Annotated in this window: 53 protein-coding genes and 1 tRNA gene (2 of these 54 only partly in view); 23 read left to right on the forward strand and 31 right to left on the reverse strand. The window is 70.3% G+C overall.

Annotated features, from left to right (window positions below; genetic code table 11):
* Both DDE10_RS12510 and DDE10_RS12515 read left to right on the forward strand, forming a co-directional pair.
* Positions 1-141 carry the 3' portion of a hypothetical protein gene (locus tag DDE10_RS12510; protein ID WP_114953115.1) on the forward strand. The gene continues 45 nt to the left of window position 1, outside the view, so only the last 141 of its 186 coding nucleotides appear in the window; its start codon lies off the left edge, out of view; it ends in the stop codon at positions 139-141.
* A gap of 119 nt (positions 142-260) precedes the next feature.
* Positions 261-1,082 (forward strand): ion transporter, encoded by an 822-nt coding sequence (locus tag DDE10_RS12515; RefSeq protein WP_114953116.1) that lies wholly within the window; start codon positions 261-263, stop codon positions 1,080-1,082.
* A gap of 13 nt (positions 1,083-1,095) precedes the next feature.
* On the opposite strand, the gene DDE10_RS12520 is transcribed toward DDE10_RS12515, so the two are convergent.
* Both DDE10_RS12520 and DDE10_RS12525 read right to left on the reverse strand, forming a co-directional pair.
* The gene (locus DDE10_RS12520; RefSeq protein ID WP_114953117.1) at positions 1,096-2,022 is read right to left on the reverse strand and encodes an alpha/beta fold hydrolase; all 927 of its coding nucleotides are present in this window, start codon (positions 2,020-2,022) and stop codon (positions 1,096-1,098) included.
* Positions 2,019-2,741, reverse strand: a complete 723-nt coding sequence (locus DDE10_RS12525) for a sterol desaturase family protein (RefSeq protein ID WP_114953118.1) — start codon at positions 2,739-2,741, stop codon at positions 2,019-2,021. The genes DDE10_RS12520 and DDE10_RS12525 overlap by 4 nt, the downstream gene beginning before the upstream one ends.
* Positions 2,742-2,893: 152 nt before the next feature.
* Here DDE10_RS12525 and DDE10_RS12530 point away from each other — a divergent pair, with 152 nt between their 5' ends.
* The 4 genes from DDE10_RS12530 to DDE10_RS12545 all read left to right on the forward strand — a co-directional run bounded on the left by DDE10_RS12530 (position 2,894) and on the right by DDE10_RS12545 (position 7,933).
* A complete protein-coding gene (locus tag DDE10_RS12530; protein WP_114953119.1) occupies positions 2,894-3,562 on the forward strand; it encodes a TetR/AcrR family transcriptional regulator in 669 nt (222 codons plus the stop codon).
* A gap of 375 nt (positions 3,563-3,937) precedes the next feature.
* Positions 3,938-4,267, forward strand: coding sequence for a UrcA family protein (locus DDE10_RS12535; protein ID WP_162806593.1), 330 nt, complete (start codon positions 3,938-3,940; stop codon positions 4,265-4,267).
* A 499-nt stretch (positions 4,268-4,766) separates the two neighbouring features.
* The gene (locus DDE10_RS12540; protein ID WP_114953121.1) at positions 4,767-5,258 is read left to right on the forward strand and encodes a RidA family protein; all 492 of its coding nucleotides are present in this window, start codon (positions 4,767-4,769) and stop codon (positions 5,256-5,258) included.
* Positions 5,255-7,933, forward strand: a complete 2,679-nt coding sequence (locus tag DDE10_RS12545; protein WP_114953122.1) for a prolyl oligopeptidase family serine peptidase — start codon at positions 5,255-5,257, stop codon at positions 7,931-7,933. Before DDE10_RS12540 ends, DDE10_RS12545 begins: the two co-directional genes overlap by 4 nt.
* An 85-nt stretch (positions 7,934-8,018) precedes the next feature.
* On the opposite strand, the gene DDE10_RS12550 is transcribed toward DDE10_RS12545, so the two are convergent.
* Positions 8,019-8,753, reverse strand: coding sequence for a helix-turn-helix domain-containing protein (locus tag DDE10_RS12550; RefSeq protein ID WP_114953123.1), 735 nt, complete (start codon positions 8,751-8,753; stop codon positions 8,019-8,021).
* 86 nt (positions 8,754-8,839) lie between these two features.
* Between DDE10_RS12550 and DDE10_RS12555 the strand changes: the two genes are divergently transcribed.
* The 9 genes from DDE10_RS12555 (at position 8,840) to DDE10_RS12595 (ending at position 18,535) form a co-directional block, all read left to right on the forward strand.
* Positions 8,840-9,289 (forward strand): DUF6265 family protein, encoded by a 450-nt coding sequence (locus tag DDE10_RS12555; protein ID WP_284734633.1) that lies wholly within the window; start codon positions 8,840-8,842, stop codon positions 9,287-9,289.
* A gap of 68 nt (positions 9,290-9,357) precedes the next feature.
* Positions 9,358-9,783 (forward strand): DUF1801 domain-containing protein, encoded by a 426-nt coding sequence (locus tag DDE10_RS12560; RefSeq protein WP_114953124.1) that lies wholly within the window; start codon positions 9,358-9,360, stop codon positions 9,781-9,783.
* 136 nt (positions 9,784-9,919) lie between these two features.
* Positions 9,920-10,336, forward strand: a complete 417-nt coding sequence (locus tag DDE10_RS12565) for a BlaI/MecI/CopY family transcriptional regulator (RefSeq protein WP_114953125.1) — start codon at positions 9,920-9,922, stop codon at positions 10,334-10,336.
* A complete protein-coding gene (locus DDE10_RS12570) occupies positions 10,333-12,048 on the forward strand; it encodes a M56 family metallopeptidase (protein ID WP_114953126.1) in 1,716 nt (571 codons plus the stop codon). The genes DDE10_RS12565 and DDE10_RS12570 overlap by 4 nt, the downstream gene beginning before the upstream one ends.
* Before the next feature lie 283 nt (positions 12,049-12,331).
* Entirely contained in the window at positions 12,332-14,041 is a 1,710-nt protein-coding gene (locus DDE10_RS12575; RefSeq protein ID WP_114953250.1) for an N-acyl-D-amino-acid deacylase family protein, read from the forward strand.
* Positions 14,042-14,092: 51 nt separating this feature from the next.
* Positions 14,093-15,493 carry a M20/M25/M40 family metallo-hydrolase gene (locus DDE10_RS12580; protein ID WP_114953127.1) on the forward strand — a complete coding sequence of 467 codons (1,401 nt, stop codon included), beginning with the start codon at positions 14,093-14,095 and terminating at the stop codon, positions 15,491-15,493.
* 160 nt (positions 15,494-15,653) lie between these two features.
* On the forward strand, positions 15,654-16,772 hold the full coding sequence (locus DDE10_RS12585) for a type III polyketide synthase (protein ID WP_284734634.1): 1,119 nt from the start codon (positions 15,654-15,656) through the stop codon (positions 16,770-16,772).
* Positions 16,773-16,814: 42 nt separating this feature from the next.
* On the forward strand, positions 16,815-17,471 hold the full coding sequence (locus DDE10_RS12590) for a methyltransferase domain-containing protein (RefSeq protein WP_114953129.1): 657 nt from the start codon (positions 16,815-16,817) through the stop codon (positions 17,469-17,471).
* The gene (locus DDE10_RS12595; protein WP_114953130.1) at positions 17,450-18,535 is read left to right on the forward strand and encodes an NAD(P)/FAD-dependent oxidoreductase; all 1,086 of its coding nucleotides are present in this window, start codon (positions 17,450-17,452) and stop codon (positions 18,533-18,535) included. The genes DDE10_RS12590 and DDE10_RS12595 overlap by 22 nt, the downstream gene beginning before the upstream one ends.
* Before the next feature lie 96 nt (positions 18,536-18,631).
* On the opposite strand, the gene DDE10_RS12600 is transcribed toward DDE10_RS12595, so the two are convergent.
* The 4 genes from DDE10_RS12600 to DDE10_RS12610 form a co-directional block, all read right to left on the reverse strand.
* Positions 18,632-19,591, reverse strand: a complete 960-nt coding sequence (locus DDE10_RS12600; RefSeq protein WP_114953131.1) for a cell wall hydrolase — start codon at positions 19,589-19,591, stop codon at positions 18,632-18,634.
* 143 nt (positions 19,592-19,734) lie between these two features.
* Positions 19,735-19,890, reverse strand: coding sequence for a hypothetical protein (locus tag DDE10_RS23475; protein WP_162806594.1), 156 nt, complete (start codon positions 19,888-19,890; stop codon positions 19,735-19,737).
* Between the two features lie 600 nt (positions 19,891-20,490).
* Positions 20,491-21,231, reverse strand: a complete 741-nt coding sequence (locus tag DDE10_RS12605) for a LytR/AlgR family response regulator transcription factor (RefSeq protein WP_114953132.1) — start codon at positions 21,229-21,231, stop codon at positions 20,491-20,493.
* The gene (locus DDE10_RS12610) at positions 21,224-22,519 is read right to left on the reverse strand and encodes a sensor histidine kinase (RefSeq protein ID WP_284734635.1); all 1,296 of its coding nucleotides are present in this window, start codon (positions 22,517-22,519) and stop codon (positions 21,224-21,226) included. The genes DDE10_RS12605 and DDE10_RS12610 overlap by 8 nt, the downstream gene beginning before the upstream one ends.
* A 314-nt stretch (positions 22,520-22,833) precedes the next feature.
* Between DDE10_RS12610 and DDE10_RS12615 the strand changes: the two genes are divergently transcribed.
* Positions 22,834-23,382, forward strand: a complete 549-nt coding sequence (locus tag DDE10_RS12615; RefSeq protein ID WP_114953133.1) for a hypothetical protein — start codon at positions 22,834-22,836, stop codon at positions 23,380-23,382.
* Between the two features lie 81 nt (positions 23,383-23,463).
* Here the strand turns inward: DDE10_RS12615 and DDE10_RS12620 are convergent, their stop codons facing one another.
* On the reverse strand, positions 23,464-24,873 hold the full coding sequence (locus tag DDE10_RS12620; RefSeq protein WP_114953134.1) for a glutamate ligase domain-containing protein: 1,410 nt from the start codon (positions 24,871-24,873) through the stop codon (positions 23,464-23,466).
* Between the two features lie 77 nt (positions 24,874-24,950).
* Between DDE10_RS12620 and DDE10_RS12625 the strand changes: the two genes are divergently transcribed.
* The 3 genes from DDE10_RS12625 to DDE10_RS12635 all read left to right on the forward strand — a co-directional run bounded on the left by DDE10_RS12625 (position 24,951) and on the right by DDE10_RS12635 (position 26,989).
* A complete protein-coding gene (locus DDE10_RS12625; RefSeq protein ID WP_114953135.1) occupies positions 24,951-25,769 on the forward strand; it encodes an LD-carboxypeptidase in 819 nt (272 codons plus the stop codon).
* A 122-nt stretch (positions 25,770-25,891) separates the two neighbouring features.
* Entirely contained in the window at positions 25,892-26,146 is a 255-nt protein-coding gene (locus tag DDE10_RS12630) for an SWIB/MDM2 domain-containing protein (protein ID WP_114953136.1), read from the forward strand.
* Positions 26,147-26,248: 102 nt separating this feature from the next.
* Positions 26,249-26,989, forward strand: coding sequence for an AAC(3) family N-acetyltransferase (locus DDE10_RS12635; protein ID WP_114953137.1), 741 nt, complete (start codon positions 26,249-26,251; stop codon positions 26,987-26,989).
* Between the two features lie 24 nt (positions 26,990-27,013).
* On the opposite strand, the gene DDE10_RS12640 is transcribed toward DDE10_RS12635, so the two are convergent.
* The 11 genes from DDE10_RS12640 to DDE10_RS12690 form a co-directional block, all read right to left on the reverse strand.
* Positions 27,014-29,077: a TonB-dependent receptor gene (locus DDE10_RS12640; protein WP_114953138.1), complete on the reverse strand. Its 2,064-nt coding sequence runs from the start codon at positions 29,075-29,077 to the stop codon at positions 27,014-27,016.
* A 74-nt stretch (positions 29,078-29,151) separates the two neighbouring features.
* On the reverse strand, positions 29,152-29,919 hold the full coding sequence (locus DDE10_RS12645; protein ID WP_114953139.1) for a hypothetical protein: 768 nt from the start codon (positions 29,917-29,919) through the stop codon (positions 29,152-29,154).
* 137 nt (positions 29,920-30,056) lie between these two features.
* Positions 30,057-30,458: a GFA family protein gene (locus DDE10_RS12650; protein ID WP_114953140.1), complete on the reverse strand. Its 402-nt coding sequence runs from the start codon at positions 30,456-30,458 to the stop codon at positions 30,057-30,059.
* Between the two features lie 74 nt (positions 30,459-30,532).
* Positions 30,533-31,834: an ATP-dependent protease ATPase subunit HslU gene (hslU, locus tag DDE10_RS12655; RefSeq protein WP_114953141.1), complete on the reverse strand. Its 1,302-nt coding sequence runs from the start codon at positions 31,832-31,834 to the stop codon at positions 30,533-30,535.
* A gap of 109 nt (positions 31,835-31,943) precedes the next feature.
* Positions 31,944-33,062, reverse strand: a complete 1,119-nt coding sequence (locus DDE10_RS12660) for an FAD-dependent oxidoreductase (RefSeq protein ID WP_114953252.1) — start codon at positions 33,060-33,062, stop codon at positions 31,944-31,946.
* 100 nt (positions 33,063-33,162) lie between these two features.
* A complete protein-coding gene (gene hslV, locus DDE10_RS12665) occupies positions 33,163-33,705 on the reverse strand; it encodes an ATP-dependent protease subunit HslV (RefSeq protein ID WP_114953142.1) in 543 nt (180 codons plus the stop codon).
* A 68-nt stretch (positions 33,706-33,773) separates the two neighbouring features.
* Positions 33,774-34,112 carry a transcriptional regulator gene (locus tag DDE10_RS12670; protein WP_114953143.1) on the reverse strand — a complete coding sequence of 113 codons (339 nt, stop codon included), beginning with the start codon at positions 34,110-34,112 and terminating at the stop codon, positions 33,774-33,776.
* 101 nt (positions 34,113-34,213) lie between these two features.
* Positions 34,214-36,328, reverse strand: coding sequence for an NAD-dependent DNA ligase LigA (gene ligA / locus DDE10_RS12675; protein WP_114953144.1), 2,115 nt, complete (start codon positions 36,326-36,328; stop codon positions 34,214-34,216).
* Positions 36,325-37,041, reverse strand: a complete 717-nt coding sequence (locus DDE10_RS12680) for a dienelactone hydrolase family protein (protein WP_114953145.1) — start codon at positions 37,039-37,041, stop codon at positions 36,325-36,327. Before DDE10_RS12680 ends, ligA begins: the two co-directional genes overlap by 4 nt.
* Positions 37,038-38,690: a DNA repair protein RecN gene (gene recN, locus DDE10_RS12685; RefSeq protein ID WP_114953146.1), complete on the reverse strand. Its 1,653-nt coding sequence runs from the start codon at positions 38,688-38,690 to the stop codon at positions 37,038-37,040. Before recN ends, DDE10_RS12680 begins: the two co-directional genes overlap by 4 nt.
* Positions 38,691-38,732: 42 nt before the next feature.
* Positions 38,733-39,560 (reverse strand): outer membrane protein assembly factor BamD, encoded by an 828-nt coding sequence (locus DDE10_RS12690; protein WP_114953147.1) that lies wholly within the window; start codon positions 39,558-39,560, stop codon positions 38,733-38,735.
* A 219-nt stretch (positions 39,561-39,779) separates the two neighbouring features.
* Between DDE10_RS12690 and DDE10_RS12695 the strand changes: the two genes are divergently transcribed.
* Positions 39,780-40,979 (forward strand): glycosyltransferase, encoded by a 1,200-nt coding sequence (locus DDE10_RS12695; RefSeq protein ID WP_114953148.1) that lies wholly within the window; start codon positions 39,780-39,782, stop codon positions 40,977-40,979.
* On the opposite strand, the gene DDE10_RS12700 is transcribed toward DDE10_RS12695, so the two are convergent.
* From DDE10_RS12700 to DDE10_RS12720, 5 genes are all read right to left on the reverse strand, one after another.
* A complete protein-coding gene (locus DDE10_RS12700; protein ID WP_114953149.1) occupies positions 40,966-41,343 on the reverse strand; it encodes an Mth938-like domain-containing protein in 378 nt (125 codons plus the stop codon). The genes DDE10_RS12695 and DDE10_RS12700 overlap by 14 nt on opposite strands.
* Before the next feature lie 7 nt (positions 41,344-41,350).
* Positions 41,351-42,331 carry a protein translocase subunit SecF gene (gene secF / locus DDE10_RS12705; protein WP_114953150.1) on the reverse strand — a complete coding sequence of 327 codons (981 nt, stop codon included), beginning with the start codon at positions 42,329-42,331 and terminating at the stop codon, positions 41,351-41,353.
* A 12-nt stretch (positions 42,332-42,343) separates the two neighbouring features.
* Complete coding sequence (gene secD, locus DDE10_RS12710) at positions 42,344-43,933, reverse strand: protein translocase subunit SecD (protein WP_114953151.1); 1,590 nt, start codon at positions 43,931-43,933, stop codon at positions 42,344-42,346.
* Positions 43,934-43,941: 8 nt separating this feature from the next.
* On the reverse strand, positions 43,942-44,277 hold the full coding sequence (yajC, locus tag DDE10_RS12715; RefSeq protein WP_114953152.1) for a preprotein translocase subunit YajC: 336 nt from the start codon (positions 44,275-44,277) through the stop codon (positions 43,942-43,944).
* A gap of 263 nt (positions 44,278-44,540) precedes the next feature.
* Positions 44,541-44,617 (reverse strand) — tRNA-Pro (locus DDE10_RS12720).
* A 153-nt stretch (positions 44,618-44,770) separates the two neighbouring features.
* Here DDE10_RS12720 and DDE10_RS12725 point away from each other — a divergent pair.
* The gene (locus DDE10_RS12725; RefSeq protein WP_114953153.1) at positions 44,771-45,460 is read left to right on the forward strand and encodes a PspA/IM30 family protein; all 690 of its coding nucleotides are present in this window, start codon (positions 44,771-44,773) and stop codon (positions 45,458-45,460) included.
* 62 nt (positions 45,461-45,522) lie between these two features.
* Here DDE10_RS12725 and DDE10_RS12730 read toward each other — a convergent pair whose 3' ends face one another.
* From DDE10_RS12730 to DDE10_RS12760, 7 genes are all read right to left on the reverse strand, one after another.
* Complete coding sequence (locus tag DDE10_RS12730; RefSeq protein ID WP_114953154.1) at positions 45,523-45,993, reverse strand: hypothetical protein; 471 nt, start codon at positions 45,991-45,993, stop codon at positions 45,523-45,525.
* The gene (locus DDE10_RS12735) at positions 45,990-48,575 is read right to left on the reverse strand and encodes a DUF2339 domain-containing protein (RefSeq protein WP_114953155.1); all 2,586 of its coding nucleotides are present in this window, start codon (positions 48,573-48,575) and stop codon (positions 45,990-45,992) included. The genes DDE10_RS12730 and DDE10_RS12735 overlap by 4 nt, the downstream gene beginning before the upstream one ends.
* A 96-nt stretch (positions 48,576-48,671) precedes the next feature.
* A complete protein-coding gene (locus tag DDE10_RS12740; protein ID WP_114953156.1) occupies positions 48,672-50,333 on the reverse strand; it encodes a tetratricopeptide repeat protein in 1,662 nt (553 codons plus the stop codon).
* 41 nt (positions 50,334-50,374) lie between these two features.
* Entirely contained in the window at positions 50,375-51,286 is a 912-nt protein-coding gene (locus DDE10_RS12745) for a 50S ribosomal protein L11 methyltransferase (RefSeq protein ID WP_284734636.1), read from the reverse strand.
* A gap of 10 nt (positions 51,287-51,296) precedes the next feature.
* Entirely contained in the window at positions 51,297-52,004 is a 708-nt protein-coding gene (locus tag DDE10_RS12750; RefSeq protein ID WP_114953253.1) for an SDR family NAD(P)-dependent oxidoreductase, read from the reverse strand.
* Between the two features lie 54 nt (positions 52,005-52,058).
* Positions 52,059-52,856, reverse strand: a complete 798-nt coding sequence (locus tag DDE10_RS12755; RefSeq protein WP_114953158.1) for an SDR family NAD(P)-dependent oxidoreductase — start codon at positions 52,854-52,856, stop codon at positions 52,059-52,061.
* Between the two features lie 139 nt (positions 52,857-52,995).
* Complete coding sequence (locus DDE10_RS12760; RefSeq protein ID WP_114953159.1) at positions 52,996-54,333, reverse strand: methyl-accepting chemotaxis protein; 1,338 nt, start codon at positions 54,331-54,333, stop codon at positions 52,996-52,998.
* Between the two features lie 182 nt (positions 54,334-54,515).
* Between DDE10_RS12760 and sdhC the strand changes: the two genes are divergently transcribed.
* Together sdhC and sdhD are read left to right on the forward strand one after the other, a co-directional pair.
* A complete protein-coding gene (gene sdhC, locus DDE10_RS12765) occupies positions 54,516-54,911 on the forward strand; it encodes a succinate dehydrogenase, cytochrome b556 subunit (RefSeq protein WP_114953160.1) in 396 nt (131 codons plus the stop codon).
* Positions 54,911-55,293: the 5' portion of a succinate dehydrogenase, hydrophobic membrane anchor protein gene (gene sdhD / locus DDE10_RS12770; RefSeq protein WP_114953161.1), read on the forward strand. 7 nt of this gene lie beyond the right edge of the window; only the first 383 of its 390 coding nucleotides appear in the window; the start codon lies at positions 54,911-54,913; its stop codon lies beyond the right edge, outside the window. The genes sdhC and sdhD overlap by 1 nt, the downstream gene beginning before the upstream one ends.

The raw sequence follows: 55,293 nt of genomic DNA on the forward strand, positions 1-55,293 counted from the left end.
CTCGCCCGGATGCGCTTCACGCGCGAGGCGGACGGATCGGTCCGCCAGGTCGGGACCCGGTCGGCCGACGGCGGCGCCACCTGGCAGCCGAGCTACGACTTCACCTACCGGCCGGCGCGGGAGGCGGGCGCGGGGGAGTAAACGCGAGGGGGCGCCCGCCGCCGTCGCGGCCCGGCGCGTCCGGCCAATTGCCACGTCCGACGCTTGGTCTAGTCTCGAGCGGCCGAGTCGCGCCTCCTGTGCGGGCGGCAGGGGGGAAGATGAGGCGGCCGCATCCGGAACGGCATGAATCGGAGCTCGCCCGACTGGAGGGCGACGGGGCATCGAGCCTGCGGCGGAGCGTCCACCTCGCGCTCGATCCGAGCGCCGGCCTCACGTGGACCAGCCTGTTCCTCATCCTCGCCATCGTGGCGGCGACCGCGGCGGCGGTGGCGGAGACCGAGCCGCTCCTTTCCGCCGGCAACGAGGCGCGCTTCCGCGCGGCGGAGATCGGCTTCGGCCTCGTCTTCACCATCGAATATGCGCTGCGCTTCTGGGCGGCGCCCGAAGGGGGAAGATCGCGGCTGGCCTTCGTCCGCTCGCCGGCGGCGATCATCGACCTCGTCGCGATCATCGTCACCGTCCTGCCCTTCATCGGCGCCAATGCCATGCTGCTCCGGCTGGTGCGGGTGGCGCGGCTGCTCCGCATCGCCAAGCTCGGCCGCTTCTCGCGCGCGATGCGGGTGATGGAGCGGGCGCTTCGCGCACGCGCCAGCCACCTCGCCGTTACCATCCTGGTCTTCTTCGTCTTCCTGCTGTTCGGAGCCTCGATCATCTACCTGATCGAGGGGGAGGGGCAGCCCGACAAGTTCGGGAGCATCCCGCGGGCGATGTGGTGGACCGCCGTCACCATGACGACGGTCGGCTATGGCGACGTCGTGCCGATCACCCCCCTCGGGCGGCTGGTGGCCGCCTTGATCTCGATCGGCGGAATCATGACCATCGCGATCCCCACGGGCATCATGGCGGCGGCGTTCAGCGACCTGCTGAAGGAGGAGGAGGCGCTGGAGGCAGCCGCCGCGTCGCAAGCCGAGGCCGAGTGACGGCGGGCCCGGCTCAATCGGCGGCCGACGGGCCGGGCCACGAGCCTTCCAGGAACCTTGCCAGCACCGGGCCGACTTGCTCCGGGCGCTCGTAGACGAGGTTGTGGCCGAGATCGGCGAAGACGTGCGCCTCGGCGTTCGGGAAGGCGGCGACCAAGGCGGCGTGGTGTTCGGCCGGGAAGATCTCGTCGCGGCCGCCGGAGAGGATCAGGACCGGCGCGCGAATGTCGGCGGCGTGGCGGCCGGCGGGGAGGTCGGCGAGCTCGCGGATGACCGCACGCCAGACGTGGGGCGGGACCGCGCGGATCTCGGCGTCGATGGAGCGGGCGAGCGCCGGATCGACCGGGGTCGGGCTCGCCGACGGGCTCCATTGGCGCAGGAATTCGTGATTGGAGTCGATCGGCGCGCGCAGGCCCATGATCAGAGCCCAGAAGGGATCGCCGCGGCGGACCGGCACCAACGCGGTCGAGCCGATCAGCACGAGCCGATCGACCCGATCGGGATGGTCGGCGGCGAGCTGCATCGCGACCAGGCTGCCGAGCGAGTGGCCGGCGATCGCGGCGCGCTCGATGCCCATCGCGTCGAGGAAGAGACGGGCGTCGTCGACGAAATGCGCGAGGGCGTAGCAGCAGGCGGGGGCATCGGAGGCGCCATGGCCGCGCTGGTCGGGGATCAGGATCCGGTGCCGCTGCAGCTGCGGCGCCAGCATCGTCCACACCCGGCTCGTGTCGGTATAGCCGTGGAGGAGGAGCAAGGGCGGCCCGGCCGGATCGCCGAGCTCGACATAGGCCAGCCGGGTTCCGTTCGGCAGGGTCACCTGGCGCTTGCGCTCCGCCCAGCCGGCCTGGTCGATGGGCCGGGCGGCGAGGACCGGCGCCGACAGGGTCGCCAGCACGCAGACGAGCAGCGACATCGCGACCCGGAGGCGAAGCGCGGTCATGCGATCCTCCGGCCGAGCAGCATCGCGCCGAGCCGGCTCGATCCGCCCTCGTGGAAGCCGACCTCGCCCTCGAAGCGCTCGGGGTTGGCGAAGGTGCCGAAGATGATGTCGTAGAGCGGGATGTCGCCGTAATTGCGGCCGTGGATACCGCGCTCGTGATGGAGGCTGTGGCTCTCCGGCCGGGTCACCAGGTAGCCGAGCCAGCGCGGCGTGCGGATATTGGCGTGCTGGAACATCGAGCAGAAGGTCGCGGCGACGTTGACGAGGATCGCCGCCTCGGCACCGATGCCGAAGCCGAGCACCAGGCAGAGGCTGCCGAGAAAGGTCCAGCCGAGCATGTCCAAGGGGTGGAAATAAAAGGCGCCCCAGATGTCCACCCGCTCGGCGCTGTGGTGCATCTGGTGGAACCAGCGCCACAGGAAGGGCGCGTTGTGCATCGTCCGGTGCCAGACGTAGATGCCGAGCTCGAGCAGAAGGAAGCCGCCCGCGACCTGGAGCCAGAGCGGCAGAGTGTCGGCGGGCAGCAGCCGGTGGGCGCCGAGCCAGCCGTCCCACATCAGCGGCGCGAAGGTCGCGGCGGAGAAATAGAGCAAGGCGAAGGCGATCCCCTTCAGCCGCCAGCGGCGCACCTCCGGGAAGGCGCGCGCCCGCACCAGAAGGTCGATCGCGGCGAAGCCGGCGAACAGACCGAAGGCGATATAATGATAAAGACCCAGCATGACCGCTCCTGACCTGGCACCCCTTGCCCGGGCCGGCAGATACAGGCCGAACGCCCTGCCGCTCTAGCAGCTTCGCGGTCGCTTTTCACCGCGGTGGAGAAAAGTCCGCCTTTCTGATAGCTTGCTCCGCATCTTCGGGAGGACGAGCCGACATGGTCGATCGCGTGCTGCAGAAAACCGCACCGGCGGTACGGTTGGAGCCGCCGGCCGCGCAGACCAAGGGCGAGCGGACGCGGGCGCGGCTGCTCGACATCGCCTATGATTCGATCGTCCACAAGGGGTTCGCGGCGACCTCGATCGAGGAGCTGGTCGAGGCGGCGGGGATCACCAAGAGCGGCTTCTTCTACCATTTCAAGGACAAGAACGACCTCGCCCGGCAGCTGCTCGACCGCTTCCTCGGCGAGGACAATGAGATACTCGACACGCTGGGGGCGCGGGCGCGCGAGCTGACCGACGACCCGCTGCAGAGCTTCCTCATCTTCCTCAAGCTCTATGCCGACGTCATGGACGACATGCCCGAGCTCCATCCCGGCTGCCTCGTCGCCACCATCACCTACCAGGACCAGATGTTCGACGCCGAAGTGCGACGGATGAACCGCGACAGCGTGCTCGCGCTGCGCGAGCGCTTCGGCCACTGGCTGACCGAGATCGCGCTCGAGCATCCGCCGCGCGCGCCGGTCGACCTCGACGCCCTCGCCGACCATGTCACGGTCATCGTCGAAGGCGCGATCATCCTGTCGCGCGCGCTCGGCGACCGCCGGCTAATGGGCCGCCAGATGCGGCTGTTCCGCGACCAGGTGAAGACGATCTTCGGAGGGTAGGGGGGACTCCACTCGTCATCCCGTCTTCAGAGCGTACGAAGAAATCGATCACGGATGCTCCGGCTGCCGTCTCCGGCCGTGCATACCGATCGATGAAAGTCTCCGTCATCCCAGCGAAAGCCGGGATCTCGCTGGCTTACGGACTCCCGCTCAGGCTCCGCGGATAAGGAAAAGAGATCCTGGCCTTCGCCAGGATGACGGATAGGGGCATTCGCCACCCGCTCGTCCGCGCGGATGCAGGCAGGTAATAAACTCCCCTTATGCCTGCCGTCGCGGCTTTCATTGGCGGTGCGGAACGGTTTCCCCGATATCGGCCTCGTCGCCCGGCGAACCCCTGCCCCCTTCGGCCGGGCGACATCAAAAGGGAGACTTATCATGTTGCGCCCCTCGACCCTGCTTGCCGCCTTGCTCGCCGCCGCGGCTTCCGTCACCGCCGTCGCTGCCGTCCCCGCCGTGGCGGCGCCGCCCGCCGCGCCGACCCGGACCGTCAGCTTCGCCGATCTCAACCTCGATGCCGCCGCCGGCCGGTCGCGGCTCGCCCAGCGGCTCCGCGCCGCGGTCCGATCGGTCTGCGGCACCGCCTTCCCGGCCGACCTTCGTGCCCAGGCCGAGATGCGCGACTGCCGCGCCGACAGCCTGGCGGCGATCGGCGCCGACCGCCGGGCCGGCCGGGTCGACGTGAGCGAGGTCGCCGGCACCCGCTGACCTGGTTTCCTTCGTTTTCCGTGCTTTCCGAGTCGTCGGTGATTCCACCTGACTTGAAAGCACTCCCGCCCCTTCGGCGGTGCTCCTGGCCCCTCGCACCGCCGGTCCCGGAGGCGGCGCCGTCATCCCCGGCGCCGCCTCCTTTCTTTCGTGCGGCGAGTTCGGGCGTGTTCTGCCTGCTTCGGCGTCTGGCGCCGCCTCCGGAATTTGGCACGCGAAGCCGCGAAGACGCGAAGGGGACCGGCCCACCGTCTCGTCATGCTGGCGAATGCCAGCATCTCGTTCCACCTTCGGAAGAAAAGGGAGATCCCGGCCTGCGCCGGGATGACGGTGGGGTGGTCTCGGGCGCGCTTCGCGGCTTCGCGGCTTCGCGGCTTCGCGTGCACAGGGACTGAGGTGCCGCCTCGCAGAGGCCCGCGGGAAAGGCGGCGACGATGGCCCCTTTCCACCGCTGTCATTTTCGATAAGCTGCACGGAAAAACAGGGGGGAGGCCCACTCATGCGTCACTGGCCGTTGCTCGCTTGCGTCTCGCTCGCCGCCTCGGCGGCGCAGGCGCAGGACGTCGTCCGCACCGGAACGGCGCAGGCGCCGATCGCCACGTCGGTCGAGCTGCCGCCGGACAGCCGGATCGTCTATGTCAGCGGCACCGTCCCCGAGGTCGCCGATCCCTCCGCACCGGAAGGGTCTGTTCAGCGCTACGGCGACACCGCCGCCCAGACCCGGTCGGTGCTCCGCCGGATCGAGGCGCAGCTGCGCGCCCACGGCCTCACCCTCGGCGACATCGTCATGATGCGCGTCTTCCTGGTCGCGCCGCCGGGACAGGCGCGGATGGACTTTGGCGGCATGATGACCGCCTATCGCGAATATTTCGGCACCGAGATTCAGCCTAACAAGCCGGCGCGGTCGACCATGGAAGTGGCCGGGCTCGTCGATCCCGGCTGGCTGGTCGAGATCGAGGTCACCGCCGCCGAGCCGGAGGCGCGCTCGTGAGCCGCCGCCGGTCCGCCGCTTTCGCTCTCGGCCTCGGCCTGCTCGCGCTCGCTCTGCCGGCGGCCGGGCAGAACCCGCCGCCGGCCGGCCCCGACACGCGCCGCCAGGCGCTGCGCGACGCGGAGCGCGACCTGTGGAGCCCCGGCGAGAGCCGCGCGCTGCGGGCCTGGCTGGTCCGCGCCGCCGAGTCGCCGCTCGCCGACGAGGCGCGGCTGGCGCCGGACGGGCCCGGCGCCGGCTGGGCGCCCTACGCCGCCTGGACCGACACGGTCGAGCTCAGCCCGCCGGCCGAAGCCGCGCAGGCCCGATTCCTCTATGCCGCCACCCGGGTCGTGCGCGCCGAGGCGGGTCCGGCCGAGCTGGCGATCGGCAGCCGCGCGCCGCTGCGGATCTGGCTGAACGGCGAGCGGATCGGTGACGTCGCGGCGGCCGATTTCCTCGCCCGCGACCGGGTGAGGATCCCGGTGCGGCTGCGCGCCGGCGAGAACCGGCTGATCGTCCGCGCCGGCCACGAGAGCGGGCCGGCGCGGCTGACGATCCGGCTGCTGGAAGCGAACCAGCCGGTCGCCGAGGCCATGGCGCCGTCGCTGCAGGCGCGGCCGGATGGACGTCTCGTCGTGCGCACCCATGCCGCGGCACCGCGGCCGGCGCAGGTCGCCGCCTTCGCTCCGGGCGGCCGCCTCGTCGCCGAGGCGGCGATCGGGGCCGGGGAGGGCTCGGCCTCGCTCGACGCCTCGGCCTGGCCGGACGGGCCCTACGAGGTCCGGGTCACCGCCGCCGACGGATTCGGCGCGCCGCTCACCTTCTGGCTGCCCTGGCACAAGGGCGATCCCGCCCCGGCGGCGCGGCGGCTGCTGAACCACGCCGCCGCCGCGCCGGCGGGCGAGGCGGAAGGGGCGCATATGCGCCTGCTCGCCGCCTTGCTGACCGACCGCGCCGGGGCCGACCTCTCCGCTCTGGCCTCTCATCCGGAGACGGTCCATTCGGTGCTGATGGAGGCGGCCGAGCTCGAGCTCGGACCGTCCGCGATCGCCCGGCCGTCGGGCTTCGTCCGGCTCGGCTGGATCGATCCGGTCGACGGCTCGCCCCAGTTCTGCCGCGCCTATCTCCCTGCCGGCTATGACGGGGCCCGGGCGTGGCCGACCATCCTCAACCTGCACGGCTTCAACCCGCCCAACCCGCCTTATCTGCGCTTCTGGGGCGTCGACCGGCGCCACGATCCCACCGCCGACCGGTGGGACCTGATCTGGATCGAGCCGCACGGCCGGGCCAATGCCCAATATGGCGGGATCGGCGAGCAGGACGTGCTCAACTGCCTGGAGGCGGCGCGGCGGCGGCTGCGCGTCGATCCGGACCGTCTCCATCTCACCGGGGAGTCGATGGGCGGCTCCGGGACCTGGCTGATCGGCTCGCGCCACCCGGATCTGTTCGCGACGATCGCGCCGGTGTTCGGCGGCTGGGACTTCCGGCTGCATCCCGACGGTCCGTTCGAGGCGCCGGCGACGGCGATGCAGCGGTGGCTGGCCGAGGCGCATAGCAGCTTCGCCGGGGCCGAGCAGCTGGCCCACACGCCGGTATTCGTCCTCCACGGCGACTCCGACCCCGCGGTCGACGTCGCATTCTCCCGCCACATCACCCAGCGGCTCCAGCGCTGGGGCTATGACGTTCGCTACCGCGAATATCCCGGCTGGGCGCACGAGGACCTGCAATATCGCGACCAGGTGGCCGAGTGGATGCTGGGCCGGCGCCGCGCCGAGGCGCCGCGGACGGTGCGGATCCGCTCCGTCGACCTGGCCGGCGCGTCGGCCTGGTGGCTGCGGGCCGACGGTGCCGAGCGACCGCTCGAGATGATCGAGGCCGATGCCGAGATGGTCGAGCCGGGCCGGCTGCGGATCGACACGCGCAACGTCGCCCGGCTCACAGTGTCGCCGCCGGCCGCGCTGCGCGGCGACGGGCCGCTGCGGGTGGTGTGGAACGGGCGGCCGCTCGAGGTCAGGCTCGACGAGACGGGGGAAGGGCGTCTCGCCCTGCCCGGCGCGCCGGACGGTCCGCGGCTCAAGCGCGCCGGGCTCGACGGCGGGCTCGCCAACGTCTTCGCGACGCCGTTCGCGATCGTCGTCGGCACCAGCGCGCGCGATCCGGAGATGCGGCGGCTGACCCGGGAAAAGGCGGAGCGGCTGGCGGACCTGTGGCAGAGCTGGCAGCATGTCCGGCCGCGGGTCGTCGACGACAGCGCGCTGACGCCGGAGATGGAGCGCAGCCTGTCGCTCGTGCTGATCGGCGGGCCGGAGGCCAATATGGTCACGCGCCGGCTGGCGCGGCGGCTGCCGGTGCGGATCGCCGCCGACGCGGTCACCATCGACGGGCGCCGGTTCGCCGCGCGCGACGCGGTCGTCGACCTCGTCTATCCGAGCCCGTCGGCGGAGGGGCGCTACGTCATGCTCGTCGCCGGCACCTCGCCCGCGGGTCTCGGCCTGTGGGATCCCGGCGGCTACTGGCATCCGATCGCGGGCTTCCGCACCAATTTCTACGACTGGACCCTGCGCGACGCCCGCGCCCGGCCGGACGCGCCGGGTGCGCCGGCGGAGCGGAGCTGGATCGCCTCGGGCCTGTTCGACCAGAGCTGGCGCCGCGACGACCGCTGGACGTTCATGGGGACGCCGGCGGCGCCTTGAGTGGCAGTTTCGGCGGGCGGCGCGCGGCGGGGACGCGGTCGATCGGCACGCGAAGCCGCGAAGACGCGAAGGGCGCCCCGATTGTTCAGCCGGGCAGGAACGGCCCCTTCGACGCCTTGCGCGCGCGGGCCGGCGGCTGGCCGGCGAGGGTACGGAAATCCCGATTCATGTGCGGCTGATCGGCGAAGCCGCTGGCCAGAGCATGGTCGGCGAGCGAAAGCCGGTCCGGCACCTCGGCGAAGGCACGCTCGAAGCGGAGCAGGCGCAGATAGGTGCGCGGCGCCATGCCGACATTCCGCGCGAACCAGCGCTGCAGCCCGCGCGGCGACAGGCCGGCGGCGCGGCGCAGATCCTCGACGCGCAGGGCCGACAGGATGGCGAGCCCGGTCTCGCGCAGGCCGGCCGGCGCCTCGGCCAGCCGCCCGGCGAGGAAGGCGGAGGCGGCGGCCGGATCATGGAGACGCTCGCACAGGCCGAGCAGGTTCGGATCGACGATCGGCCGCCAGCTGCTGCGCAAGGAAGCGAGCGGCTCCGGGCTCAGCAGCGACCAGGTCCAGGGCCAGAGCCTGACCGCGTCGAAGCGCGATCCCCGGCCGACCGCGAAGGTCGCCGGCCGCTCGATCAGCCCGACCGCGAAGCAGGCCGGCTGCTCGCCGCCCCAGCGGGAGCGGCCGGCGCTGCGGCGGATGACCTCGACGCAGCCGTCCGGCACCGCGCGATGGTCGATCCAGAGCGGCCCCGCCGCGCCGGCATCGAGCGACCAGAAGGCCTTGACCAGGCCGGCGAGCGGCGCCGGCGCGGGATGCTCGGCATAGTCCATCCCGCCAGCAGAGCGCGAATGTCGCGTCCGTTCAAGACGCGCCGGCCGGAGCGTGCGAGACGGGAGTCGATGAAGAGGAGCAGGCGATGAAGCTGATGCTGATCGGGTCGCTGCTGGCCCTTGCCGCGCCGGCGGCGCAAGGCGGGACGCTGGTGGACGCGCTCGGCTGGATGGCCGGGCGCTGGGAATCGGTCGGAGGCGAAGGCTGGACCGAGGAATTGTGGGCCGCGCCGCGGGGCGGAGCGATGATCGGCTTCAGCCGGTCCGGCCGCGGCGGCGAGGAAAGCGCGTTCGAGCATCTGCGGATCGCGCCGGGCGAGGACGGGGCGCTCGTCTATCTGGCGTCGCCGGGCGGGCGGCCGGCGGTCGTCTTCCGGCTGGTCGAGCGCGGTGAAGGCAGCGCCGCCTTCGCCAATCCGGACCATGATTACCCGCAGCTCATCCGCTATCGCCGCGAAGGCGGGACGCTGACCGCGACCATCTCCGCGGCCGATGGCAGCCGGGCGCACACCTGGACCTACCGGCGCGCGGAGTGAGGCCGTTGGCCGCTTTCCCGGCCGCCGCCGCTCCTCTAGGATGAGGCGTCAGATCAGGAGACAGGGAGATGGCGGAGACCAAGACCAAGGCCCATGCCGCCAGTGTCGACGATTTCCTCGCCGCCGTCGCGGATCCGCAGAAGCGCGAGGACGCCGGCAAGATCCGGGCGATGATGGAGCGCCTGTCCGGCGAGCCGGCGACGATGTGGGGGCCGAGCATCGTCGGCTTCGGCCGCTACCATTATCGCTACGACAGCGGCCATGAAGGCGACATGTGCCGCACCGGCTTCTCGCCCCGCGCGAAGGAGATCGTCCTCTACGTCACCGACGGCTTTCCCCGCCACCAGGCGCTGATGGATCGCCTCGGCAAATACCGGACCGGCAAGTCCTGCCTGTACATCAAGCGGCTGTCCGACGTCGACGAATCGGTGCTGGAAGCGCTCGTGGCCGAGTCGCTCGACCATATGCGCGAGAAATATCCCGACGGCGCCTGATCCGCCCACAGGCGACGTTCGACGGCCCCATTCATCCAGGCTTCACCTTGCGAGGCCGAAACGAAGGAAGCCAGCGACGAAACGACTTGATTCCTGCTACAAACGTGGCATGCTACAAGAGTAGCAGGTGAGGAACATGATCGATTCACTTCCCCGTCGCGAACGCGAGATCTTCGAATTGCTGTGCAGCGCCGGCGAGGCGACTGCAGCCGAGATTCGATCGGCCATGGCCGATCCGCCCAGCTATTCGGCGGTGCGGACCTTGCTCGCCCGGCTCGAGGCGCGCGGCCTCGTCCGCCACCATGCGATCGACCAGGCCTATGTCTACAAGAGCGTGCCGCAGCCCGCCAAGGTGCGGGAATCCGCGTTGAAGCAGATGGTGCGCACCTTCTTCGACGGATCGGCGGCGAGCGCGGCCACCGCCCTGCTCGGCCTGACCAAGAGCCTGTCGCCCGACGAGGCCGCCGCCCTCAGGCAGGCGATCGACGAGGCCCGGATCGAGGGGGCCCGGATCGACGAAGACGGCAACCCCGAAGCCATGGAGCGCGAATGATGTTCCTCTCCTTCTTTGCCGAAATGGCGTGGAAGTCGGCGCTGGTCGCCGGCGCCGCCTTGCTCCTCGCCCACGCGCTGCGGTCGCGTTCCGCCGCGGACCGAACCCTGGTGCTTCGGATCGGCGTCATCCTGCTGCTGCTGCTGCCGGTGCTGGCGCTGGCGCTGCCGTCGCTCGAGATCGTCGCCTTCGCCGCGCCGGAGCCGCTGCCGCCGGTGCCGTACAGCGTCCCCGAGCTCCAGCTTGCCGGTTTCGGCGGGATGTCCTCGCCGGCGCTCGAGCCCACCATCTGGGACGATCCGACCCCCCTCGTCGTCCTCGCCTATCTCGGCGGGCTGGCCATGGTCGGCGCGCGGCTCGTCGCCGGACTGTGGACGCTGCGCCGCTGGACCCGCGCCGCGCGTCCGGTGGAATGCCCGGAATGGCTCGCCGCCTTCGACCGGGTGCGCTGGTCGGCCGATTGCGCCGAGCATGTCCGCCTGCTCGTCTCCGACGAGGTCGCCTCGCCGCTGAGCTGGGGCTGGCGCCGGCCGATCGTGCTGATCGACCGGGACACGCTCGACCAGCCCGACGATGCCGAGGCGATCCTGGCCCATGAGGTCGCCCATGTCGCCCGCCGCGACTGGCCGGTGCTGATCCTGGCGCGCACGGCCGCCACGCTCTTCTGGTTCAATCCGCTCGCCTGGGTGCTCGAGCGGGAGGTCGTCCAGCAGGCCGAGGAAGCGGCCGACTGCGAGGCCGCCGCGCGAGTCGAGCCGGCGCGCTATGCCGAGACGCTGGTGAGCTGGGCCCAGGCCAATGCGATGGTGCCGGCGAACAGCATCGCGCCGTCGGCGCGGGCGCTGGGCCGGCGCGTTCGGGCGGTGCTCGACCGGCGGCTGCGCGAACGCCCCTCGGGCTCGGCCTGGACCGCGCTCGCCATCCTCTCCTGCCTGGGTCTCGGCGCCCCGGTCGCGGCGATGCAGCTGGTCGCGGCCGAGCCGCCGGCGCCGCCCGCCGCCCTGTCGCCGCCTTCCGCTCCGGCGGCGCCCGGCGTGATGGCCGTGCCGGTCCCGCCGAGCACGCTGGCCGCGCCCGAAGCCCCCAGGGCTCCGGCCGCTCCGACGGCGCCGGACGCACCGGAAGCGCCTGCCGCCCCGGGCGCGCACCGCGCCTTCACCGTGGTCATCCCCGAAATGCCGGACCTGGAGCCGGTCCTGGCCGAGGTCCCGGCGATCGTGGCGTCCGCCATGGCGGGGATCGACCGCGAGGAGATGGACCGGGCGCTGCGCGAGGCCCAGCGGGAAATGCGCCAAGCCCACCGCGTCAACCGGCGCGAGCTGGAGCGGGCGATGCGCGAGGCGCGGCGCGCCCAGGCGCAGGCCCGGACGGTCAGCCGCGCGGAGATCGAATTGGCGATGCGCGGGGCACAGCGCGCGGTCCGCGCCGCGCCGGCCGCGGCGGCCGTCTCGATGATGCACGGCGCCGCCGGCATGGAGCATGGTGCCGCCGGCATGGAGGACGGCGCCCGCCGGATGGAGCGGGAAGCGGCGAGGCTCGAGGATCCGGACTATCGCGAGCGCGCCATCGCCCGCGCCCGCGCCCATGGCGAGACCGTCACCCATGAGGACCTAGTCGAGGCCGCCGAAGGCCTTCGCGAAGGCGCCGAGGGCATGCGGGAAGGCGCGCGCGAGATGCGCGAGGCCGCGGAGCGGATGCGCCGCGAGCATTGAGATCCGGCTTCGGCGGGCAGCCTCGCAGCCCGCCGAAGGCCAAGGGAGGGAATGGCGGGCGGCTGCTGGGCCGTCCGCCATTCTTTTCGCTTGAGGCGCCGCCGCTTCTCCACCATCCCAGTGCGAGGCGCCGGGAAGCGCGCCCGCACAGGGGGTCTCATGATCGGAAAGGCCATCACCTTCGCCGGCGCCGACGTGGTCGGCGCGGTCGCCATCGTCCATGCGATCGACGATCCGGTCGAGGAATGACGGCGCGCGACATGGGCAGGGCCGCCGCCCGGTGATGCGCGCCCGAACAGCGCTGGCGGTGCTCGCCTGCTGGCTCGCGGCAGCCTGCGCCTCGGCGCCGCCGGCAGCGCCGGCCTATGACCTCGTCATCCGCGGCGGCACCCTCTACGACGGCAGCGGCGCCGCGCCCTTTGTCGGCGACGTCGCGATCCAGGACGACCGCATCGCCTATGTCGGGCCGTCGGCGCCGGGGACGGGCCGGCGGGAAGTGACGGCAAACGGCCTCGCCGTCGCCCCCGGCTTCATCAACATGCTCAGCTGGTCGACCGAGTCGCTGATCGAGGACGGCCGCAGCCAGAGCGAGATCCGCCAGGGCGTCACCCTCCAGGTAATGGGCGAAGGCTCGTCGATGGGACCGCTCAACGACGAGATGAAGCGGCTGGAGCAGTCGCGCCAGGGCGACATACGCTATCCGATCGCCTGGACCAGCCTCGGCGAGTATCTCGAGCATCTCGAGCGGCGCGGCGTCTCGACCAATGTCGCGAGCTTCGTCGGCGCGGCGACGGTGAGGGTCCACGAGCTCGGCGAGGACGACGTCGATCCCGATGCGGCGCAGCTCGCCCGGATGCGCGCGCTCGTCCGTGCGGCGATGGACGAGGGGGCGATGGGCGTCGGCAGCTCGCTCATCTACGCGCCCGGCAGCTTCGCCGAGACCGACGAGCTCGTCGCCCTGGTCGAGGAGGCCGGGCGTTGCGGCGGCATGTACGTCACCCACATGCGATCGGAGGGGGATTCCATCCTCCGATCGATCGACGAGGTGGTCGAGATCGCCCGCCGCAGCGGCGCACCGGCGGAGATCTACCATCTCAAGCTCGCCGGCCGCGACAATTGGCGGCTCTATCCGGAGGTGATCGCGCGGATCGAGGCGGCGCGCGCCGCCGGCCTTCGCATCACCGCCGACATGTATACCTATACCGCCGGCGCCACCGGCCTCGACGCGGCGATGCCGCTCTGGGTGCAGGCGGGCGGCCAGGAAGCGTGGATCGCACGCCTTCGCGATCCGGCGATCCGTGCCCGCGTCGCCGAGGAGATGCGCCGGCCCGGCCAGGGCTGGGAGAATCTCTATCATGGCGCCGGGGCGGGGGGCGTCCTGCTCAGCCAGTTCCGCAATCCGGCGCTGCGCGAGCTCGCCGGCAAGACCCTCGCCGAGGTCGCGGCAATGCGCGGCAAGAGCCCCGAGGAGACGGCGATGGACCTCGTCGTCGAAGACGAGAGCCGGGTCGGGGCGATCTATTTCCTGATGTCGGAGGACAATGTCCGCCGCCAGATCGCTTTGCCCTGGATGAGCTTCGGCTCCGACGCGGCCAGCATGGCGACCGAGGGCGTGTTCCTGAACGGCCACCCGCACCCGCGCGCCTACGGTAATTTCGCGCGGCTGCTCGGCCGCTACGTCCGCGACGAGCGGATCATCCCGCTCGAGGAGGCGGTGCGGCGGCTGACCTCGCTGCCCGCCGCCAATCTCGGGATTGCGGACCGCGGCGCGCTGCGCGCCGGCCATTTCGCCGATATCGCGGTGTTCGACCCCAATATGATCGCCGACCGCGCCACCTTCGAGGCACCCCACGCCTACGCGGTCGGCATGCGCCACGTCTTCGTCAACGGCGTCCAGGTGCTCGCCGACGGCGCGCATGTCGGGGCGACCCCGGGACGGTTCGTGCGCGGCCCCGGCTGGCGGCGATGCCGGGCAGCGGCTTCCGCCGGCTGACATGGCGGCTCGCTTCGACGCTCATCCTTCCAAACGGTCAGGGGAACCGACATGTCCAGATTTCTGACCCTGCTCGCGATCGCCGCCGCGGCCCTGGCGCCGCTGGCGGCCGCGCCGGCCGCGGCGCAGGACGCGCCCCACCAGCGCCAGGCGCGGGCCGTGCTCGAGCGCCTGGTCACCTTCCGCAGCGCCGCCGGCCACGCCCAGGTGCCGGCCATGGCCGACTATATCGTCGAGACGCTCCGCGCCGGCGGCTTCCCGGCGGAGGACATCGTCCGGCTGCCCCATGACGACACGGTCGGGCTGCTCGTGCGGGTGCCGGGCCGCGATCCCTCCGCCCGGCCCTTGCTCTTCTCCGGCCACATGGACGTCGTCGACGCGCGGCCCGAGGACTGGGAGCGCGATCCGTTCCGGCTCATCGAGGAGAATGGCTATCTGTTCGGCCGCGGCGTGGAGGACAACAAGACCGGCATCGCCTCGATGGTGTCGGCCCTGCTGCGAATGCGCGCCGACGGCTTCCGCCCGCGCCGGACCCTGGTCTTCGCCTTCGTCGGCGACGAGGAGACGACGTTCGGCACGACCCGGCTGATCGCCGCCCATCCCTGGGTGCGAAGCGCCGAATATGCAATCAACACCGATGCCGGCGGCGGCGGCCTTGCGCCCGACGGGCGTGCCCTGGTCTACCTCGTCCAGGGCGCCGAGAAGACCTACGCCACCTTCCGCCTGACCGCGACCAATCCGGGCGGCCATTCCAGCCGTCCCCGCCGCGACAATGCGATCTACGATCTTTCTCGCGCCCTGCTGCGGGTGGAGCAATATCGCTTCCCCGCCATGGCGAACGCGCTGACCCGGGCCTATCTCGGCACGCTTGCCGGCCTGGTCACGGGCGAGGCCGGGGCGGCGCTTCGCGCCTTCGCCGACGATCCAAGCGACGCCACCGCCGAGGCGCTCTACGATTCGGCGGAATATGTCGGCGCCACCCGGACGACCTGCGTCGCCACCATGGCCGAAGCCGGCCATGCCGAGAATGCGCTGCCGCAGCGCGCTTCGGCGATGGTCAATTGCCGCATCTTCCCCGGCGTCGAGGTGGAGGCGGTCCGAACCGCCCTGGCGGAGGCCGTCGCCAATCCCGCCATCGCCGTCGAGACCACCGGCGATCCGGAGACGGGGCCGGTCTCGGAAATGCGCGAGGACGTGATGGCGGCGATCGCCCGATCGGTCCACCGCCGCCATCCGGACATACCGATCTCGCCCTATCTCGAGGCCGGCGCCACCGACGGCGTCGTCTACCGCACCGCCGGCATTCCCACCTTCGGGACCTCGGGCATCTTCGTGAAGCCGGACGAGATCTTCGCCCACGGTCTCAACGAGCGGATCCCGGTCGCGAGCTTCTACGAGGCGATCGACCATGTCCACGATCTCGCCGTCGATCTCGGCGGCGACGGGCGATAGCGGGAACTTCCCGCCGCGGGGGGCCTTCTATCCAGGCGTGCCCGGCGGCGGGGGCGCTCCGCCGAAAAGGATTCGGAATCGGCGGAGGAACGGACTAGTTTCATCCCGCAACGGTCCGCGTGCCGCGGCGCCGGATCGCCGGCGGCGGAAGGAGATCGAGGTGGCTCAAGCCCGTGCCTATATCAACGCCGTGGCCGGCGCCGTTCCCGGGCACGACGTGCACCGGCTGTTCATCGACTGGGCCGAGGGCCAGGTCGAGGATCCGCGTCTCCGCAAATTGTTCCTGCGCATGGCCGATCGGTCGGGGATCGAGCATCGCTGGTCGGTGCTTCCGGAGCCGCCCGACGGCGGCCGTCCGATCTTCTACACCGGCGACTCCCCCGCCACCTCGGCGCGCATGGCCTGCTATGCCGAGGAAGCGCCGCGGCTGGCGCTGGCGGCGATCGCCAATTTGCGCGAACGGATCGGAATCGAGGGCGTCACCCATCTCGTCGTCGCCAGCTGCACCGGCTTCGTCGCCCCCGGCATCGACCAGATCATCGCCCGTGAGCTCGGACTCGGCCATGTCGAGCGCACCCTGGTCGGCTTCATGGGCTGCTACGCCGCCGTCTCGGCGCTGCGCGTCGCGCATCATATCGTCCGCTCCGAACCGGAGGCGCGGGTGCTCGCGGTCACCGTCGAGTTGTGCTCGCTGCATCTCCAGGAGACGCAGGCGCTGGAATCGCTGCTGGCCATGCTCCAGTTCAGCGACGGTGCCGCCGCCGCCTTGGTCACCTCGGATCCGCAGGGATTCGAGATGAGCCATCTCTTCGCCGCCGCTCTTCCCGAGTCGAACGAGCTGATCCAGTGGAAGATCGGCGACACCGGCTTCGAGATGACGCTGTCGGGCGAGGTGCCGGGCCGGATCGCCGCCGCGCTCGACGATCCGGACGTGCGGGCCCGGCTCTACAATGGCTGGTCGCCCGACGAGATCGACAGCTGGGCGGTCCATGCCGGCGGCCGCTCGATCCTCGACGCGGTGGAGAAGGGGCTAGACCTCCCGCAAGGCGCCCTGTTCGCATCGCGCGACATCCTCGCCCGATACGGCAACATGTCCTCCTCGACCCTGATGTTCGTGCTCGCCGAGCTGCTCGGCCGGCCGGACGTGCGCAAGGGCGTCGCCATCGCCTTCGGGCCGGGCCTGGCGGCAGAGGGCTTCCATTTCGAGAGAGTAGGGGAAGCGGCCCCCATCGCAACCGATACCCTCTCCCTGGAGGGGGAGGGCTCTTCGAGGGGGTAGGGCGTGCCTTCCCTGGCCGCCCGTATCCGCACCGAGGAGCAGATGGACGATCCGGCGCTCGATCCCGCCGTCTACGACCTCGTCCTGCGCGATCTCGACCGGGTGAACGGCTGGACCTTCGCTCGGCGGCCGACCTTGTCCTTCCTCGCCCGGGCGACGTTGGGGCTCGACCGCTTCAGGCTGCTCGATGTCGGCTTCGGCCATGGCGACATGCTTCGCGCCATCGGACGCTGGGCCCGCGGCCGCGGGCTCGAGGCCGAGCTGATCGGAATCGACCTCAACCCGCGCAGCGAGGCGGCGGCGCGGGTGGCGACTCCGCCCGGCCTCGCGATCGACTACCGGACCGGCGACTATGCCGCGCTGGAGGAACCGTTCGACCTCATCGTCAGCAGCCTCGTCGCCCATCACATGACGGACGCGCAGCTGCGCGATTTCCTCCGCTTCATGGAAAGGACCGCCCGCCGCGGCTGGCTGGTCAACGACCTCCATCGCCACGCCTTCGCCTATCACGGCTACCCCCTTCTCGCCCGCCTGCTCGGCGCCCACCGCATCGTCCGCGAGGACGGCCAGCTCTCCATCGCGCGCGCCTTCCGGCCGTCCGAATGGGCGGAGATGCTCGCCGCAGCCGGCGTGCCCGCCGGCACCGCCCGCATCGTCCGCCGGGCACCCTTTCGCCTGTGCGTCGAGCGGCTGCGCTGATCGTCGGCGGCGGCCCCGCCGGGTCCGCCGCCGCCATCGTCCTCGCCCGCGGCGGCGTGCGGGCCGAACTCCACGAGCGCAGCCGCGGCGACCGCGACGTCGTCTGCGGCGGCTTTCTCGGCTGGGATGCCATTGCCCGGCTGCGGCGGCTGGGCGTCGAACCGGAGACTCTCGGCGCCCGGCCGATCCGCCGGCTGCGGCTCTGCGCGGGCGGGGCGCAGGTCGAGACGACGCTGCCGTCGCTCGCCGCCGGCCTTTCGCGCCGGCGCCTCGATTCCGCCTTGCTCGCCGCCGCCGAGCAGGCGGGGACCCGGGTCGTCCGCGGTCACGCTGCCCGCGCGGTCGAGGCGGCGGCGGTGCGCTTCGACGACGGGGAGTCGGTGACGGCGGACGCGTTGTTCCTCGCCACCGGCAAGCATGAGCTTCGCGGCGCAGCGCGGCCGGTCCCGTCCGGCACGGTGGCTGCCGCGGGGCTGCGCACTGCCCTGCCGCCGCGGCCGGAGCTCGAGCGCGCCTTGGCCGAAACGATCGAGCTTCATCTGTTCGACGGCGGCTATGCCGGGCTGCTGCTCCAGGAGGACGGTTCCGCCAATCTCTGCCTGTCGATCGCCCGGGCCCGGCTCGCCGCCGCCGCCGGCCCGACGGCGCTCTTCGCCGAGCTGGCGGCGGAATCCCCGATCTTCGCCCGCCGGCTGGACGGGTTCCTGCCGGAACGATGGGACGCCGTTGCCGGCGTGCCTTATGGCTGGCGTGCGCGCGCGGGCGAGGCCGGCCTGTTCCGGGTCGGCGACCAGGCGGCGGTCATCGCGTCGCTCGCCGGCGACGGCATCGCGATCGCCCTGGCCAGCGGCGAGGCGGCGGCGCACGCCCTCCTCGCCGGCGGGCCCGATGCCGCTTCGGGCTATCAGGCTGCCTTCGCCCGGCAGGCGGCGCGCCCGGTGAGGCTCGCGGAGCTGTTCCGCCGATCGGCCGAGCGCGCGTCGTCCCGGCGGCCGATGATGCGGCTGCTGCGGCTGGTGCCGGGCGCCGCCGGCATCGCCGCGCGCCTTACCCGGATCGGCTAGGCCGGATGATCTGATTGCCTCAGACCATCCGGTCTGGCAGCTTGATATGTCGCGACTTTCGGGTCGTCGGACGATCCCGTCCGGCGGCAAGTCGCTTTAGCGACCGGCGAGCGCCGCCGGCGCATCGTCGCGCCATTGGCCGCTATTGCGATATTCCTCGCGGATGGTGGATTCGGGCAGATCCGCCGCTTCCCAGCGTGGATCAGGGGCGATGTCCGACGGGATCGGCGCAGGCCGCGCCGCCGTTGCAGTCGTCGCCATAGGCGCAGTCGGGGCAGCCGCGGCGTAACGGGGGAAGAGGATCGCCGACGGACGCGGCAGCGGCTCGCTTCCTGCGTAGGCGGCGGTGAAGGCCGGCGTTTCGCCGGCCGGCCCGGGCAGCCGGTAGAAGGCGTGGGCGCCGATCGACAAGGTCGGCTGCAGCCGCGGCGCCCAGGACGGCGAGACCGCGTGGGTGTGGTAATGCGTCGAATTGCCCACAGCCGCGTGGACGCGCCCGGCCAGCGCTTCCGCCGCAAGCGCCCGCGCCCGTGCCCAGGCGATGCCGCCCGCCGGGCGGCCCAGCGATCCGTCGCAGGTGAAGGTGAACTGGCAGCCGCCGCCCGGCCGCATCGGCCCCTGATAGACCACGCCGCAGACGCTGTTCGGCCAGGCGGGATGGCGGACCCGGTTCAGCACCACCTGGGCGACGGCGCGCTGGCCGTCCTCGCTTTCCGAAGCGGCCTCGTAATAGACGGCCTGGGCGAGGCAATCGAGCGAGCGCAGCTGATCGGTCGCGGTCCGGCCGCGGAAGGCGAAGCCGTCGCCGCCTTCGGCAAGCGCCGAGAGGATCGCCTGGGTCCGGGCGAGAAATTCCGCCGCGGCGGGATCGGATGCGAGGTCGGAGGCGCTGAGGGTCTGCGCCTCCGCCTGGATGCCGGACGGCGCGATCAGGGCGACGCGCTCCTCGACGGGGACGCAGGAGACGCTGGCGGCGGTGAGCGCGAGCAAAGGCCAGCGCCATCGCCGGGCTCCCTCGCTCCTGCCGTTCCTGCCTTGCGATACGCCCAACGCCATGCCTGAATCCACCCGAAACGACGCTTCCGGAAGAGGCACTTAGCGTCATCGCCGCATCGGCGCGCGACCTGATTTCGAGCCGTCCCAGCCAGGGACAGACGTATCGGAAAGGTTTCCGTCAACGCCGCTCGGGCGCAATCCCCTCAATCGGATCGCGTCGTGCTCTTGCGGCTCGGAGTCCCGCCCTTCAGCTTGTCGCCGGTGATCGCCGCTCCGCTATGGCCCTTGGCCTGCTCCGCCTCGCGCAATGTGGGGTTCCTGTTGTTGTTCTTGCCTTCGGCGCCGCTGTGCTCGCGCATTGCGTCTCTCCTTGCTTGCCTCGCGCCAACCAACGAACCGGCCCCGGCGCAAGTTGCCGCGCCTAGAGTCTGTCCTGGTCAGGTGGAAGCGCCGTGACGGAGCCGATTTCGGTTCAGGTCGAGGAGCGATGGGGGAGCGATGCTGACGCATCGTGACCGACGAGCGACGCTGATCCTGGGCCGAAAGCGGTCCGCCGCCGGAGGCGGTCGCCCGAGGAGGCGCGCTGGAGGGCGTCGCTTGCTTGCGCGTAGCCCCGCTACGCGACTGCGCCGCGCTCCTCCCCAGCGCGCCTCCTCGGGCGATCCCGGCACATCCACCTGACCAGGACAGACTCCAGCGCCCGGTCTCGTCGAGGCGCGGCGGCGCTTCGTCGAAGCGCCAGCGACGCGGCACAAGGCCGGGCGGAAGAAGGGCCGGACCGGCTATGGCGGTCTCGAGCCGAAACGGGGCGATCGTCCCGTCTGCCTCGCGGCGGGAGCGAGCTCGAGATCGTCCGAGCAGGTGAGCCGGGCCGCCAATGAGCCCACCGAGTGGTCCGGCTCCATCGGGAGGCGGCGGTGCCCCGCCGCCGCCTCCCGTAACGCCCGCCGTTCGAGGCCTCAGCGTCCGGCCAGCTTCTTCACCTGGTCGATATAGGATCGCCCGATGCGCTGCTCGCCGCCGTCCTTGAGCCGCGCGGTCCAATGGCCCGCTTCGTCCCGGTAGAGGCTGGTGATCGTGTCCCGCCGGAGGATCACCGACCGGTGGACGCGCAGGAACAAAGCCGGATCGAGATCCTCCTCCAGCTTGGCGATGGTGCGGTGAATCAGCCAGGAGCGGGCGCCGACGTGGAGGCGCATATAATCGCGCTCGGCCGTGACCCGGGCAATGTCCGAGGCGGCGATGCGCACCAGGCCGCTATGATCGGGTACCCAGAATTCCTCGACATGGGCCGGCATGCGGCGGCGACCGGCGCGGTCGCCCCCGGCGAGATGGTCGCGCACCCGGTCCAGCGCCCGTTCGAGCCGTTCGGGCTGGACCGGCTTCATCAGATAGTCGATCGCGGCGACGTCAAAGGCGGCGACCGCGAAGTTGTCGAAGGCGGTGACGAAGACGACAGCCGGATCGACGGCCGATTCCGAAAGCGCCCGGGCGACGTCGATCCCATCCATGCCGGGCATGGCGATGTCGAGCAGCACCAGATCGGGGCTGAGCGATTCGGCGATCTCGAGCGCGGCTTCTCCGTCATTGGCGGTGCCGACCACCTCCGTTCCGGGGAAGCGTCCGAGCAGCAGCTCGAGCCGCTCGACCGCGAGCGGCTCGTCGTCGACGAGGAGGATGCGCAGGTTCGTCTCAGCCATTGCGGATCACCGGCATGAAGATGTGGACGGTGAAACCGCCGTCCGGATCGGGGCCATGGAGGCAGCCGGCGCGCGAGCCGTAGCGGGCGGTCAGCCGGTCGCAGACGTTGCGCAGGCCGACCCCGGTGCCGGCCTCGCCGGCCTCGACCGCCGCTTCGCCGTCATCCTTGACCTTGAGGTGGAGCCGGCCGGCTTCCTCATGGGCCGTTATGCGGATCCGCACCGGCTTGCGCGACCGGGCCACGCCATATTTGACCGCATTCTCGACCACCGGCTGCAGGATCAGCACCGGCACGCGCGCCGCCAGCAGCGGCTCGGGGACGTCGATTTCGACCGACAGGCGTTTCGGGAACCGGATCTGCTCGATGTCCAGATAGAGTCGCTGAAGCTTGATCTCCTCATCGAGCGGCACGTCGGCGGTCGGATCGGCGGAGAGAGTGGCGCGGAAGAAGGTCGACAGGTTCATCAGCATCCGTTCGGCGACATCCGTCTTCTGCGCCAGGATCAGCGACGAGAGCGAGTTCAGCGTGTTGAACAGGAAGTGCGGGTTGATCTGGTAGCGCAGCGCCCGCAGCTGCGCCTCCTGCGCCTCGCGGGCGAGGGCACCGGCGCGGCGATCCGCGATCCGCAGCTGCCGGGCGTAGCTCATCGCGACGTAGAAGGCGGCCCAGGCCGCAAACAGGAAGTACCAGCTGAGCGCGCCCTCGACGACGCCGGTCCAGATCATCTCCCATTCGGTCATGTTCTGCATCGACGGGTCGGCCTTGGCCGCGTCGAGCGGGGCGAAGACGTAGAAGATGAAGGAATTGAACCCAGAGAACAGCATCGAGGCCGGGAGGCAGAGGATGCCCGCGACCAGCGCCTTGACGTTGAGGCTCGAATTGCGGGTCGGCCGGAGCGCCAGATAGACGAGGAAGGTGATCGCGGCGCCGACCAGTGTGGCTACGGCCCGACGCCCCAGCATTTCCCAGAAATCGGGAAACTGGACGACGAGCGCCCGAATCGTGATCAGGCTCATATAGAGGAGCCAGAAGGCGAGGATCGACTTCAGCGCCACGCCGAGGTCCGGCAGCCGTCGCGCGTCGACCTCGGGAAGCATCCTGTCCATGCCCCCTGTTAGCGCAGCGGCGTCGGCATGCGCCGGTGCGGCGGCAACATTGGCAGAAAGGCCGGCCTCGTTGGTCGAAAAGCCGGGCAGGGGACGACGATAACCGTACGCGTCGGCCTCGCCGAGCAGCGCTCCCGTCCCCTCGCCGGCGGACTCCCCCTGGTCCCGATTCACGCCCACGTCATGGTCATAGCACGCCCGGCAGGCGGACGTCAGCGGCCCGCCGGAGCCGCCTCGCCGGCCTTATCCACAGAATTCTGCTCCGGGAGATGTTCGTTCCGTCCGCGCAAGAAGCCAGCTTCCACGGTGCTTTGAGGGCCCGGCCTGTTGCCCCCGTGCGACACCGCGAGGCTCGTGCGACGAGCCGCGCCGATTTTGCCATTGCCGCGACAAATGAACCGTGATTCAATTCTGAACGGGGAGCGGGTTCTTGGTTAACGGCTTCGAAAGCCGGCTTGGTGCATGATCCCGCTGGGCAAAAGGAGTGTGGGATCATGAGCACGAGGACTCGACCGGCGAGCGGCGCGGTCGCCTTGGCTGAGATGAAGGAATTCGGGGGCTTCCCCAAGGGCACGCAGCGTTACATCCGCCGCTCGCTCGACGTCGGACTCGATCGCCGCGATGCGGTCAAGCGCTGGTCGCGCGACCCGGCCGAGGCCGCCAGTATCCGCGGCCAGCAGAGCGTCTACCGCCGCCTGGACCATATCCGCGCCTACGTCCCCGACGATAGCGGGCTGGACGCGATGGAGCCGCTGATGGCGCCGTTGGTGACCATGAGCGCTTTCGACCTCGGCCAGGACCGCCTGCCCGACTTCGCCTCCTACCGCTTCCTCTACGAGCGCCTGATCGGCGCGAGCGTGCGGCCGTGGCTCCCCGCCGCCTTCTGCGCAGCGGCCGCTTTGCCGCATCTTCATCCGGACCGCCGTCGGATCCTGCTTCAGTCGATCAGCGAGGCCGCCGCGACCGCACCAGGCTGGTCGAACCGCGAGCCGGTCTTCTTTCCGGAGTGGGTCGAGAAGGTCGACACGACCGTCGCCGGCTGATCCGGTATCAGGTTGCCGCTCTTCGGCGGGCCTTCGGGCCCGCCATTTTTTTTTGGCGGCCGACGGGAGACGACGGCCAGCTCAGCCGCGCGCGCGGATTCGCTTCACCAGATCTTCCGCGAACAGGGTGAGCGTATCGTCTCGTGCGCCCATGACGACGATCCGGTCACCGGATCGGGCGATCTCGGCCAGCCGGACGGCGCAGGCCTCGCGCTCCGGCACATGTTCCGCCTGCCGCCCGGCGGCGCGGACTCCTTCGACGATGTCGCCGCTGCCGACCTCGCGGCTGGTGGTACCGCCATAATAGACCGGGTCGGGCATGATCAGCACGTCCTCGGCGGCGAGCTCGGCGGCGAAGCCGGCGACGAGGGCTTCGCGCATCGTCCGCAAAGGCCCGTAGCCGTGCGGCTGGAAGAAGACCAGCAGCCGCCCGGGAAAGGCATGGAGCGTGCGCAGGGTCGCCGCGATCTTGTCGGGATTGTGCCCGAAATCGTCGACGACGGTGACTCCGCCGGCCTCGCCGACCCGCTCCAGCCGGCGGCGCAGCCCGGTGAAGCCGGCCAGCGCCTGCGCCGCCTCCGCCAGCGGGACGCCTGCCTCGACCGACGCCGCGAGCGCCGCCAGCGCATTCTGGGCATTGTGGAGGCCCGGCACCTGGAGCGCTACCGGGACGCTGGCGCCGGTGCGGCGGTCGCTCACCTCGAACGTCACCGCGAACGGCGCCTCGACCAGGCCCGATCCGAACAGGTCCGCCTCCGGACTGGCGAAGCCGTAGGTGACCAGGCGGTCCGCCGGCAGCGCGGCGGCGAGCAGCCGGGTCTCGTCGTCGTCGAGGTTGAGCACCACCGCCTCGGCCTTGGCGGCGAAATCGGCGAACAGGTGCCGAAGCTCGTCCAGCGACTTGTGGTCGAGGCTGACATTGTTCAGCAGCGCGATCCGGGGCCGGTAGAGCGCGATCGATCCGTCGCTCTCGTCCACCTCGCTGACGAAAGCATCGCCCCGGCCGACCAGGGCGCTGGCGAAAGGCTGGTCGGCGCTGACGAAGTTCTTCATCACCGCGCCGTTCATCACGGTGGGATCGCGGCCGGTGGCGTGGAGAATCCAGCCGATCATCCCGGTCACGGTCGACTTGCCGCTGGTCCCGCCGACGGCGATGCCGACCGGCGCGGCGTTGAACAGGTGGGCGAGCAGCTCGGGGCGGGTGACCCGCCGCGCGCCTATTTCCCTGGCGCGGACGACGTCGGGAACCGTTTCCTCGATCGCTGCCGAGGTGACGAGCAACTGGCCCGCATCGGCGAGGCCACTGCCGTCCTGCGGGAACAGGGCGATGCCGCGCGCCTTCAGGAATTCGAACTTCGGGGCGAGCCGTCCCTGATCGAGGGTCCGATCCGAGCCCGCCACAGCCGCGCCGCGGCCACGGACGATGAGGGCGAGCGGGAGCATGCCGCTGCCGCCGATGCCGCAGAAGAAATAGGATTTGGCGTCGCTCATCGCCCCGCCCTATTGGCAAGCGCGGCGGAGTTCAATTTGAAGCCGCGATCGGTATCGGGAATCGGAAGGCCTGAAATTTGCGCATAGGGATCGTCGCCCCCAGCTCGCGTTTCGACCGCACGACCGCCGATCGGGTCCAGGCGGTCGCCGCCGCCTGCCATCCGCGACTGGAGCTCGTCTTCCACCCCCAATGCTTCCTGTCCTGGCGGCACTTCGCGGGCACCGACGAGGAACGGGGCCAGGCGCTGGTCGACTATGCCAACGATCCGGGCCTGGACGCGATCTGGTTCGCGCGGGGCGGCTACGGCGCCTGCCGGATCGCCGAGGACGCGATCGGCCGGCTGGGGCCGAATGCGCGCGACAAGGCGTATCTCGGCTACAGCGATTCCGGCTATCTTCTCGCCGGCCTCCAGCGCGCCGGCTGCGCCGAGATCGCGCACGGACCGATGCCGCAGGACGTCACCCGCGACGGCGGCGAGGCGGCGGTTCGGCGCGCCCTCGCCTGGCTGGTCGAGCGCTCGCCGTCCGCTCTGGAGCCGGGACTGGATCCGGAGCGTCCCAACGCAGCATTCAACCTCACCGTGCTGAGCCAGCTCCTTGGCACGTCGCTCGAGCCAGACCTTTCCGGACACGTCCTCATCGTCGAGGAGGTTTCGGAGCAACTCTACCGGATCGACCGGTCACTGTTCCACCTGACCGGCAATCGCCTTTCGGCGGGGCTGGCCGGCCTGCGGCTCGGCCGATGCCGCGACGTGCCGCCCAACGACCCGGATTTCGGGGCCGACGAGGAGGAGATTGCCCGCTTTTGGTGCGCCCGTGCGGGCATCAACTGGTTGGGACGCGCCGATATCGGCCATGACGCGGACAACAAGGTGGTCCCCTTCGGGCGCCGCTGAGGCCTTGATCCACAGAAAAACCCTCAGGGGCGCATGGAATTGCGTCCGAGCGAGCGACTGGCAGTTGCAATGCCTTCGGATTTGCGCCTATCCCACGTCAGGCATCCACAGGGAGGGAAGAAATGGCCCAAGGAAGGCAGAGCGGCTTGCAGAGGCCGGTAACCCCGTCGAAAGAGCTGGCGGCGATTACCGGTGCTGATCCGCTCCCCCGTAGCCAGATCGTCAGCAAGATCTGGGACCACATCAAGAAGAACAATCTTCAGGATCCGAAGAACAAGCGCGAGATCGTCGCCGACGACAAGCTCCGTGCAGTTTTCGGCAAGGACCGCGTTTCGATGTTCGAGATGAACAAGCACATCTCGCGCCACGTCAGCTGACCTGACATTTCGGGCGCGACCCTCAGGGCCGCGGCCCGGCTGAACGCAAGGCAGCTGGCCGGCGACCTCCACAGGCTGGGGCTCCAGCCGGGGGGGATCGTGATGGTCCATGCCTCGCTCAGAACGATCGGCCTCGCCGGCTCCCATTTCGGGCCCGGCGGGGCCGAAATGCTGTTGGACGTGCTGGAATCCGTGGTCGGACCTGCCGGAACGCTGATGATGGTGATCGGCACGGATTATGCGCTCGACTGGGTCAATCGCCGTCCCCAGGCCGATCGCGCGGCCCTGCTCGAGGGGACCGATCCGATCGACCTCGCCGCCGCTGCCGCCAACCCGGAGCTCGGCTGGCTGGCGGAAGCGTTCAGGCAGCGGCCGGGCACGATCGTCAGCCACAACCCGAGCGGCCGCTTCGCCGCGCGCGGCGCTCGAGCCGAAGAGCTGATGCACGGGCACCCCTGGAACGATTATTACGGTGCGGGCTCGCCGCTGCACAAATTGTGCGAGCAGGGCGGCAGCATCCTGCGCCTCGGCGCGGACCGGGACACGGTGACGGCGCTCCATTATGCGGAATATGTCGCCCGCCTTCCCGACAAGCGCCGCACCCGCTGGGACTACCGGATCGCGACCCCGGCCGGGCCGCGCCACCTCTGGGTCGAATGTCTCGACGACGACGGCGGCATCCGGTCCTGGCAGGACGAGGATTATTTCGCGGTCATCCTGAAGAAGTACCTGAGCAGCGGCCGTGCCCGCATGGGTTGGGTCGGCGAGGCGCCCGCCGAGCTCATCGAAGCCGCCGACATCGTCCGCTTCGGCGCGAAGTGGATGGAGGACAATCTGCGCTGAGAGGTTTCCGCCGAAGGTCCGTCGCTAGCCTTCCCAACGGATGCCGAGCCACAAGGTCCGCGGCGTCGCGCGCTCGACGATGCCGGCGCCGGAGATGCCCGCCACGACCCGCTCGTCGGCCAGGTTCTCGCCGCGCGCCTCGATCGAGAGCCGCGTCGTCAGCGGCATCACCAGGATCGCATCGAAGGTCAGCGCATCGGGTATGCGGGTCTCGTTGAGATCGTCCTCATACTGGCTGCCGACATAGCGTGCGGTGACCGATGCCAGCGCGCCGCCTCGGCTCCGCCAGCTGAGGGTTGCGGCAGCGGCGTGGCGCGGCGCCTGGGCAGGCCGGAGCCCGTCGAGCGGAAGCGCAGGACCGCTCGCCTCGACCTCGGCATCGGCGAAAGAGTAGCCGGCGGCAAGCTGCCACGGCCCGGAGGCGAGGCTGGCGTCTAGCTCCACGCCGCGACTGATCACCGCATCGACGTTCCGGCGTTGACGGAATTGGCCGCCGGCACCGACGAAGCCCACGCCGGGAAACAGACCTGGACCTTCGCCCAAGGTCACGTTGGAGATCGCCTGATCGAGCCGGTTCACGAACAGGGTCGCGCCGAGACGCACGCCTTCGGCCGGGCGCAGCTCGATGCCGGCCTCCGCCCCTTCGAGCCGCTCCGGCGCCAGCGCGGCGTTGGCGGCGGTGGCATCGGCGCCCACCCTGAAGGGGCGGAACAGCTCGTTCAGGGTCGGCAGCCGCCACCCCATATAGGCCGCCATGCGCAAGGTCAGGGCGCCGGAAGGGCGCCAGGCAGCGCCCGCACGGCCGGTCGCCTCCCAGCCGCCGCGGTCGGGAAAGCGCGTGTCGGTGATGACCGACTGATCGGCAAGGAGGCGCTCGCGCAGCCGTCCCTGCTCGATCCACCAGCGGTCGAGCCGGCCACCGGCGCTCAGCAGGAATGCGCCGGTCTCGAGGTCAGCCTCGGCGAACCCGCCGACGGTCCGGGTCCTGCCGCCGGCCACCCGGCCGCGTTGCGGCACGCCGGAGGCGAACTGGAACAGCTCCTGGGTGCGCCCCTCCGTCTCGCGCCAGTCCGCGCCGAGACGGAGCTCCGCCGGCCCGAGGCGGGGCCGCAGTTCCACCCTGGCGCCGAGCCCGGTCGAGGGGACCGAATATTGGTTCAGCGTCTGGTTCACGACGGTCCGGCCCATTGCGGCGGAGGCGAACAGATTCGAGAAGTCCCGGACCTGGACGTAAGCCAGGGCAGCGAAGGGAAGGGCGCCGCGCCCGACGATGCGGACGGACGCGTCCGCGCCGCGCGTGTCGATGTCGCTGAGGGCCGTTCCGCGCTCACGCGCATCGGTGAAGGCGGATGCATTCGCCTGAAGCTCGAGGGCGGAGCCGAGGGGCGTCACCGCCCGGAGCGCGAGACTGGCCTGCTCATAGGGGGACGGCCGATCCACGGGCCCGCGTTGCGAGGCGATCACAGGAACAAAGCCGTCCCCGCGGGCGAAGGCCGCGGACGCGGCGACGAAGCCGGGGCCGAGAGGGACACCGAGGCCGGCGAAGGCGTCGAGGCTGTCGCGGCTGCCATAAGCAAGACGGGCCGAGAGGCCGGCCAGCTCGTCGGGCGCCGCGCTGGTCAGCTCGATCGTTCCGGCGAGCGCGCCGGGGCCGTTCGCGCCGGCGCCGCCGCCGCGCACGACGCGTATCTCGCCGAGCCGCCTGGGATCGTAGGCCGGCCAGCTGATCCAGCCGCCGAACGGATCGGTCTGAGGCACGCCGTCGAGGATGAGCAGGGCCCGGCTCGACGCGTTGCCGCCGAGCGCGCGCAAGGTCGCGCCCTGGCTGGTCGGGTTGGCGGTGCGGGCATCGCTGCGCCGGAATTGCTGGAAGCCGGGAATTTCCCGGAGCAAATCCTCGAGGCGATTGGACGGCGCATTGGACAGCCGGTCGCGGCCGATCACGACGGTGTCGTACACGGCTTCGCCGACAGCGACGTCGAGCCCGCGCCCGGTGACGACGATCGTCTGCTCATCCGGTCCGGGAGTCTGAGCGAGAGCGGGGGCGCCGGCAGCGCCGAGGAGGAGGAAAAGCAGGCGCGGAGTCACGCGGTTCGCTTACAGTAAAAGGCCGCGCCGGCTATAGAAAACCGGCGCGGCTCCTTACCTTCACCGAGCAGGGATCAGCTGGGATCCTCGGGCGTCGGCTCTTCCGTTTCCGTCGCCTCGCTCGCCGGGTCGTCGGCCGGCGGAGTCGTCGTCGGCGGCGTGGTCATCGTGCCGGAATTCGGCGTCGACGCGGGCGGCGTGGTGCTCGGCGTCACCGCGGTCCCGGTGCCGGCGCCTGCCGCGGCGGGCGGCGTCGAAGCGCGTGCGGCGGCGGCCGCATTGAGCTGATCGCGAGTCAAGGAGATGACGAGGCCGCGATCATTCTTGCCGAAGCTCGTCAGCGGCAGCCGCGCCCGGGTGGTGCCGGTGCTGACGACGATACCCTGCGCGTCGGCGGTTTCGATGGTGCCGACGGTGCCGCCCTGCGGATCGTAGACGGTCGCGCCCGCGGTGACATCCGCCGCGGTGGCGGTGGTGAGCTGACCGGCCTGCGCGGTGCCCGCGGCGCTTGCCGTGGTGCCGGCGGGCTGCGGTGCCGACGTGCCGGGCTGCGGCGAGGTTGCGGGCGCCGTTGCTGTCGGGGCCGTCGTGGCCGGGGCGGTCCGCGTCGTCGCCTGATCGGCGGCGTCGGTGGCCTCGTCAGCGGTCTGGGCGGGCGCGGCGCGAGGCTGCGGCGCGGCCTGTTCGGTCGGCGCCTGCGACTGGGCCGCGTTCGGATCGGCGGCCTCGGCCGGCGGCGACGTGTCGGTGCTGTCCTGAGGCTCGGCGGTCGACTGGGCCAAGGACGCGGAGGCCAGCGTCAGAGCAGACGCGGCTACCAAGGCTTTGAATTTGAACGTCATTCACCACCTCCATTAATGATGTGGAAATGTAACGATCGACTCGGTCCCTTGGGGTCCATGGCGCGCGACCAACCGTTCCGCCGGAACGGCGGTCCGTGGAACGGCATGAAATGACCCCCACGGCCTGGGTAAACGGGTCACTCTGAGCTGGGATAACGATCGAACCTGGGCACCGTTTCCAGCCGGTCCATCCAGCCGAGACGATCCGCGCATTGGACCTGGACCTGAGGCGCGAGCGCTTCGGGATCGTCGAGGGTGCAGAATTGCACGTCCTTGAGACCGGGCAGGACCTTCTCGTTGGTGTAGAAGAGGCCGGTGCCGCATTCGGGGCAGAATTCGCGCCGGCCGTGCTCGGACGATTCGTAGGTCTTCGGCTCGCCCTGGACGACCCGAACCGAGCCGGCGGCGTAGGCGGCCCAGCCGACCAGCGGCGCGCCCGCATTCCGGCGGCAATCCTCGCAATGGCACACCGCCTGATAGACGGGATCGCCCTTCACCTCGTACCGGATCGCTCCGCAATGACAATGTCCGCTCGGCATCGCTCTCTCCCTCGTTTGGATTCGAAGGGAGGCTATGTCATTCCACGGTACATAACAAGAACGACGAGCCGAGGTCAGAGCACGTATTTGCTGAGGTCGGTGTTGCGAGCGATATCGGCGAGCTGGCGCTCGACATAAGCGGCATCCACGGTGACCGTCTCGCCGTGCCGTTCCTCGGCCTCGAAGCTGACATCCTCCAGCAGCTTCTCCATCACCGTCTGGAGCCTGCGGGCGCCGATATTCTCGACCTCCGAGTTCACCTCCGCGGCGAGCCGTGCCAAGGCCCGGATGCCGTCCTCGGCGAACTGGACCGTGACGCCCTCTGTGGCGAGCAGCGCCCGATATTGCTCGGTGAGGCTCGCCCGCGTGTCGGAGAGGATGCGGACGAAGTCCTCCTCGGTCAGCGCCTTCAGCTCCACCCGGATCGGCAGCCGGCCCTGCAGCTCGGGAAGCAGGTCCGACGGCTTGGCGACGTGGAACGCGCCGGAGGCAATGAACAGGATGTGGTCGGTCTTCATCGGCCCGTATTTGGTGGCGACCGTCGTCCCCTCGATCAGCGGCAGCAGGTCCCGCTGCACGCCCTCGCGGCTGACCGATCCACCGCGCACGTCGCTGACCGCGATCTTGTCGATCTCGTCGAGAAAGACGATGCCATTCGATTCGGCGTCCCGGAGCGCGGTGCGGCTGACGTCGTCGGCATCCAGTCTCTTGTCCGATTCCTCCTCGAGCAGCTTCTCCAGCGCCTCCCGCACCGGCATCCGCCGCCGCTTGCGAGGCTGCTGGCCCATCGCCTTGCCCATCAAGTCGGACAGGTTGATCATTCCGACCTGTCCGCCCATGCCGGGTATCTCGAAAGGGGTCGACGGAGTCTCGACGACCTCGATCTCGACCTCGCGATCGTTGAGATGGCCTTCGCCGAGCATCCGGCGGAAGCTCTCGCGCGTCGCCGCGCTCGCATCCTTGCCGGTGAGCGCATCGAGCAGGCGCTCGATCGCCGCCGCCTCGGCGGCGCCGCGGACCGCCTCGCGGCGGCGCTCGCGCTCGAGGCGCACCGCCTCCTCGACGAGGTCGCGGGCGATCTGCTCGACGTCGCGGCCGACATAGCCGACCTCGGTGAACTTGGTCGCCTCGACCTTGACGAACGGCGCGTCGGCGAGCTTCGCCAGCCGCCGCGAGATCTCGGTCTTGCCGCAGCCGGTCGGCCCGATCATCAGGATGTTCTTCGGGGTGACCTCGTCGCGGAGATCCTCGGGAAGCTGCTGGCGCCGCCAGCGGTTGCGCAGCGCGACGGCAACGGCGCGCTTGGCCTCGTCCTGGCCGATGATGTGGGCGTCGAGCGCGGCGACCACCGCCTTGGGCGTGAGGGTCTCGTTCATCTTTCCTGCGGCTCTGGCGGGGGCGGAACTGTCGGAGGGCCGATCGGCGTCGGCGACGCGGGTCTGGTAGTTCATGTCGGACACGAGATGGAGGCGCGACGCGGCCGGTTCAAGCGGTGCATCGGAAGCTCCCGAACAGTGCGGCCTGGCGGCGCAGGATCCGGGCGATCCTCGCCGGGTCCGGTTCGGTCGACCATTGTCCGAGCTCGAAGCTTCCGCCGAGGATGATCCCGTCGGCGCGCGGGAACATGTAGCCGGCCTCTCCGGTGAAGGCGTAGCGGACCTCGGGCTGCGGCAACAGCACGGCGAGCTGGCCGCGGGCGGGCTGCATCGCGGTGTCGCCGAACAGCGCGCGGGCGCCGAGGCCGGTGCAGTTGAAGACAAGAGGCTCGGGCAGCGCCGCCAACTCGCCGGGCGTCGCGAAATCGCGGACGACGATGCGGCCCCCGGCGACCTGAAAGTCTCGCATCAATTGGCGCAGATAGCGTCCGGTCTCGACGTAGAGGGTATCGTAGCGCCTGATGGCTGGGAGAGGGAAGGGATGCTCGTCCGGCCGCAGCATCCGGTTCACGGGAGGGAAGGTCGGCAGCAGGGGCGTCTCGGGTCCGCTTGCCTCGACATAGGTGGGCAGCCACTCGATACCGTAATCCGGGCCGACCATGATCTGGAAACGGCGCCAGCTGTAGTCGGTAGCGGCGCGGAACTGCTCGCGCCATTCCGGCGTGACTTCTTCCTCGCGGAAATGGCCGAACGGATGGAATTGGCCGCCGGCGACATTGGACGTGGTCTCGGGCGGCAGCGCCTTCGCATAGAGGGTGACCGCAAAGCCCGCTTCCTGGGCGAGCCGTGCGGTGCTGAGGCCGATCACGCCGGCACCGATCACCGCCACCGGCCCCCGATGGCCGGCGAGGCCGAGATCCACGGCGAGGCGCGCGCTGCCCCAGCTCAGCGTGATGCCGGCGCCGCCATGGCCGTAATTGTGCACCAGCGCCTTGTCGGCGAATGCCTCGCGCCGGACGACGAAACCCGCGGCGCGATAGGGGCGAAGGCCCGCCAGCGTGCGGATGATCCGGCTCTCCTCGACCAGCACCGGGGGAAGGCAGCCGGTGCGGGCCGCCGGGCGCGACGCGGTGGTGGCGGCGCAGCCGGGAAGGGCCAGGGCCGCGGCCGACGCTCCGAGAAAGCGGCGACGATCTACGGTCGAGGTGGCGAGGCTGAGCGGTTCCATGAACTCCATCCGGGCCACTTTGTCGAAGCTCCTTCCTCTCTGGCCGGGCGCGCCCGGAAAGAAAAGCGCTTCGACGGGGCTCGGCGCGAATGGAGGCCGATCAGGCCGCTTCCTCGATCGTCTCCACGGTCAGCTGGTCGTTGGTATAGACGCAGATCTCCGCCGCGATCTTCATCGCCTTGCGCGCGATCGCCTCGGCATCCTCCTCATAGTCGAACAGCGCGGTCGCGGCGGCGAGCGCGAAATTGCCGCCCGACCCGATCGCCGCCACGCCGGCGGCGGGTTCGAGCACGTCGCCATTTCCAGTCAGGATCAGGCTGACGTCCTTGTCGGCGACGATCATCATCGCTTCGAGGTTGCGAAGATATTTGTCGGTCCGCCAGTCCTTGGCGAGCTCGACCGCCGCGCGCATCAGCACGCCATGATATTGCTCGAGCTTGCGCTCCAGCCGCTCGAACAGAGTGAAGGCATCGGCGGTGGCGCCGGCGAAGCCGCCGATCACCTTGCCGTCGCCGAGGCGCCTCACCTTGCGCGCATTGGGCTTGATCACCGTCGACTGAAGCGACACCTGCCCGTCCCCGGCGATCACGACCTTTCCGTTCTTGCGCACGCCGACGATCGTCGTGCCATGCCAGCTTTCCATGGAAACTCCCGCTTGCTTGTCGCGGCTCATTTGGGTGGGGCGGACCGGCGGCGCAATGGTCGCCCGGGTCAAGCCCAGTGGGCGGCCTCGCGGCGGAGGCGATCGAGATCGTTCCAATGGCCCTCGACGGTCTCGCGCCCTTCCTTCGTGAGTTTCGCGCGCGTCCAGGGCGTCTTGCCCTTGTGGCCTTTCGTCACCTCGACCAGTCCGCCCGCCTCGAGCTTGGCGAGATGGCTGGAAAGGTTGCCCTTGGTGAGACCGGTCGCGGCCAGCAGGTAGGAGAACTCGACTTCGGTCCAGCCGAGAAGCAAGGTCAGGATGGCGAGCCTGGAAGGATCGTGGACGAGCCGGTCCATGGCCGCCAGCGCGGCGAAGGGAGAGGGCTCCCGCTCCTGCTCGTCCGCCATCCTGCTCCTCCCCCGGATCCTTCACCGAACCTAGCATATGGCGTTTGCAGCGCAAACCCCGGCGTGGCGCAGGCGGGCGGACAAGGTGCGTGGCAGCGTGCCTAACCGCCCGCTTCCGCCACGATCTTCAGCCAGCCGGCTTCGTCGGTCGTCTCGATACCGAGCTCCTGGGCCTTCTTGAGCTTCGAGCCTGCGCCCGGACCGGCGACGACGAGGTCGGTCCTTGCCGAGACCGATCCCGCCACCTTCGCCCCCAGCGCCTCGGCCTGTGCCTTCGCCTCGTCACGCGACAGCGCCTCGAGGGTTCCGGTGAAGACGATCGTCTTGCCGGTCACAGGCGATTCCTTCGTCTCGTGGACGACGTCCTCGATCGCCACGCCGGCCGCGAAGATATCGGCGATCACCTCGCGATTGTGCGGCTCTTCGAAGAAGTCGAGCAGGGCATTGGCGACCTCGGGGCCGATATTCGGCGTGCCGACCGCCTCGACCACCGCCTTGCCCCGCCGCTGGAGGAACTTTCGCTCCTCCTCGCCGATCGCGGGCGTCATCTCGCCGCGTATGGCCAGCGCCGAGTCGACCATCGCCTGGAACGCCGCCCAGCTGCGATAGCGGCGGGCGAGGTCGCGCGCCGTGACCTCGCCGACGTGGCGGATGCCGAGCGCGAACAGGAAGCGGTCAAGCGGGGGCCGGCGCCGGGCGTCGATCGCGGCGATCAGGTTCGCTGCCGAGATCTCGGCCCAGCGCTCGCGGCCGAGCAGGGTCTCCCTGGTGAGCTTGAAGATGTCCGCGGGCGACTGGAGCAGACCGTCGCGGAAGAAGCTCTCGATATGGGTGATGCCGAGCCCCTCTATGTCGAGGGCGTGGCGGGAGACGAAATGGCGGAGCCGCTCGACCCGCTGCGCCGGACAGATGAGACCGCCGGTGCAGCGGACGTCGACTTCCCCTTCCTCGCGCACCGCCTCCGAGCCGCATTCGGGGCAGAGTTCGGGGAAGACATAAGCCGGCCGCGCCTCCTCGGACGTGAGGTTGCGCAGCACCTGCGGAATGACGTCGCCGGCGCGCTGGATGAGGATGCGGTCGCCGACGCGCACGCCGAGCCGCTCGATCTCGTCCTTGTTGTGCAGGGTGGCGTTGGTGACGGTGACGCCGCCGACGCTGACCGGGCGGAGGCGGGCGACCGGCGTGAGCTTGCCGGTGCGGCCGACCTGGATGTCGATCGCCTCCAGCACCGTCTCCGCTTTCTCGGCCGGGAATTTGTGCGCGATCGCCCAGCGCGGCGCGCGCGAAACGAAGCCGAGCCGTTCCTGCCAGTCCAGCCGGTCGACCTTGTAGACGACGCCGTCAATGTCGAAGCCCAGGTCGGCGCGGCGGGACTCGATCCCGCGATAGTGGCCGATGAGCCCGGCGAGGTCGGTGAACCGCTCAAGATCGTCGGCGATCGGCACGCCCCAGCCGGCGATCGCCCGCATCACGCCCAGCTGCGTCTCGGCCGGCAGCGCCGAAACCTCGCCCCAACCATGGGCGTAGAAGCGAAGCGGCCGCGACGCGGTGACGGCAGCATCCTTCTGGCGGAGCGAGCCGGCGGCGGCGTTGCGGGGATTGGCGAATTGCCGCGCCTTGGCCGAATCCTCGGCCTCGGCGAGAAGACGTGCGTTGAGGGCGGCGAAATCCGCCTTCGACATGTAGACCTCGCCGCGTATCTCAAACAGGTCCGGCACGCTTCCCGAGAGACGCTGGGGGATGTCGCCGATGGTTCGGGCATTGTCGGTCACCACCTCGCCGGTGGTGCCGTCGCCGCGGGTGGCGGCGAGGGCGAGCATGCCCTTCTCGTAGCGAAGAGAGCAGGAGAGTCCGTCGATCTTGGGTTCTGCCGTCAAGGCCAGCTCGGCCTGGTCGCCGAGAGCGAGGTAGCGCCGTACCCGCCCGATAAAGTCTGCCACTTCCTCCTCGGCGAAGGCATTGTCGAGACTGAGCATCGGCAAGGCGTGGCGGACCTTGGACAGATGCGCTGCCGGCGCCGCGCCGACCACGCGGGAAGGACTGTCCTCCCTCGCCAGGTGGGGGAAGGCCGCCTCGATCTCGCGGTTGCGCCGGATCAGCGCATCATAGTCCGCGTCGCTGATCTCGGGCGCGTCGTCCGTATGATAGAGCCGGTTGTGCCGGGCGATCTCGGCGGCCAGCCGCTCGAGCTCGGCCGCAGCCTCTTGTTCGTTCATTCGAAGATCTCTTCGAGAAAGTTCAGGAGCGACTTCCAAGACCGGCGCTCGGCAACCGGATTGTAGAGGAGTCCGTGTTCCGCATCCTGGGCGCCGGGGTTGGTGAAGGCATGCGAAGTGCCGCCATAAGCGTGCAGCTGCCAGTCGGCACCGGCGCGGCTGAGTTCCTGCCCGAGCGCGACGACGTCGTCGGGCGGGGCCAGCGGATCGTCCCAGCCGTGGAAGGCGATGATTCGGGCGGCGATCGGCACGCCGTCGAGATTGCCGGGCGGGGCGAGGATGCCGTGGAAGCTGGCGACGCCGCGCAGGTCCGCGCCGGTGCGGGCGAGATCCAGCGCGCACAGGCCGCCGAAGCAATAGCCGATCGCCGCGATCCGGCCGGGATCGACTTCCGGCCTGCCGTGCAGAAGCGCCAGCCGCTCGCGCAGCCGCGCCTGCAGCGCCGGCCGGTCGGCGCGTAACGCGTTCATCAGCGGCCGGCATTCTTCGCGGCCGAGCCCGATCCTGTCCTTGCCATACAGGTCGCAGACCATCGCCGCATAGCCGCGCTCCGCCAGTCGCCGGGCAAAGCCGAGCTCGAGATCGGAGCGGCCCATGATCGTCGGGAAGACGAGCACTCCGGGACGGGGTCCGCGGCCTTCCGGCGCCACCAGGAGATTCTCGAAATCGGCGCCCGCGCCCTCCTGCGAGACCGGGATCGGCTCGCCGATCATGCCGCCTCCAGCAGCCGTTCGGCCTGCGCCCGCGCTTCCTCGGTTACCTGTGCGCCCGACAGCATCCGCGCGATCTCCTCGCGGCGCCGCGCCGGGTCCAGCGCGGCGACGCTGGTGCGGGTGACGAGGCCGTCATGGCTCTTTTCGATGAGCAGGTGCCTCGCGCCGCGCGCGGCCACCTGCGGCGAATGGGTGACGACCAGAACCTGGCCGGCGGCGGCCAGCCGGTGGAGCCGTTCGCCGATCGCGCTGGCGACGGCGCCGCCGACGCCGCGGTCGATCTCGTCGAAGATCATCGTCCGCCGCGCCCCTTCCTCGGCCAGCGCAACCTTGAGCGCCAGGATGAAGCGCGACAGCTCGCCGCCCGAGGCGATCTTCACCAGCGGCCCGAACGGGGCGCCGGGATTGGTCGAGACCTCGAACTCGACGCGGTCGCACCCGGTTGCCGAGGGATCGGCCGCGCCGACGATCGTCCGGAAGCGAGCCGCATCGAGCTTCAGCGGCGCCAGTTCGGCCGCCACCGCCGCGTCGAGCCGCGCAGCGGCCTGACGACGGGCCTCGCTCACGGCCGCCGCGGCGTCGTCATAAGCGCGCCGCGCCTCGTCCTGCGCCGTCTCCAGAGCGGTGAGCCCGGCCTCGCCCGCCTCGAGCGATGCGAGCCTCGCGGCGAGCGTCTCGCGCAGCGCCGGCAGCGCATCCGCCTCGACACGATGCTTTCGCGCCAGCGCGCGAAGATCGAACAGCCGCGTCTCCGCATCCTCCAGACGGGCCGGATCGAAGGCCAGCGCCTCGCCGGCTCGCTCGAGCAGGCTTTCCGCTTCCGATGCCTCGATCACCGCGCGGTCGAGCGCCGCGAGGGTCTGGGCGAGCAGCTCATGCTCCGCGGCGATGCGGTCGAGCCGCCGCGCCGCCTGGCGGAGCTGGGCGAGCCCGCCCTCCGAGCCCTGCAACAGGGCTTCGACCGTCGCCAGCTCCTCGCCGAGGCGTGCGCCAGCCTGCATGCTCGCTCTCAGGCCGGCAAGGACTTCCTCCTCGCCCGGCTGCGGGTCGAGCTTCGACAGCTCGGCGACCGCATGTTCGAGCCATTCGCGGTCGCGTTCCGCCTCGTCGCGGGCTGACTGCGCTTCGGCCAGAGCCGTCTCGGCCTCGCGCAGCCGCCGCCACGCCGCCGCGACCGGAGCGGCGTCGATGCGTCCATAGTCGTCGAGCAGGGCGCGATGACCGCGCGGATTGAGCAGCCCGCGATCGTCGTGCTGCCCATGTATCTCGACGAGCAGGCTGCCGAGCTCGCGCAGCAGACCGGCCGATACGGATTGATCGTTGACGAAGGCGCGGCTGCCGCCGTCCGCCTTGACCAGGCGGCGAATGACCAGCGGCTCGCCCGCTTCTCCGGCGAGCCCGTTCTCCTCGAGCCAGGCCAGGGCCTGGTCGCGTTCGGGCAGATCGAAGGCGACGCTCACCGACGCCTGGGGCTGGCCGCTGCGGACGAGGGCGCTGTCGGCGCGAGCACCGAGCGCCAGGCCGAGCGCGTCGAGCAGGATCGACTTGCCCGCACCGGTCTCGCCGGTGAGCACGCCAAGCCCTGGCCCGAACTCGAGGTCGAGCGTCTCGATGAGAACGACGTCGCGGATCGAGAGACCGGTCAGCATAAGTGGAGGAGAAGCGGTTCGGCCTCTCCCTCCCGGCAGGGACTATCGGGTGCCACCGGTCTCGGCAGGGGCCGCCGCGGCCGTCTCGGGCGCGTGCCGCTGGATCAGCGCATAAGCGCGGTCGTACCAGCGCGAGCCCGGATAGTTGGCGCCGAGCACGGCCGCGGACCGGCGCGCCTCTTCCGGCAGGCCGAGCGCCAGATAGGATTCGGTGAGGCGCATCAGCGCTTCGGGCGCATGGGTGGTGGTCTGATATTCGTCGATGACGGTGCGAAAGCGAACCACCGAAGCGAGCCACTGGGCCCGCCGCTGGTAGAAACGCCCGATCTCCATCTCCTTGCCGGCGAGATGATCGCGCACGAGGTCAATCTTCAGCCGCGCATCCTCGGCATAAGGCGTGGTCGGATAGCGGCGAACCAGCTCGCCCAGCGCGTCCAGCGCCTGACGGGTGATCGCCTGATCGCGGGTGACGTCGCTGATCTGCTCGTAATAATTGAGCGAGATCAGATAGAGCGCATAAGGCGCGTCGCGATTACCCGGGTGGATGGACAGGAAGCGGCGAGCGGAGTCGATCGACTTGGTATGGTCGTTGGCGGCGTAATAAGAGAAAGCGCTCATCAGCTGGGCGCGGCGGGCCCAGACCGAATAAGGGTGCTGCCGCTCGACTTCGTCGAACAGGGCCGCGGCCACCGCATATTGGCCGCGCTGCAGGCGCTGCCACGCGGCATTGTAGAGGGTGTTGACGTCGCGCGCGACATAGCGGGTGTCGGTCCGGCCGCGATTGCCGCCGCCGAGCGTGCCGCAGGCGGAAAGGGACGCCATGGCGGCGGCGCCGACGAGGCAGACGAGCGGACGGGAAAGCTTGTGCATGGCGGGCTTCTTAGCTGAGGGTTCGGGCGAGGCCAAGCGGACTTGATGAGGGTGATGCGGTCCTTGGCTACGGCATTTCCGCTCCTCTCCACGCGTAGCAGCCGAGCGCGAGCAAGCCGCTGCCGGAGGGCGCTCCGGAAAGCTGGCCGGCCGAGCCTGAACCCAGGCCGAACGGGCCATTAACGCCGCCACAGCCCTTTTCTGGTAGGCGCCAGCGCGATGCTGCGGGTGCTCACCCTTTCGACCTTGTTCCCCAATGCGGTCCGCCCGACGCTGGGGCCATTCGTGGAGCGGCAGACGATCGGTCTGGCGGCGCGCGCCGGGGTGGCGGTCGAAGTGGTAGCGCCGGTCGGCCTGCCGCCCTGGCCGCTCTCGCACCATCCCCATTATGCGCCGCTGCGGGCGCTGCCGGAGCGGGAGGTATGGAAGGGCCTTGCGGTCCATCGTCCGCGCTATCGAGTCTGGCCGCTGGTCGGCGCCGCGGCGACTCCCGCGGCGATCGCCCGGGCGCTGCTGCCGCGGCTGAAGGATATTCGGGAGCGTTTCCCCTTCGATGTCATCGACGCCGAATTCTTCTGGCCCGACGGCCCGGCGGCGATGCAGCTCGCCCGCGCGCTCGGCGTTCCCTTCTCGATCAAGGCGCGAGGAAGCGACATCCATTATTGGGCGATGCGGCCCCGCACCCGCGCGCAGGTCATCGCGGCGGGCCATGCCGCGGACGGGCTGCTCGCCGTCAGCGCGGCGCTGCGCGACGACATGGCCGCGCTCGGCCTGCCGGCCGACAGCATCCGGGTCCATCATACCGGGATCGATCTGGAGCGGTTCCGCCCCGTCGACCGTAAGCCTGCGAAGGCGGCGCTCGGCATGAGCGGGCCCCTGCTGATCGCCGTCGGGACGCTGATGGAGCGCAAGGGCCAGCGGCTGGCGGTCGAGGCGTTGACCGAGCTGACGGAGGCGAGCTTGATCCTGGTCGGCGGCGGGCCCGACCGACCGGTGCTCGAGCGGCTGGCGCGCAAGCTCGGGGTGCAGGAACGGGTCCGCATCCTCGGCGTCAGGCCCCATGAGGACCTTCCCGCCTTGCTCGCCGCGGCCGACGTCGCGGTCCAGCCGAGCGCCAGCGAGGGGCTCGCCAATGTCTGGGTCGAGGCGCTGGCCTGCGGAACGCCGGTGGTGACCTGCGCCGTCGGCGGCGCCCGCAATGTCATCGACCGCCCTGCGGCCGGCCGACTCGTCGCGCGCAATGCGCAGGCGATCGTCGCCGCGGTCGCCGACTTGCTGGCTTCGCCGCCCCCGCAGGCCGAGGTGCGCGGCGCCGCGGAGAAATTCAGCTGGGACAGGAATGCCGAGGAACTGGAGGCGCATCTTCGCGCGCTCGTCGCGGCACGTCAGCCAATGAAAGGGCGCGTCACAGGCCCATGATCGCGGCCGCTATCCATCTTTCCTCGGCGCGCAGCAGGCCCCACGTACGGGCGGCGGCGCGGCTGTCCATCGCCTCGACCCCGATGCCGCGCTTCTCGAGCTCGCGCACCAAGGTGCGCGGCGGAAAGGCCATGGCCGGTCCGGTGCCGACGAGAATGAATTCCGGCGCGGGCGACAGGTCCAGCAGCGGCTGCAGGTCCTCCGGCCGCAGCTCGGCGAGCAGGGGCGGCGTCCAGGCCGCGGCCCGCTCGGGGGTAAGCAGCAAAGCGGGATAGACCTTTCCGTCGACCGAGAAGCCGCCGCCGGCGAAGCCCTGGACGAGCGGGCCCGAGGCCGGACGGCTGCGCTGGAAGGACGGCGCCACGGCGCCTTCAGACCCGCGCCCCGTCGGGGGTTTCGTTGCGCGGCCCCCGCTCGGCGCGGCTGACGGGATCCTTGGGCAGGAAGCTGTCCGAGGTGACCTTCAGCCAGATCAGCCAGGGGGCGGCGATATAGGCGGTCGAATAGGTGCCGATGATGACGCTGATCAGCAGCGCCGCGGTGAAGCTGAAGATGACGTCGGGCCCAAGGAAGAACAGGGCGCCCAAAGCGAGCAGCATGGAGAGATTGGTCGCGATCGTGCGCGACAGCGTCTCGTTCACCGACAGGTTGATCAGCGGCGCTATCTCCATCTTGCGGAACTTGCGCAGATTCTCGCGGATGCGGTCGTAGATCACGATCGTGTCGTTCAATGAGTAGCCGATCAGGGTGAGCAGGGCGGCGACGACGTTGAGGTCGAACTCCATCTGGGTCAGCGCGAAGAAGCCCAGGGTGATCGTGACGTCGTGGAACAGCGAGAAGAGCGCGCCGACGCCGAACTGCCATTCGAACCGGATCCAGATGTAGATGGAGACGCCGATCATCGCCAGCAGCAGAGCGAGACCGCCGGCCCGGACGAGCTCTTCGGACACTTTTCCGGACACGGTCTCCACGGCGTCGATACGGGCACCGGGATAGGCGGCCTCGAGCGCGTTGCGGACATCCTGAGCGGCCCGGTTCGCGCCCTCGGCGCCGCCCTCGTCGGGCAGCTGCATGCGGATCGAGATGTTGCGGGGGCTGCCGAATTCCTGGACCGCGGCCTCGCCGTGGCCGAGATCGCCGATCCGCTCGCGCAGATCGTCGAGCGCCGGCGGCTGCTGGAAGGTGGCCTGGATCACCTGGCCGCCGGCGAAGTCGACGCCGAAATTGAGGCCCTTGATCGCGATCAGCGCGACCGACGCAGCGATCAGCAGCGACGAGATGGCGAAGGCGATGCCGCGCCATTTCAGGAAATCGATATTGGTGTTGTCGGGGACGAGCTTGAGCAGCCGCATGTCGGAAGACCCTTAAATGACCAGCTCGCGCGGCCGCTTGCGCAGCCAGAAGGACACGAACATGCGCGTTACGGTGACGGCCGTGAACACCGAGGTGACGATGCCGATCATCATGACGATGGCGAAGCCGCGCACCGGCCCGGAGCCGAAGTAGAAGAGCAGGGCGCCGGCGATGACGTTGGTGATGTTGGCGTCGAAGATGGCCGACTGCGCTTCGCTATAGCCATGCTCGATCGCCTGGAGCACGTTTCGTCCTCGTCGCTGCTCCTCGCGGATGCGTTCGTTGATGATGACGTTGGCGTCGACGGCGGCGCCGACGGTGAGCACGAAGCCGGCGATGCCGGGCAGCGTCAGCGTCGCGTTCATGATCGACATCGCGCCCAGGATCAAAGCCACGTTGAGCAGGATCGCGATGTCGGCATAGACTCCGAACCGGCCATAGGTCAGCAGCATGAAGATGAGGACGAGGCCGCTGCCGATCGCCATGGCGATGGCGCCGCGCTCGATCGAATCCTTGCCGAGGTCGGGGCCGACGGTCCGCTCCTCAACGACGGTGAGCTCGACCGGAAGCCGTCCCGACCGCAGCGAGATGGCGAGCGCGTTGGCGGTTTCGACCGTGAAGCTGCCCGAGATCTGGGCGGATCCGCCGAGGATCGGCTCGTTGATGTTCGGCGCCGAGATGACGACATTGTCGAGGATGATGGCGAACGGCCGGCCGACATTTTCCTGGGTCACCCGGGCGAAGCGCCGGGCGCCGGTGCCGTCGAACTGGATGGTGACGACCGGGGCGCCGCTGGTCTGGTCGAAGGCCTGGGTGGCGTTGGCGATCTGATCGCCGGTGATGATCGCGCGCCGCTGGACGGCGATCCGGCCATTGCCCTGACCGCCCTCCTGATAAGGCAGGATCTGGCTGCCGACCGGGGCACGGCCGGACTGCAACTGCTCGGGCGTGACGCTGAGGTCGACGAGCTTGAACTCGAGCCGCGCGGTGCGGCCGATGAGCTGCTTGAGCGCTTCCGGATCCTCGAGGCCCGGCACCTGGACGACGATCCGGTCGCTCCCCTGGCGGATGATCGTCGGCTCGAGCGTGCCAAGCGCGTTGATGCGCCGGTCGATGACGTCGCGGGCGGTGTCCATCGCCTGATCGATCGCGGCGGAGATTCCCGCTTCGGTCGGCGTCAGGCTGACCCGGTTGCCTTCGGCGCGAACGGTCCATTCGCTGCTCCCGCCGAAGGCGGTCGGCTGGGCCTGCTGCCGGGAGATCTCGACGGCACGCTGGACCTGGGCAGGATTGCGGACGACGAAGCTCAGCCGTCCGTTTTGGGTCGACACCTCGCCATATTGCACGCCCTCCCGGCGGAGCTCGCGGCGGAGGATGTCCTCCATATTCTCGATGCGCTGGCGTGCCACCCCGCTCGTCTCCGCCTCGAGCAGCAAATGGCTGCCTCCGGCGAGGTCGAGGCCGAGATTGACCTGCGGCGCCAGCCAGCCCGGCATCTGCTGAGCGATCCGTTCGGGAAGGAAGGAGGGAATGGAATAATAGGCGCCGACGACGCAGATCAGCGAAATCAGCCAGACCTTCCAGCGCGGGAAACCGAGCATGACAGCCGTCAGTCGTTGGCGGGCTTGGCGCCGTGCGGACGCACGTCGCTCAGCATGCCCTTGAGCACGCGCACGCGGACGTTGGGCGCGAGCTCGACCTCGAGCTCATGCTCCTCGACCTTGGTGACCTTGCCGACGAGCCCGCCATTGGTGACGACCGTGTCGCGCACCTTCACCGCGGCGATCATCGCCTGATGCTGCTTCACCCGCCTTTGCTGGGGCCGAATGAGCAGGAAATAGAAGATGACGAAGATCAGGATGAGCGGGAAGAATTGGACCATGAAGGTCGCGGCACCGCCCGAAGCGGCGCCGGGACTCGCGGCGTAGGCTGCAGTTTCGAACATTCGTCCCTCTGGATTGGCGGGGCGGCGCGAAAGGCGCTCGACCGGAAAAGCGGGTGGCGACTATCATGGGGATGGGCGGTTGCCAAGGCAAGCCGGCCCCGGAGAAGGGTCCCGATATGATCCGAGCGAGCGGCGAAGTCCGCTTCGCGGCCGGCGCGATCGAGAATTACGGGACGCGATGGCAAGGCACATCGCCGCGAGCCGGGCCGAGCCGGGCCCAGAACGAAAGGGAGCATCGAACCGATGCTCCCTTGCCGGACAACTGGTCGGGGCGACTGGATTCGAACCAGCGACCCCCACACCCCCAGTGTGATGCGCTACCAGGCTGCGCTACGCCCCGACCGGACGCGCGATGTAGGCCCGTGCGCCGGTGAAGGCAAGCCGGAGGGCCCGGCCGTCCCAGCGCTTTACGACTGCTTAATGGGCCGAGGATTAGGACGGGCCAGATAGGCGCGGCCCCTCCGGACCCGCTTGGCCAGCAGTGGGGTGGACGATGAGCGAATCGGTTTTCTCACGGTTTCACAGGGTGATCAGGGCCACCGGTGAGAGCGCGGTCGACCGGCTCGAACGAGCGACCAGCGGGAGCCTGATGCGCCAGGCGATACGCGAGGTCGACAATGCGGCCGATCAGACGCGCGCGCAGCAGGAGGCGGCGGTTCAGCGCCGGCTGCTGGCGATCGCGCAGCAGCGGATCGTGCGCGATGAGATCGCTTCGCTGAACGAGCAGGCGCGCTTCGCGATGGACAAGGGCCGGGAAGACCTCGCTCGGGCCACGGTCGCGCGACAGATGGAATGCGAGGCCGAGCTCGACCGCCTGCAGGCGGTCGAGAGCCGAGCCGACGAAGAGATTGGTCGCCTCGACGCCTGTCTCGCCGACATCGAGGCCCGCAAGAGACAGATGGAGACCGAGCTGGACGCCTTCGAGGCGGCGCGACAGGAAGCCTCCTCGGCGGGCGAGTTCCCGGTCGCGCGCAAGGCGGCGCGGGCCGAGGAGACGTTCAGCCGGGCGATGGCCGCAGCGGGGACCGGACGTCCGGTGGGCCGCAGCGGCGCGACCGCCTTCGCCGAGGTCCGCGCCATGCGGCGCGAAGCCGAGATCAGCGAACGGCTGGAGGGCCTGCGTGCCGGCGAGCCGGCCTCGGCGGGACCGCGCGCGAAGAAGGGCAAGAAGGGCAACGGCTGAGCCCGCCACGGCCGGGCAATTGCGGCCACAGTCCGCTTCTCCGCAGCACCGGCCGCTCCCGTTCAGGCCGGATCGAACTCCTTCGGCAGCTGCAACCCCTCGCGCTCATTGTCCCAGATCATGGCGACGATCCGCCAGCCGCGGTCCGGGTCCTTGAACAACTGGATCGAGTTGATCCCGCGCCGCTCCGGCGCCTCGTCGTCGGGTCTGCTCTTCGCCTCATAGGCGCTCCAGACATGGGCGATATTGCCGAACAGGTCGATGCGGCGGCCGATCTCGACCTCGTGGAAATCGTTTTCGGCGAAGAAGGGGGTGGTATCGCGGGCATAGTCGTCCGGGCCCATCATCTTCATCGCCGCGCGCCCGTCCGGCTCGACCCAGGTGCGGATCTGCCGCGCCTCGGGATGGAAGCTATGGGCCTGCCGTGACCAGTCGCGCGGGCCCCGAGGACCCGAGATCATCGCATACATCTCGTCCACCACCGCACCGATTGCCTCGAGATCGTTCATCCGCTCCTCCTTGTTGTCGCTCATGCGGCGCGGCCGCCTGCCCGTTCCGCCCTCAGGATCGGCCCGTACAGCCGCCCGATCCCGATCAGCGCCACGCCCAGCCCCAGGAAGGAGAGGATACGCAGCACCCCCTCGAGTGCCGAGGCATCGACCAGGAACACCTTCAGCATCGTCGCGGTGAGCAGCACCAGCCCGGCCAGCCGCAGCGCCTTGTCGGGGAGGCGCACGCCGGCGACGAGCAGCGCGACCGACAGGACGAGACCGGCCAGCGAATAGCCGTAATATTCGGCGATCGAGGTCTCCGGTCCGGTCAGGATCGGGCCCTGGAAGGCCTGGCGGACGAGCAGCAGGGCACCGGCGACGAGCGCACCGAGGAAAGCGGCGAGCCACAGGCCCGACGGCGCCGTCCCGGCGGCGCGCCGCCGCGCCAGGTAGAGCCAGACCGCGCTCAGCCCGTAAGCGGGCAGCAGCAGGTTGAGCACCGGCCAGGGACCGACCCATTGCGCCGCCCAGGCCGGGTTGTGGAGGAGGAGATCGAACCAGACCAGCCGCGCCGCCGCGACGGCGGTCAGCGCCGCGCCGCCCAGGCGCAGCAGATCGGGCTCGACCCGGGACCAGCGGACCCGGCCCGAGGCGAGCAGCCAGCCGGCGGCGAACAGCGCCTGATCCAGGATCGTGCGCTCGATCATGCCGCGGGCGACGAAGTCCGGCAGGTTGGCGAGACCGAAGCTCTGCTTGAACCAGACATAGGCTGCCGCGCCTGCGAACAGCCCCGCCACCGCCGGAAGGCCGCGGCGCGCGCGCAGCAGGGGCGGGAGGACGAACCAGAGGCCGGCGATCAGGAGCGCCGGAACCGCCAGCGAGGTAAGGGCGGCGCGGGCGTCCGGCAGGTCGGCGGCGAGCACCGGCAGCCCGATCAACGCGGTGATCATGGCCGAGGACAGCTCCGGCACCATCCACGCGGCCCGCGCGACGGCGACGGCCGCCGCCGCGACCGCCACCGTCGTCAGCGCGAGATCGCCGAGGCGGCGTGCCGCCAGGGCGGCCGCCAGGGCGACGACCAGCCATCCGGCGGCGATCAGCTCGCGCGGCAGCAGGTCCCAGACCGCCGCGCCGAGCAGCAGGGCCGCGGCGCCGCCGGAGGCGAGCAAAGCGAGGTCGGCCGGGGCTTTCTCGGCGGCGCGATCGCGCTCCAGCCAGGCGAGCAGGATCGGTCCCGCCGCCAGCGTCAGGATCAGCAGGCTCCAGACGGGGCGGTCGAGCAGCTCAGGGCGCAGCGAGCGGAGGATCAAGGCGGGGCCGACGAACCCGGCACAGGCGATCAGCGTCCACAGCAGCCGCCGCTGCCACATCCGCAGCGCGATGCCGCCAAGTCCGAACAGGAGGGTCGTCCCGGCTGCGGCGGGCGGCAGCAGCGGATCGGCGCCGGTCGCCGCCTTGGCGAGCAGGAGCGCCAGCGCCAGCGCCACGGCCAAGGGCGGCGCCAGACGATATTCGCGCCTGAATGCGGCAAGGGCGAGGCTGGCGGCGGCGAGGCCGGCGAACAGCCCCCAGGCGGGGAGGCCGAGATCGGCACGGGCGACGAGCACGCCGAGCTGGACGATGGCGATCAGCAGCGGCTGGATCATCCCGAGCTCGCGGCCCTCGCCCGGCCGCACCAGGCTGGCGGCGACGGCGAGCAGCAGCACGAAGAAGCCGGCGGCCAGGGCGTCTTCAGGGGGCTGGGCGAGCAGATAGGCGCTCCAAACGAAGCTCAATGCAACCGCCGCGGCGGCGAGCCAGGTCCAGCCGCGGCGCCAGGCGATCAGGAACAGAGCCAGGTCGAGGAGGGCGAGGTAGGCGAGCAGGGGAACGGCGCCGGCATCGGGATCGCCGACCAGCAAGGGCGTCAGGAAGCCGCCGGCCAGGCCCATTACCGCCGTCGGCGCACCATGCCGCAGCGACAGGCCCAGCGCCGCGGCGGTCACGGCGAGCATCAGCGCGGAGGCGGTGCCGGGGCCGACCAGGCCGTAGAGGATATGGCTGCCGTAGGTGGTGGCGTAGAGGATGGCGAGCCCGGCGCCGACCAGCGCCTGGGCGATGCGCGGATCGTCGGACAGCAGTCTTCCGGCGCGGGCATATTCGCCGAGTGCGAGCAGCAGCAGGCCGAACAGGCCGGCCGCGATCATCCGCAGCTCCGGCGTCACCAGGCCGATCTCGATCGAGTAGCGGATCAGGTACACGCCGGCGACGACCAAGGCGATGCCGCCGAGCCAGATGAGCAGCCGGCCCGCCACCAGCCGCTCGAATAGTCCGCCCAGCGTCTCGCGTTCCTCTGCCTCCGCTTCGTCGGCCGTCCACGGCGGAGCAGGCGGCGCTTCGGGCTCCTGCGGACCAGGCGCTGGCGGCGGCTCCGGAGCTTCGATCACCGGCAGCTCGGGCAGGACGACGGCGGCCGGCTGCAGCGGAGCCCCGTAAGACGCCTCCGAACGCCCGGCGCCCTCGACGGGACCGGATTCGAGGACCAGCAGCCGATGCTCCAGCCTCTCCAGCCGGTGGGCCATCGCCCGGTTCGACACGAACAGGACGAAGACCCCGACCAGCAGGAGGAGGAAGAGCAATTCCATGCCGGCCAGTAGCTACCCCGCCCAGCTCAGGCTGTCACCCTAGCCCCCTCTCGCCTTCGCTCGAGACGGATGGCGACGTGATGCCTTCGACTCCCCTCAGATCCGCGCCAGCGTCACTTGCGTGACGTCGCCGGCCCAGGCAGCCTGCGCTCGCGCCAGGTTCCGCTCCGCCGACGCCTCGTCGCCCAGACGGCGCTCCGCCAGCGACAGCGCGTAAAGCGCCAGAGGGTCGTTCGGCCAGCGGCGCAGCGAGGCGAAGAGCTGGTTGCGGGCACCCTCGGCATCGCCGGCGGCGAGCAAGGCGGCGGCGAGGCTGCGGCGGATCGAGTACCAGAAGAGCGGCGGATCGCTGCCGAAGTCGGCGTCGAGCTGCGCCTGCATCGCGCGTCGATAGGCTGCCGCCGCTTGTTCGGGCCGGCCCGCCATCATCGCCGCGCGACCGGCGAGCTGGGCCTCGATGATGCCGCCGAGCTGGTCGCCGCGCCGGCCGAGCGAAGGCGAGTCGGTTCCGGTTCGCAGCGCTGCCACGGACTGGGCAGCCGCCTCGACTTCGGCGGCGTCGGCACGGCGGGCGGCCGCCTCGCCGCGGGCGTAAAGATGGAAGAGGCGCTCGAGCGGATCGGCCGGTTCGGCGGCAGCGGCCAGAGCGGCCGGATCGCCGTGCAGGCCCGCGCTGTAATGGACGGCCGAGCCGAGCAGCCGCGACACCGGGTCGGCGCCTTCGCCGAGATAGGCCGTCCGATATTGCTCCGACACGGCCAGCGCGGTCTCGCCGTCGCCCCGCGCCAATGCGCTGACGATGGCGAATTGCATGTTGTGGCGGAGGAGATAGCGGCGATAGTCGGAAGCCGGCGGCCGCACCCGCCCCTCGTAGGCGCGATCGGCGGCGATCGCCGCGACATTGGCGGCGGCCGCGTCGCGATAGCGGCCGACGCCGTAATAGCTGTGCGAAGGCATGTGGATGAGGTGGCTTGCAGCCGGGGCGATCCGTCCCAGCCGGTCGGCATAGGGCACGGCGAGGTGCTGGCGGTCGATCCAGTCGGTCAAATGGATGTAGAAATGGATCGCGCCGCCATGATCCGGTTCGCGCGCCAGCACCCGCTCGAGCAGCCGCTGGCTGAGCGATCCGGGCTCCATCGACTCGGACACCTGCATGCGCGCGTCGGCGGCCAGGATCGCGATCGTCGCGTCGTCGGGCAGGCGCAGCGCCGCAGTCTCGAGGAAGGCGGCATAGCGCGTCTGGTCGAACGCCTCGCCGTCGGCGGTGCGCAGCGCCATCGCCTGGACGAGGAGGCGGTCGCGCTCGCCCAGCCGATCGGCAAGCGCCGCCGCGCGCCGTGCGGCGGTGCGTGCGGGCTCGAGTTGGTCGGTGCGGGGATTGAGGTTGATCGTCGGCGATCGCGCCCACGCCTCGCCGAAGAAGCACAGGGCGCAGTTCGGATCGAGCCGCTGCGCCTGGCGGAAGGCGCGAACCGCCTCCGCTTCGTCGAAGGCCCAGACCAGGCGGACGCCCTGGGCGAACCAGGCGCGCGCCTCCTCATCGTCGCTGTCGGCGTCGATCCCGGCATGGCCCAGCCCCTCGACCAGCACCGGCGGCGATTCGCTGCCTTCGGCGTCGCTTGCGGGCGCCGTCACGCACGTCTCGTCCGGCAGCCGTACTTCCCGCCGCTCACTTTGCGCCGCCGGCTGGGCGGACAAAGCGGTGGTGGCGAGCGCAGCCGAAAGAGCGAGGACGCGGAAGCGGCGAGTCACGATCATGCGCTGATCCTATCCTCCTCGCGCCAACGCGGGGAGGATAATCAGGCCGCGCGCCTTCTTTTCCTCAGCACCAAAGTCGGCCATTCGCCGCGGTCGATCCGGCGCATCGGCGTCATCCGCTGGCGACGGTAGGCGGCGATCACCCGTTCGGCCTGATGATCGAGTAGGCCGGCGAGGATCAGGGTGCCGCCCGGCGTCACCGCGCCCGCCAACGCCGGCGCCAGGTCGACCAGCGGACCGGCGAGGATGTTGGCGAGGATGAGGTCATAGGGGGCGAGCGCCTTCAGCCGGGCGTGGCGCAGGCCGCCGGCGGTCACCAGCTCGATCTGCCCGCGCGCCCGACCCAGCGGGATGCGATTGATCACGGCATTCTCGGCAGCGACCTCGACCGCGACCGGATCGATGTCGGAGGCGATCGCGCGCGCCGAAGGCCACAGGCGCAGGGCGGCGAAAGCGAGCAGCCCGGTGCCGGTGCCGATATCGGCGATGTTGCAGTAGCGCGCGCCTCCCCGCTTCAAGGCGTCGAGCGCAACGAGGCAGCCGGTTGTGGTCTCGTGCTGGCCGGTGCCGAAGGCGCGGCCGGCGTCGATCTCGAAGGCGATGGCATCGGCCGGCACCGCGTCGCGATGAGCCGGCGTGTGGACGAAGAAGCGGCCGGCGCGGATCGGCTCCAGCCCCTGCTGGCTCAACGTCACCCAATCCTCGTCGGTGACCTTCTCGGCCGCCGGAAGGGCTCCGCCGGCGCTCGGCACCAGCGACGCGATCAGCGTCAGCTCGTCCGCCGTCGGCTCCGCCTCGAAATAGGCGTCGAGCCGCCATTTGGTCCCGGTCGGATCCGCCTCGCTCGTTACCAGTACGGGCGGCTCGTCGAGCACGGCGAACACGGAGATGTCCTCGCCGAGCGCTTCCGCTTCGGCCTTGGTGCAGGGCAGGGTGACGCGCCAGCTGCTCACTCGGCCGCCCTCAGCGGACAAAGCTGGCACCGTTCACGTCGATAACCGCGCCGGTGGACGAGGGGGGCGCGTCCACCGCGAGCCAGCGTGCCGTCTCCCCCACTTCCTCGGCGGAAGCGGGGCGCCCGAGCGGGATGTCGGCGAGGAAAGCGGCGCCGCCCCTGCTGGAAATATAGTCGTCGACCATGCCCGTGACCGTGAAGCCGGGACAGATGGTGAAGGCGTAGATACCCTCGCCCGCATAGGCCCGGGCGATGGTCTTGGTCATCGCCACCATGCCCGCTTTGGACGCGGCATAATGCCAGTGATCGGGGCTGTCGCCGCGATAGCCGGCGCGGCTGGCGACGTTGACGATCCTGCCGCCGCCTTGCGCCTTGAAATGGAGCACGGCGAGCCGGCACAGGTCCGCGGCGGCATGCAGGTTGACCTGCATCGTCCGGTCCCATTGCGCCGCCCAGGCCGCGGCATCGAGATCGATCGGCGCCGCCTCGAAGATGCCGGCATTGTTGATGACGACGTCGATCCGTCCGCCAAGCCGCTCGAGCGCCGTCTCCCACAGGCCCTGGGCCGCGCCCGGCTCGGCGAGATCGGCGGCGACAAGGCCGTCTTCACCCTTGGTGGAGTGGCCGACGACCTTGTGGCCGGCGAGCGCCGCGGCGATGGCGGCACCGATCCCGCGGCTGGCGCCGGTGACGAGGATATTGAGGGGCTGGGTCATGGAGGCCGAATAGGCCGGGAAGGGCCGGAGCAAAAGCCCTGACCCGGACAGACTCTAAACCTTCGACTTGTCCACCTTCTCCGCGGTGCCGGGCTCGGCCTGCTTGCGGTGCATCTCGGCGGCGGCGCCGCCGCCGACGACCTTGGCCGTGGCCACCTGCATCTTGTTCATCAGGCCATGGACGACGCTGCGCTCGCCGCGCATCATTGCGTCATAGCCGGTGCGGGCGACGTCGGCCGGATCGTCCTTCGCCATCGTGCCGACCTTGGTGTCCTTCAGGTCGGCCCGCTCGAAGAATTCGGTGTCGGTCGCACCGGGCTTCAGGCAGGTGACGGTGACCGCCGTCTCCTTGAGCTCGTTGCCGAGCGCGTCGGCAAAGCTGTCGATGAAAGCCTTTGTCCCATTATAGACCGCCTGGAAGGCGCCGGCGATATGCCCCGCGATCGAACCGGTGATGAGGATCCGGCCCTGGTTGCGCGCGACCATCTGCTGCGCAACCTTCTGGACGAGATAGACCGTGCCGGTGACGTTGGTATCGACGACGTGCCGCCACTCCGCCGGCTCCTGTTCGAGGAAGGCGCGGCCCAGGCCGTGGCCGGCATTGGCGAGCAAAGCATCGACCGGCCGCCCGGCCGCGGCTTCGAGCAGCCGTTCGACGCCGCCGAAGGTGGACAGGTCGGTTTCGACGCCTGTCACCTCGGCGCCGAGGCCCTGGAGAGCGCGCGATGCGTCGACCAGCGGCGTATCGGCGGCGACGATGAGATCGTAGCCGTCCTGCGCCGCGAGCTTCGCCAGCTCCAGCCCGATGCCGCTGGAGGCGCCGGTCACGATGGCAAGCTTGCGCTGGGTCATGAGAGTCTCCGTCCTGGAAAATTCCTCAACCGGCCGAACGGGAACACGGTTCCTGTCGTTCCGGGGCTGCATTTCCCCGGCACGAAAAAAAAGCCGGGACCGCAAGGCCCCGGCATCCTCTATTCCATCGTGGTTGGGTTCAGGCCGCGAAGCTCTGGACGAACTGGCCGGCGGTAGACTTGAACCGCGCCATCTCCTCGTCGACCTCGGAGAAGTTCTTCTCGACGTCATCGATCTCGGCGGCGACGCTCTCGGTGTCGGCACGGATCGCGGCGATGGTCGAGGACATGGAATCGGCCGCGAGCGCGGTCTCGTCGACGGCGGCGGTGATCATCGTCACGGTCTGCGCCTGCATCTCCATCGCCTTGCGGATGCGGTCGGCGCTCGACTGGACCTCGTCCACGGTCGACTGGATCGAATCATTGGCCTCGACCGTCTGCCGGGTTGCCGACTGGATCGCCGCGATCTTCGTCGCGATGTCGTCGGTGGCGCGGGCGGTCTGGTTGGCGAGGCTCTTCACTTCCTGGGCGACGACCGCGAATCCGCGGCCGGCGTCGCCGGCGCGCGCCGCCTCGATGGTCGCGTTGAGCGCGAGCAGGTTGGTCTGGCCGGCAATGTCTCGGATGAGGCCCAGGATCGATTCGATCGCCTCAACGTGCGACGACAGGGCCTGGCTGACCTCGACCGCCTTGCCGGCCTGCTCGCCGGCACGGGTGGCGACGCCGGCGGCGACCTCGACCTCGTTGCGGGCCTCCTCGATCGCCATGATCAGGCCGGCCGCGGTCTGCGCCGCCTCGCGCATCGCGACCGCCGATTGCTCGGCCGCCGCAGCGACCTCGCTGGTCTTGCCGAGCATGCCGCGCGCCGCCTGGCTCGCTTCCGCCGCCTGGGTGCGGACCTTGCGGCTGCCGCTGGCGGTGCGCTCGACGACGGTCATGATCTCCTTGTTGAACTCGGCGCCCTGGCCGCTGCGGCGCTCGCGCTCGGCGATCGCGCAGAGCCGGTCGTAATGGGCCGAATAGACGTCCACCTGGAGCAGGGTCATCCGCAGATAGGCTTCGGCGAGAGGGTAGCGGCGCTCCGCCTCGGCGCGGTCGAGGATGATCTGCTGGACGCCGGCCGAGAGCGCGGCGCTCCCGGCGAAGATGGCTGTAAGCGGCACGTTCGCGGAGGTCGCCGCGGCGACATGCTCGCCCGCCTGGTCGACCCAGGCCTGGCCGGTGAGGTTGGTATGCTTGGCCTCGAGATAGGGGAGGATACGCTGCGCCAGCGCGTCGATCTTCGAATCGGTGAGCGGCTGCTTGAGCGCCGGCGAGCGGGCATAGGCGGTCCAGAAGGCGCGGGCGAGCGCCATCTTGTCCGGTCCGATCAGCTCCCAGATCTCGGCGCAATGGCCCGCGAGAGACCCGTCCGGATCGAACATCGGCAGACGGCCCCCAATCTCGACCTCGTCCTGGCGCCCGGAAATCCCGACCATGATGCAGCTTCCCCTGGTGATGCTCCTGGACGCGTTTGTTAGTGCGCCATTGGTTAAGATCGTCTTAGTCATCGGCCTTCGATTGTGCGGCGAGCGCCGCGAATCGGGTTCCGCTCCCGCCGCTTGCAACGTTGCGCTTTCCGCCTAAAAGCGGCCCCAGCATCCCAAGGGGACCAAGCCTCATGCACCGAAATCCCTCGCGGCCCTTGTCGCCCCACCTGACCATCTGGAAATGGGGCCCGCACATGCTGGTCTCGATCCTCCACCGGGTCACCGGCGTCGGCGTCGGCATTGCCGGGGCGGCCGCCCTCGTCTGGTGGCTGCTCGCCGCCTCGGAAGGGGCGACGGCCTACGCCACGTTCCTGGAATGGGCGACCTGGGAATGGGCACTGCTGATCTGGATCCCGCTCAGCTGGGGCTTGATCCAGCACACGCTCTCCGGCCTGCGCCACATGGTGATGGACATCGGCGCCGGCTACGAGCTTTCGACCAACAAGACCTGGGCCAATATCACTGTCGTCGCCTCGGTGCTGCTGACCGTGCTGCTCTGGCTCTACATCTTCTACGGGAGGGGCTGATGTCGATGGAAATCCCGCTGGGCCGCGTCCGCGGCCTCGGTGCCGCCGGCGAGGGCGCCGAGCATTGGTGGCAGGAGCGGCTGACCTCGATCGCCGCCTTCCTGCTGCTCGTCTGGCTCGCGGTGTCGCTGCTGCGCCTGCCCGGCCTCGACCACCGCACCGTCGCCAGCTGGCTGGCCGACCCGTTCGCCGCGGTGCCGATGCTGCTGTTCGTCGGCGTCGCCTTCTGGCATCTCAAGCTCGGCCTGCAGGTCGTCGTCGAGGATTATGTCCATGACGACGGCAGCAAGCTCTTCTGGATATTGCTCATCAACTTCGCCAGCATCCTCGGCGCCGCCTTCGCCTTGTTCGCGGTGTTGAAGATCGCCTTCGCCGGGAGCGC

The organism is Sphingosinicella terrae (genome assembly GCF_003347635.1).
Lineage (GTDB): Bacteria > Pseudomonadota > Alphaproteobacteria > Sphingomonadales > Sphingomonadaceae > Allosphingosinicella > Allosphingosinicella terrae.

Excerpts from the sequence above, each read along its gene's own strand:
- DDE10_RS12520 (WP_114953117.1), bottom strand. The coding sequence starts at position 2,022 with ATGACCGCGCTTCGCCTCCGGGTCGCGATGTCGCTGCTCGTCTGCGTG.
- DDE10_RS12750 (WP_114953253.1), bottom strand. The coding sequence starts at position 52,004 with ATGACCCAGCCCCTCAATATCCTCGTCACCGGCGCCAGCCGCGGGATC.
- DDE10_RS12540 (WP_114953121.1), top strand. The coding sequence starts at position 4,767 with ATGCGTCACTGGCCGTTGCTCGCTTGCGTCTCGCTCGCCGCCTCGGCG.
- DDE10_RS12555 (WP_284734633.1), top strand. The coding sequence starts at position 8,840 with ATGAAGCTGATGCTGATCGGGTCGCTGCTGGCCCTTGCCGCGCCGGCG.
- DDE10_RS12630 (WP_114953136.1), top strand. The coding sequence starts at position 25,892 with ATGGCCCAAGGAAGGCAGAGCGGCTTGCAGAGGCCGGTAACCCCGTCG.
- DDE10_RS12600 (WP_114953131.1), bottom strand. The coding sequence starts at position 19,591 with ATGGCGTTGGGCGTATCGCAAGGCAGGAACGGCAGGAGCGAGGGAGCC.
- DDE10_RS12515 (WP_114953116.1), top strand. The coding sequence starts at position 261 with ATGAGGCGGCCGCATCCGGAACGGCATGAATCGGAGCTCGCCCGACTG.
- DDE10_RS12550 (WP_114953123.1), bottom strand. The coding sequence starts at position 8,753 with ATGGACTATGCCGAGCATCCCGCGCCGGCGCCGCTCGCCGGCCTGGTC.
- DDE10_RS12725 (WP_114953153.1), top strand. The coding sequence starts at position 44,771 with ATGAGCGAATCGGTTTTCTCACGGTTTCACAGGGTGATCAGGGCCACC.
- yajC (WP_114953152.1), bottom strand. The coding sequence starts at position 44,277 with ATGTTCGAAACTGCAGCCTACGCCGCGAGTCCCGGCGCCGCTTCGGGC.
- DDE10_RS12735 (WP_114953155.1), bottom strand. The coding sequence starts at position 48,575 with ATGGAATTGCTCTTCCTCCTCCTGCTGGTCGGGGTCTTCGTCCTGTTC.
- DDE10_RS12575 (WP_114953250.1), top strand. The coding sequence starts at position 12,332 with ATGCGCGCCCGAACAGCGCTGGCGGTGCTCGCCTGCTGGCTCGCGGCA.
- DDE10_RS12605 (WP_114953132.1), bottom strand. The coding sequence starts at position 21,231 with ATGGCTGAGACGAACCTGCGCATCCTCCTCGTCGACGACGAGCCGCTC.
- DDE10_RS12535 (WP_162806593.1), top strand. The coding sequence starts at position 3,938 with ATGTTGCGCCCCTCGACCCTGCTTGCCGCCTTGCTCGCCGCCGCGGCT.
- recN (WP_114953146.1), bottom strand. The coding sequence starts at position 38,690 with ATGCTGACCGGTCTCTCGATCCGCGACGTCGTTCTCATCGAGACGCTC.
- DDE10_RS12690 (WP_114953147.1), bottom strand. The coding sequence starts at position 39,560 with ATGCACAAGCTTTCCCGTCCGCTCGTCTGCCTCGTCGGCGCCGCCGCC.
- hslU (WP_114953141.1), bottom strand. The coding sequence starts at position 31,834 with ATGAACGAGACCCTCACGCCCAAGGCGGTGGTCGCCGCGCTCGACGCC.
- DDE10_RS12645 (WP_114953139.1), bottom strand. The coding sequence starts at position 29,919 with ATGACGTTCAAATTCAAAGCCTTGGTAGCCGCGTCTGCTCTGACGCTG.
- DDE10_RS12570 (WP_114953126.1), top strand. The coding sequence starts at position 10,333 with ATGATGTTCCTCTCCTTCTTTGCCGAAATGGCGTGGAAGTCGGCGCTG.
- DDE10_RS12755 (WP_114953158.1), bottom strand. The coding sequence starts at position 52,856 with ATGACCCAGCGCAAGCTTGCCATCGTGACCGGCGCCTCCAGCGGCATC.
- DDE10_RS12760 (WP_114953159.1), bottom strand. The coding sequence starts at position 54,333 with ATGGTCGGGATTTCCGGGCGCCAGGACGAGGTCGAGATTGGGGGCCGT.
- DDE10_RS12530 (WP_114953119.1), top strand. The coding sequence starts at position 2,894 with ATGGTCGATCGCGTGCTGCAGAAAACCGCACCGGCGGTACGGTTGGAG.
- DDE10_RS12560 (WP_114953124.1), top strand. The coding sequence starts at position 9,358 with ATGGCGGAGACCAAGACCAAGGCCCATGCCGCCAGTGTCGACGATTTC.
- DDE10_RS12525 (WP_114953118.1), bottom strand. The coding sequence starts at position 2,741 with ATGCTGGGTCTTTATCATTATATCGCCTTCGGTCTGTTCGCCGGCTTC.
- sdhC (WP_114953160.1), top strand. The coding sequence starts at position 54,516 with ATGCACCGAAATCCCTCGCGGCCCTTGTCGCCCCACCTGACCATCTGG.
- DDE10_RS12580 (WP_114953127.1), top strand. The coding sequence starts at position 14,093 with ATGTCCAGATTTCTGACCCTGCTCGCGATCGCCGCCGCGGCCCTGGCG.
- DDE10_RS12695 (WP_114953148.1), top strand. The coding sequence starts at position 39,780 with ATGCTGCGGGTGCTCACCCTTTCGACCTTGTTCCCCAATGCGGTCCGC.
- DDE10_RS12730 (WP_114953154.1), bottom strand. The coding sequence starts at position 45,993 with ATGAGCGACAACAAGGAGGAGCGGATGAACGATCTCGAGGCAATCGGT.
- DDE10_RS23475 (WP_162806594.1), bottom strand. The coding sequence starts at position 19,890 with ATGCGCGAGCACAGCGGCGCCGAAGGCAAGAACAACAACAGGAACCCC.
- secF (WP_114953150.1), bottom strand. The coding sequence starts at position 42,331 with ATGCGGCTGCTCAAGCTCGTCCCCGACAACACCAATATCGATTTCCTG.
- DDE10_RS12740 (WP_114953156.1), bottom strand. The coding sequence starts at position 50,333 with ATGATCGTGACTCGCCGCTTCCGCGTCCTCGCTCTTTCGGCTGCGCTC.
- hslV (WP_114953142.1), bottom strand. The coding sequence starts at position 33,705 with ATGGAAAGCTGGCATGGCACGACGATCGTCGGCGTGCGCAAGAACGGA.
- DDE10_RS12635 (WP_114953137.1), top strand. The coding sequence starts at position 26,249 with ATGGTCCATGCCTCGCTCAGAACGATCGGCCTCGCCGGCTCCCATTTC.
- DDE10_RS12620 (WP_114953134.1), bottom strand. The coding sequence starts at position 24,873 with ATGAGCGACGCCAAATCCTATTTCTTCTGCGGCATCGGCGGCAGCGGC.
- DDE10_RS12680 (WP_114953145.1), bottom strand. The coding sequence starts at position 37,041 with ATGATCGGCGAGCCGATCCCGGTCTCGCAGGAGGGCGCGGGCGCCGAT.
- DDE10_RS12615 (WP_114953133.1), top strand. The coding sequence starts at position 22,834 with ATGAGCACGAGGACTCGACCGGCGAGCGGCGCGGTCGCCTTGGCTGAG.
- ligA (WP_114953144.1), bottom strand. The coding sequence starts at position 36,328 with ATGAACGAACAAGAGGCTGCGGCCGAGCTCGAGCGGCTGGCCGCCGAG.
- secD (WP_114953151.1), bottom strand. The coding sequence starts at position 43,933 with ATGCTCGGTTTCCCGCGCTGGAAGGTCTGGCTGATTTCGCTGATCTGC.
- DDE10_RS12590 (WP_114953129.1), top strand. The coding sequence starts at position 16,815 with ATGGACGATCCGGCGCTCGATCCCGCCGTCTACGACCTCGTCCTGCGC.
- DDE10_RS12650 (WP_114953140.1), bottom strand. The coding sequence starts at position 30,458 with ATGCCGAGCGGACATTGTCATTGCGGAGCGATCCGGTACGAGGTGAAG.
- DDE10_RS12565 (WP_114953125.1), top strand. The coding sequence starts at position 9,920 with ATGATCGATTCACTTCCCCGTCGCGAACGCGAGATCTTCGAATTGCTG.
- DDE10_RS12660 (WP_114953252.1), bottom strand. The coding sequence starts at position 33,062 with ATGGAACCGCTCAGCCTCGCCACCTCGACCGTAGATCGTCGCCGCTTT.
- DDE10_RS12670 (WP_114953143.1), bottom strand. The coding sequence starts at position 34,112 with ATGGCGGACGAGCAGGAGCGGGAGCCCTCTCCCTTCGCCGCGCTGGCG.